The organism is Azohydromonas aeria (genome assembly GCF_009760915.1).
In the GTDB taxonomy this organism is placed as follows: domain Bacteria; phylum Pseudomonadota; class Gammaproteobacteria; order Burkholderiales; family Burkholderiaceae_C; genus Azohydromonas; species Azohydromonas aeria.
The window spans coordinates 1-43,978 of the sequence record NZ_VIDQ01000061.1 but is presented as its reverse complement, the minus strand read 5'-3'; the positions used below and the strand labels follow the sequence as shown (position 1 = coordinate 43,978).

The window sequence follows — 43,978 nt, the reverse complement described above, 5'->3', positions numbered from 1 at the left end:
GGCAAGGCAAGGCAAGGCAAGGCAAGGCAAGGCAAGGCAAGGCAAGGCAAGGCAAGGCAAGGCAAGGCAAGGCAAGGCAAGGCAAGGCAAGGCAAGGCAAGGCAAGGCAAGGCAAGGCAAGGCAAGGCAAGGCAAGGCTGTACCTTCAGCGTAATGCTGCCGCTGACGTTGGCTGGCAATCACACATGATATTTCCGGATAGTCACCCTGTCTTACACTCGGCTTTCTGAGGCTGCAGACTGTCTTGGCGGGTCGTGCTGTCAGAGCACCTGGCGGTGTTCATTGTCTGGTTACGGCGTTCCTGCCGGACCGGGCCAGCTGAGTGTTGAAAGCAAGGACAGAAGGGATGGCGCAGCCGGACTCCGGTACCGCGGGGCTGGCGGCCCCATGCAAGACGTGGCGCTTTGGCCGCTGGCAAGTTACGCGGGCCACCGTGTGCGCCATCGCGCTGACCGCGGTAGTCGGGATCACTGCGCTGTGGAGCATCCTCAAGCTGCGCGACGATGCGCGCTGGGTGGCGCACTCGCATGAGGTGCTGGACTCGCTGGGGCAGGTGCTGGGCCTGACCGTAGATGCCGAGACTGCGCAGCGCGGGTACATGCTCACCGACGACATCAGCTACCTGCAGCCCTACCGGCATGCCGCGCGTGCGAGCCTGATGGAGCTCGATCGGCTGCGACGCTTGATCGCCGGCAACCCAGGGCAGCTCGGCAACTACGCCGCGCTGGCAGCGCTGAGTACCAAGCGTATGGCTTTGGTCGATGAAGTGATCGATCTGCGCATGAGCCGCGGGTATGCAGCGGCGCGCGAACTGGTAGGCCGAGGCGAGGGCAAGCGGCTGCAGGACGAGATCCGCGTGCTGGTGGCGCAGATGCGTGCCGAGGAGCAGCGGCTTCTGGACGAACGCGAGCGGCAGTCCGAGTTCAGTACTCAGTTGGCGGCATTCAGCATTGTCCTGGGCGTGCTGCTGTCCATGGTCATCGCGGTGGCCACGTCGGTGCAGCTGGAGGCGCGCAATGCTGAGCTGCGTCGCGCCAACGCCGCCAAGAGCGAATTCCTGGCCAGCATGAGCCACGAGATCCGCACGCCGATGAACGCCATCGTGGGCCTGACGCAGCTGCTGGCGCGCGACGGACTGCCCTTCGGGCAGCTCGACATGGTGCGGCGCATCGAGGCAGCCGGGCGCTCGCTCACCGCGCTGATCAACGACATCCTGGACCTCTCCAAGATCGAGGCCGGCCAACTGCGGCTGCAGCGGCGCGCCTTCGCGCTGGCGCCGCTGCTGTCCCAGCTGGAGAGCCTGCTGGGGCCGTCGGCGCATGCTAAAGGCGTGCCGCTGCGCTTCGAGCTGCCGGCGGCCGGGCTGGACAAGGAGTTGGAGGGCGACGAGCAGCGCCTGGAGCAGGTGCTGCTCAACCTCGTGGGCAATGCCATCAAGTTCACCGAGCATGGCGAGGTGGTGGTGCGCACGCGCGTCGTGTCGCAGGACGCGCAACGCCTCGTGCTGCGCTTCGAGGTGAGCGACACAGGCATCGGCATCGGAGAGGAAACGCTGAGCAGGCTGTTCAAGCCCTTCACGCAGGCCGAGACCGGGGCGCTGCGGCGCTACGGCGGCACGGGCCTGGGGCTGTCGATCTGCAAGCGGCTGGTCGAGCTCATGGGAGGGCGCATCGGCGTGGACAGCACGCTGGGGCTGGGCAGCACCTTCTGGTTCGAGCTGCCCTTCGGACGCGGCGCGGGCGTCGAGTCGCCTGTCGCCGTCTACGCCCAGCAGCCGGTGACTGCACCGCAGCGGCCGCGCCTGGAGGGGCTGCACGTGCTGACCGTGGACGACAACGAGACCAACCTGCTCATCACCGAGCGCGCGCTGTGCCTCGAAGGCGCACGCGCCACCCTGGCGAGTGACGGCCTGCAGGCGGTCCAGGCACTGCGCGCCCCCGGGGCGGCCATCGACGCCGTGCTGATGGACATGCAGATGCCGGTGATGGACGGCCTCACCGCGACGCGCACCATCCGCCGCGAGCTGGGCCTCACCGATGTGCCGATCATCGTCTTCTCCGCCTCGGTGCTGCCGCAGGAGCGCGACCAGGCCATGGCCGCCGGCGCCACCGATTTCCTGAGCAAGCCCGTGGACATCGAGCAGCTGGTGGCGGTGCTGTCGCGCCACTGCCGCGGCGCGGCCAGTGTCGAATCCTCGGCTGCCGGCCCCGCTCGCGAGCCCGCGGCGGTGTCGTGACGGACGGCACAGCCACTTTCTTTGATTCAATGAACTCTTCCAGTCATCAGCGCCCGCGGGCGCTGGTCGTCGACGACGATACCTCCGCGCGGCTGATGCTTCGTGCCACGCTCGCGCGCGTGGGCATCGATTGCGAGGCCGCAGGCGATGGTGCCGCCGCCATCGCGGCCTTCACCGCCTCGCTGCCTGACCTCGTGCTGCTCGACATCGGCCTGCCCGACATGAACGGCCTTAGCGTGTGCCGCCTGTTGCGCTCGCGCCCGGGCGGTGCGGAGATCCCGGTGCTCGTGCTCACCGGGCACGACGATGCAACCTCGGTGGCCCAGGCCTACGACGCCGGCGCGACCGACTTCATCGCCAAGCCCATTAACTGGGAGATCCTGGCGCACCGGCTGCGTTACGTCCTGCGCTCGGCGCAGGCACTGCGCGATGCGGCCCAGAGCCGCGAGCGGCTGGCGCAGGCGCAGCGCGCGGCGGGCCTCGGCAGCTGGGAGTGGGACGTGGCCCGGGACTCGGTGCAGGCCTCGCCGGAAGCGCTGCGCATCCTGGAGCACGAGGGGCTGCCGCCGGTGGACTCGGGCTTCGATGCCTTCTTCGCGATGTTGGCGCAGGGCGACCGGCAGCAGTGGCGGCAAGCATTGCTCGCGGCCGCCGACGCCAGGAGCGCGACCGTCGAGGCCGACTACGCGGTCGGGGTGCGGCCGGGCACGCCGCGGCGCGTGGTTCGCTTGTGCGGCCGCGCCCGCCGCACCGCCACCGCGGCCTTGACCGTGCACGGCACCGTGCAAGACGTGACCGAGCGGCACGTTGTGCAGGAGCGCATCCGGCACCTGGCCTACCACGACAGCCTCACCGGGCTGCCCAATCGCGCCTGGCTGCAGGAGCGCATCGCGCAGGCGCTGCAGAAGTCAGGGGAGGGCAGCCCTGGGCTCGCGCTGATGTTGCTGGATCTCGACGAGTTCAAGCGCATCAACGACACGCTGGGCCACTCGGTGGGCGACCAGTTGCTGTGCTCCGTGGCGCAGCGCCTGAAGCACCGGCTGCGGCGGGACGACGGCGTGGCCCGCATCAAGCCGCCCGTGCCGGGCGCTGGCGATGCGGTGCTGTCGCGGCTGGGCGGCGACGAGTTTTGCATCGTGGCCGAGGGCGTCACCAGCGCCGAAGGTGCGGCCACGCTGGCCGAGCGGGTGCTGCGAGCCTTCAGCGAGCCCTTCATGCTGGCCGAGCACGCCACGCTGGTGACGCCCAGCCTGGGCATCGCGCTGCATCCACAGGACGCGCTGGACGCCGAAGAGCTGATGCGGGCGGCCGACATGGCGATGTACGACGCCAAGAGAAGGGGCCGCAACCGCTTCAGCTTCTACAGCGCCTCGATGAGCGAGCGCATGGCGCAGCGGCTGGCTGTCGAGCACGAGTTGCGCCATGCGCTGGAGCACGACGAGCTGGTGTTGCACTACCAGCCCATCGTGGCCGCTACTACCCGCGCCATCGTTGCGCTGGAAGCCCTGGTGCGCTGGCAGCATCCCAGACGCGGACTGCTCATGCCGGCGTACTTTATCGAGACAGCCGAGGAGTCGGGGCTGATCGTGCCCCTGGGCCAGTGTGTCATGCGCCAGGCCTGCCGGCAAAGCTCCGCATGGCGTGCGCAGGGCCTGGAGCCGCCGCCCATCTCCGTCAACGTCTCCAGCGAGCAGTTCAGCCGCGAGGACTTCATGCCCGCGCTGGGCGCGCTGCTGCGCGACACCGGCGTGGACCCGGCCGGGTTGAAGCTGGAGATCACCGAGAGCGTGCTCATGCGCGACGTCGAGGTCAGCCTGCGTAACCTGGCGCAGGCCAGGGCGCTGGGCGTGCAGCTGTCCATCGACGACTTCGGCACCGGGTACTCGTCGCTGTCCTATCTCAAGCGCTTCCCGGTGGACGAGCTCAAGCTCGATCGCTCGTTCGTGGCCGAGATTGCCGATGACCTCCGCAGCGCCGCCATCGCCGGCGCGGTCATCGAGCTGGCCCGCAAGCTCGGCCTGACCGTGGTGGCCGAGGGCATCGAAAACGAGCAGCAGGCCACGCTGCTGTGGCAGATGGGCTGCACCCGGGCGCAGGGCTACCGCTTCCACCGTCCGCAGCCCGTGGCCGCGGTGACCGCACTGCTCCAGTCCCGCGGCCGCCCCTAGCCGCGGCACCCGGGCCGGGCTGGCTCGGAATTCAAAAATTCGGCCGAAGCTCATGGCGCGATCGGCATGCGCTGTGGATCGCTGGTTCAACGGACAGGCATGAGCTTCTGTCAGGACCGGGACTTGGCAACAGGCCTGACCAGGGCCTGCAGCACCCTCAGGATGCGGCGCCACTTGTGAGGCTGGCTGTCGTGGCGCTCCTCGGTCTTGACACGTTCGCAAACCCCCACCACCCAGCCCGCTTGCCAATATGCCGCCTCCTTGGAGCCAGGCGGATACGGGCATCGACTGCCCACGCGCTGCCCTGCGGCAAAGCCTTCTGCTCTTAGCGTCCGCTTGTCTCCTGCCATGCTCCTGCCTTGCTGCCGCCCGGCGTGGCTCAACGGTGCGCCGTCCGTTGCCGCGAGTTGAGCCAGCTTACGCCTCAAGCGCCGACATTTCACAAGGCGCGCTGCTGCTGCGACGTCCCGGTTGGAGCAGGCGAGCCAAGGGCACTGGTGTCGGCGATCCCACCGTAAAGACCTGTTTCCGAGCGCCAGCCTGTGCCCTCTACAACCAGGGTTTGGACTTACGTGGTTTCCGGGTTGGCTCCCAACCTCAAGGGAACAACAATTGCTGCATCGCAGCAAGTCCAGAAGTGAACGGTGTTCGTCGGCTGTGAAGCTGAACGAGCACCCTTTGGCCTGGCACTCACGACCAAAAGACCGATCATGGAAAACACCTCGATGTTTCGCCTTTCTCCGGAGGGGCCGCCTGCTGAATACCTGTCGGCCATGGCTGACCTGGAACAGCGCGCCTGGCGTGGTGAATTGACGCTGGGACAGGTGCGCAGCGAGATCTTCGCGCTGCGCGAGCGTTTTGGTGCCGAGGCAGCACTCGTGATGCAGTGGGCTGCCAAGTCTCGTTGATTGCTGGCTGCCTGAATTAGTCGGCCGCTGGTGTAGTTGCGCAGCAAACGGCACAACCAGACCATGAACATCGCAGTCCGTGGACAAAAGGCGCAGCGAGTTGGGTACTGCTGCTACTGGGCGATGGTCTGCTGACAGGACAATTCCGCATAGGCGTTCCACACTGCCTCCTTCATGCTGGTCAGCGTGCGCTCCTCTTCTGTCGTGTCGTAACCCAGGCGCTTCAACTCCTTGATCCACGTTGCCTGCGTCGCTGCCGGGCCTTCGCTTTCCCTGGCCAGTCGCTGGGCCCTCTCCAGCGCAGTCTCGTACTGCTGCATCTTCTCGCCGTCCTTGTTGCTGACCTTGTAGCAGGCCAGTCCTTGAGACCCATGAGCATGCCGGCCCTGCAACACGAATTTCAGCTCCAATCCTTTTCTTGGGGGTCACGTTGAGCAGGCGCTGACGCAGCAGTGGTCGATCGATCCGACACGACCGTCATGTTCATTTCGCGCTCACTGCTCCTGTAGGATTGCCTTTTGACGGAAGACCTCTGCATACTCCAGGCTTATCAAGGGCAGGGAGACTTGCGACATACAGTCCCAGAATGCTGGCATCCGTGTCGCTTTCCTGAGGCTCATGCCACCACCACTACCGCTGTCTGCCTGCATGTTGGCGATGCGTTGGCGCCTCACTGCAGCGGCCTGAGCCACGTCATCATCGCAGTGCCGGATGAAGCCGCTCCTGTACGGCATCAAGCAGCGCTTGTGCTTTGGTCGTGTCGTAGCGCAGTCGCTGCATTTCAGCTGTTCGAGCAACCTGAGCCGCCCCCTGCTTTTCGGTCTCGATGACGCAGTACCTGGTTCTTTGCAGCGGCAATCTCCAGGCGGGTCCATCTGCAGTTCCTGTGCTTGCCAGAGCGCGCAATGCGCAGCACGGCGCTTTCACCGGGTGGGGCGGAATCATTTTCCACAGGCAACGGCGGATTGACGTGGGTGCAGCATCGCGCAGCACCGGTGCGACATGGCCCATGTGCTCCAACGCATCGTGGAGTTTCAAGCCCAGGAGGGTCCTGCGCAGCCGTGCACGCGGTGTCATCCCGCCATCCGTCGGGCAAGCTTGTTTTTGTGGGTGCCACCTCAAGCCACCATGCCGGTGGGGTACTACGCCACCTGGGACCAAGAAGCTGCCGGCGCAGACAGCGCTTCCTGATCCAGGGCACGGCTGGGCTGCTTGCTGCCGAGCCAGCACCAATCGACCCGTTCCCCAACCAGCAACAACGCCCGGGGCCAACGCTCGCTGTGGCGTCGGCTCGAGCTGTGTGCGGGCAGCCAGGCCGCTGAGCGACATTGGTGAGGAAGAGAAGCGCTGCGCTTGGCTGCAAGGTGCCGTTGAAGTGCAGGTGTCGCCAAGGAGGAACCGCGATGGTTCATCCAGTTGCCACATCAACGAAGTGCGCAGCGGTATCTGGTGCAGGGCAACACGTTGCCGTGCGGCACTGCCATGCTCGGCAAGGAGCGCTTCGTGGACCTAAGACCGCAGGGCGGCGCTGCAGTCCCGGGGGCCATGGCGCACCAGGTTCACTGCCATGCCTGGGAAACCACATCACTGGGCGCGGTCCAGACATGGCCCATGAGCCTGCGTGCTGCCGTGGCGCAATGCCTGGCCAGTGGCCGTCCCAGCCTGCTGTGGTGGGGGCCGCAGCTGCTGCAGATTCCCAACGACGCAGCCTGTGCACTGCTCGATGCCGGGCACACGGCCCTGGGCGTGCCCGCTGCCCAGGCCTGGCACGATGCCTGGACGCCGCTGTCGCCGCTGCTGGAGCGGGTCATGCACACGGGCGAGCCCGTCGTGGCGCGCGAGCTTGGCGCAGTCGCCGCGAACATGGGCGCGCCATGGTCGCTGGGCCTGGCACCGCTGCATGACGAAGCAGGCCGCGTTGCGGGCGTGCTGGCCACGCTGCTGGAGTCGACGGCATTGGCGCACGAACACCGGCACCAGCTGCGCCTCATGGCTGACGCGGTACCGCAGATCCTGTGGATCACGGATGCAGAGGGCGCCACGCTCTACGTCAACCAGCGCTGGACCGAGTACGCCGGTGTGCCCATCGGAGCGGCGACTTCCGTTGGCGATGTGGCGCGTTTCATCCATCCGGACGACGTGCGCCCGAGTGCCATGGTCTTCAATGAGGCCCGTCGCGAGGGACGTCCCTACGAGACCGAGATGCGGCTTCGCTCGGCCAGCGGCCAGTGGCGCTGGTTTCTCGTGCGTGCGGCGCCCTACCGTGATCCGGCCAGTGGGCAGATCCTGCGCTGGTTCGGGGTATCGGTGGACATCCATGACAGGCGCGTGGCCGAACAGGCGTTGCGCGAGAGCGAGGCACGGTTTCGCGCCATCGCGGACCTGGTGCCCGACTTGCTGTGGAGCAACGACGCTGGTGGGCGCGTCCAGTGGTTCAATGGACGCTGGAGCGAGTACACCGGCCAGGACATGAGCCAGGCACTGGGTCTGGGCTGGCTGGTGGTCATCCACCCCGAAGACCGGCCTGCGTCGCTGCAGCGCTGGCACCAGGCGCTGCAGGCACGGACAAGCTTCGTGGCCGAGCACCGCATCCGCCGCCACGATGGCGCCTGGCGCTGGCACCTGGCGCGCAGCGAGCCCTGTTTCGATGCCCAAGGTCACGCTTCGCTCTGGTTCGGCACGGCCATTGACGTGCATGACCAGTACTGCACCCAGCAGCAGCTGGAGCAGCGCGTGCAACAACGCACGGCCGAGCTGCGTTTGATCCTCGACACGGCCGCCAGCGCCATCGTGGCCGCGGACGCCGCAGGGCGTATTACCCTGCTCAATCCGGCTGCGGAGCGCATGCTGGGCCTGCCCGCTGCAAAGGCGATGGGACGAGAGGTGCTGGAGTTCCTGCTGGTGGAGGAACTGCGTGCCGATGCCCACTGGCTGCCGGCGGAGCTGGTGGGCCTGCTGGCGCCCGGCACAAACGGCAACACCAGCGACCGACGGGCACGGCACCGGGGCGAATTCACCTGCGTGCGCGTTGACGGCACACGGTTTCCCGCCCTGGTGAGCTTCGGCATGCTGGGCGCTGACCAGGGAGCCGCTGCTGGATTCATCGCCAGCATCACCGATCTCAGCGAGCGCAAGGCGATGGAGGAGACGCTGCGCCAGCGCACCCGCGAGGCCGAGGCTGCCAGCCAGGCCAAGAGTGCGTTCCTGGCCCACATGAGCCACGAGTTGCGCACGCCGCTCAATGCCGTTATCGGGCTCAGCGAGCTGCTGCTGCAGCGTCAGCTGCCCCAGGACATGGTGCGCTTTGTCGGCCCCATCCGCCAGGCCGGCGAGCAACTCCTGGCGCTGATCGATGACGTGCTGGACCTCTCGCGTATCGAGTCGGGCGTGATGCAGCTGGAGGAAGCCGTCTTCGAACCCGCAGCGGTGCTCGATGCCGTGTGCGCGCTCATGCAGCCCCAGGCCGATGCCAAGGGGCTCGAGCTGCGGCTGCAGGCCGCGCCCGAACTGCCGGCGCGGCTGCGCGGCGATCCGCTGCGGCTCAAGCAGGTGCTGCTCAACCTGCTGAGCAACGCCGTGAAGTTCACTCACGAGGGCCTCGTCACGCTGCGTGCCTTGCCACTGGCGAACGAAGGCTCACACGTGACATTGCGCTTCGAGGTGCAGGACACGGGGATCGGCATCACGGCGCAGCAGCAGGCCTGCATCTTCGAGCCGTTCATGCAGGCCGACAGCACCACGACGCGGCGCTTCGGCGGCACGGGACTGGGGCTGTCCATCGTGCGCCGCCTGGTCGACATGATGGGCGGCACGCTGGCCGTGCAAAGCCAACCGGCGCAGGGCAGCATCTTCAGCGTGGAATTGCCCTTCGGGCTGGTGTAGCCGGCAAGCAGAACTCCGGAGCGCCGGCCGTCCACTCTGTCCGAGGAGCAGGTGCGACACAAACATTTCACAAGTGCCGGGGCACAAGCTCTTAATGGCAGGCCTCGTTTGTCGAAGGTTCCTATGGGAAAAGTCAATCGTGGAAGAATTTCTACGCGACGTTGCTCACGATTGCCTGAACAAGGTCGGCACCCGAATTCATGGCTTTGATTTATTGAAATTCTGAGAAGGTGTTTCGTGCGCTCAGCAGTATGACGGTGCCGGTTTATTGTGGGGCTCTGATGTGCAACACATTTGCGCTCCGAAGCATGAAACAAAAACGCCTGCGCAGGAAATTACAAGAGCTCCCCTCTCAGAGCGTTGGTGGAAGACAATATGTCGATCGACAAGAAGAAGATCTGGATGGAAGGCTTCCATGCGGGTCAATCCATGGACAGCAAGCTTCCCTATCCCAGTGGCACAGCAGAGGCCAGAGCATGGCTGGAAGGGTGGGTACAAGGCATTCATGCCAATGGCCAGTCAGTGGACAAACATGAAAACCGTGCCTTCAACGACAGCGATCTCCAAGGGGGCAAGGACACCCGAGAAATAGCGCAACCGCGACCAAGCATCTGGAAAAGATTCATCGAGAGTTTGCTGAAATGACAATGCAAGCACCGATCAATCGATAGTTGCAAGCCACTCTTGCTTCCATGCACACCTCGTGGCGTGCTTGCCGCTATTCCGTGTGATGTCACCCAGTTTTTCTTTGAGCATTTTATCGAACCATTGCCTTGTGCGTGCACTTTGCACTTTGAGCAAAGTATTTTTCAGGCCAGTGCCGCCAGTGCTGATAAACGCAAACAGCGGGAAGGACGTCCATGTCTGTGCTTTACCAGCGAGCTGAGGGAATATGCAGCAGCACCATATCGACTTGCCTTCAACCGCTGCGCAGTGTGATCGGGCTGCCCGATTGAAAAAAAGGCCAGTGCTGTGCTCGATATTCAAACTGCTCTCATAACGATGCTGGCTGGAGTGTTCGCCAGCGCCGTCGCGCTTCCGATCCTGGTAGGTACACGCAGCAGCCCAGGCGCTCGCTGGATGATTGGCGCGGCCGTGTTGCAGGCCCTGGCCTGGGTCGCCCTGTTGCTGGCACGCGCGGTCCACGACCGGTTTCTGTCCACCCTGTGGATCACGCTGCTGGGTGCGAGCCTCGTGTCGATCTGGCATGCTATCGACTGCTGGCTGGAGCGTCGTCCCGGGTGCAATTTCGTGCGGGCCGTGGCGTTCCTCACCCCCATGGGCTACGGGCTGGGCTTTGACAGCTACGCCTGGCGCGTAGGCTGGTCCAACGCCGGGTTGGCTGCGATGCTGGGTGCCATCGTGCTGGCCTGTGCCTGGCCGGCCGGCAAGAAAGGGCGCCGCTGGCGCGGTGTGGTGCTCGTCGCCGCCGCCGCGCTGATGGTGGTGACGCTGGGTCGCGGCATCCTGGGCGCTTTCTTCACTTCGCTGTACCCCGAGTTGCGCACCCCGCACCCGCTCAACGTCGCCGGGGCGGTTCTGCAGCACGTGGCGTTGGCACTGATCACGATGGCGTTGCTCGCGGCTTGGCACGAGGAAGCCAGCGCAGCGCTGCAGCAGCTGGCCATCACCGATGGCCTGACCGGGCTGCTCAACCGGCGTGGCGCCATGGAGCACGCCGGGCTGGCGTTCGCGATGGCACGCCGCCACCATGAGCCGCTGGCCCTGATCCTAGTGGACCTGGACCACTTCAAGCGCATCAACGATACGCTGGGCCACGAGATGGGCGACAAGGTGCTGCAGCTGACGGCCGAGCACTTGCGGCTGTGCCTGCGCCAGACCGACTTGAGCTGCCGCTGGGGTGGTGAGGAGTTCCTGGTGGTGCTGCGGCACTGCGACCAGGCACAGGCCATGGAAGTGGACGCCAGGCTGCGTACGCTCTTGCAGCGTGCGGGGCAGGCGCAACTGGGCAGCCCGGTGAGCTTCAGCAGTGGGTTGGCACTGTTGCAGGACGCCGACATGGACCTGGATGCGCTCCTGCGCCGAGCCGACACGGCGCTGTATGCAGCCAAGCGGGCCGGCCGCGACAGGCTGTGTATCAGCGGTACGGATTGACCGGCGAGCCGGCGCTTCAGTGCAGCCGTTGGCCAAGAGACACTCGATGAGCGCGTCCCGAGGCAGCGCCCAAGTTATTAGCAGGAACCCTGCGAGGTCAGCACCGCTTGCCTTTGGCCGGGTATGGTCTCCTGGGAGAATCGGTAGCTTGCCCGGCGTGTCTTGTTGAAGGCTTACACGGGCTGCAACCTCTTGTCCCGCGCCCATGCCCATCCATCTGCAGACCCCGCTCGTCGAATCCGATGCCTTTAGCCACTCCGGCCAACGTGTCTGGCTAAAGCTGGAGGCGCTGCAGCCCAGTGGCTCGTTCAAGCTGCGCGGCGTCGGGCATGCCTGCGAGGTGCACGCCGCCCGCGGTGCGCGGCGCCTGCTGTCGTCCTCGGGCGGCAACGCAGGGCACGGGGATGTCGCCAGGGAAACAAGTTCGGCAGCAGGCGGACTGCGATCGCGTGCTGGTGGCCACGAACGCCAGGCCGGCAGCATCGGGTGTCATGACACCGAGGGAGAATCCACTGCACACCGCACCTGCGGACAACAAAAGGTTCAGTGAGAGAGGGAGTTCCATGGAAACCATCGCGGCACTGCTTGCGCTCGCGGTCCTGGCCGTGCCTGTCGCAACGGCTGGCGTCGGCATGATCGATCAGCGGCCCAAGGCTGGCCCTGCACTGCTGTGGTCGAGCATCGGCACCATCGTTGCGGTGGAGTGCCTGTTGGCGTTGAGGCTGCTGCTGTAGACCTTCATCCGCGCCAGATCAGTTCTCGCCGTCGGCCAGCCGCCCATCCAGTTCAGCGCGAGCGTACCGGAGGTGTTTGCACATGTCCTGCAGCTCGGCCCACTCGGCGGCCGTGTTGTGCTGCGCGCGGCTCAACTCCGCGATCAGCTCCAGCTGCGCAGTTACTTGGCGCTCCGCCTCGATGACGCGCCGCCTTGCCCTTTCCAGGGGCGTCTCGTACGACTGCATCGGACGTTCTCAAGCCGTCGCCGCGCCCCAATGCGGCCAGTCCCGCACGGGCTTCACCGTGTACACCCACGCCGCCGCCTGTATGGCGTTGCTCCACGTCAGCCACGTTGGGTTATCGCGCTCGTTGAGGGGAAACCACGTCTCGCCGTCGATGACGCGGACTATGGTGAAGCCAGCGCCGCCGGCGAGCTGCTGCACGTCGATGCGGCCACGGGGCATGTCCGGGCCGTAGCCGTAGCGGCCTGGTCGGTCGGGGAGGTGGATGGTCATGGGGCTCGCCTCGCTGGGATGGCGTGCGCCGGGATCATCGCGGCCAGCAACTCCAGCGCCCGGAGTCAGGCAGCGACAGCGTTGCTGGCGGCGATGCACGACGCACGGTTGATTCTGCATTTACAGCAGCCCAGCACCGGCGTGGTCCTTGAAAAGCTCGGCGCTGCGCACGTAGCCGCTCACGGTGTCGAGGCTGCGGTGGCGGCTGACTTCCAGGAGCTTGGGCACGCCGGCGCCGGCCTCGGCAGCGCTGGTGAGAACCCCTGCGCGCAAGCTGTGCCCGCTGAAGTCCTCGGCCCTGAAGTCCGCGCGCTTGTTGACGCCGACGCTAGAATGAGCCGCCGTGCCGAGAAAGCATTGCGCCGCCCTGGATCAGGAAATTGCTCGCCCACTCAACGACTTGCATCGCAGTCCCTGGTTCAGCAGATCGTCGGCAAGTTGACAGAAAACGGCTATTGAGCCGGCAGTAACGTTCTTGAAATCCTGTCACGTCATGATCCCGCTGTGATGAAGGCAACGGACATGAGATCACTGTCGCGCGAGGCGCGGCACGAGAGGCGCGCGCAGGTGATCCGGCTGCGCGAGGCCGAGCACACCTACGACGAGATCGCAGCGCTCACGGGCCTGAGCCGCACAGGGGTGTTCGACATCTGCAAGCGCCACGCGACCAAGGGTGCTGAAGGGCTGCACGACGCCGAGGGAGGCCGCAGGGTCGGCCAGCACCGCCGGCTCGACGCCCGCCAGGAGGATGAAGTGCAGCGCCTGATCGCCGACAAGACGCCGGACCAGTTGAAGATGGTCTACGCGCTGTGGACGCGCCAGGCGGTGGCACAACTCATTGAGCAGCGCTTTGGCATCCGGTTGCCTGTGCGCACGATGGGGCTGTACCTCTCGCGCTGGGGCTTCACACCCCAAAAGCCCATGAAGAAGGCCTACGAGCAGTCGCCCGCGGCGGTGAGGAAGTGGCTGGAAGAGGACTACCCCGTCATCGCCACGCGCGCCAGGGCCGAAGGCGCCGAAATCCACTGGGGCGATGAAAGCGGGCTGCGCAGTGACGACGTGCATGGCCGTGGCTTTGCTCCCAAGGGGCAAACGCCGCTGGTGCGCGTCAACAACAAGCGCCATGGCCTGTCGGTCATCTCCACCGTTACCAACCGCGGCCAGATGCGCTGGAAGATCTTCGACGGCGCGCTCAACTCAGCCATCCTCATCGACTTCCTGCGCCGGCTCATCAAAGGCGCGCCCAAGAAGATCTTCCTCATCCTGGACAACCTGCGTGTTCACCACGCCAAGCCCGTCAAGGCATGGCTGACCAAGCATCACGAGGCCATCGAGGTGTTCTACTTGCCCAGCTACAGCCCCGAGCTCAACCCCGACGAGATGGCCAACGCGGACCTGAAGCAGGCCGTCACGAAGCTGGCGCCGGCGCGCACGAAGCTGCAACTCGTCAAGGCCACCGCACAGCACCTGCGCAGCGTGCAGCGACGGCCCGAACGCATTCGCAGCTACTTCGAGCACGAGCCGGTTCGCTATGCCGCCTGATTCAAGTTCATTGATGCCGGCTCAATAATTCTCACCCGGCGCCAACACATTGAGCCAGAGTTCCTTGGGCGATTCGTGGTTGGCTGGTTGCGACAAGCAAGCCATGCGGTACGGAGTCTCTCTGCAGGCTGATCAAGTCAGGTCTCGGCGACGGCGGCACCGGCACCCACGCGATGAGTGACCCAATTGAACAGCGGCGTGGCCAGCAGCGTAGTCAAGACCGCCATCAGCACAAGCACCGAGAACAGGCCCGGCAGGATGACTCCAGCGGCCAGGCCGATGTTGATGATGATCAGCTCCATCAGCCCGCGCGCGTTCATCAGTGCACCGATGGCCATGGCGTTGCGGCTGGACTCGCCGCTCAACCGTGCCGCGACCCAGCAGGCGAAAAGCTTGCCGCCGAACGAAGCGGCCAGGATAGCCAGCGCCGCAACAAAAATCGCTGGTTCGAACAGCATGTCCAGTCGCGTGTTCAGCCCTGAGTACGTGAAAAACATCGGCAGCAGGAACACCACGACGAAAGGCTGCAGCGCCGCACGCAGCTTCTCGGTCAGCGGCCCGCGCGGCATGACACAGCCCAGCAGGAAGCCGCCGAACACCGCGTGGATGCCGATCGCATCCATCGCGAATGCGCACAGCGAAAACATCACCAGCACCACGGCCATCAGGCTGGCAGGCAAGGGCTGGTCGGGGTGCGCCCAGCGTGCCAGCTGCCGCAGCAGCCTGCTGCCCACAAAGATCATGAACAGCGCAAACCCGATGCCGCCGCCAATGGCCACATAGGCGCCGAACCAGCTGCCGCCGAAGCTCGCCAGTACGATGGCCAGGATGCACCAGGCGGCTGCGTCGTCCACCGCGCCAGCCGTCAGTGCGAGCGTGCCCAGCGAGGTGCCCGCCAACCCGCGCTCGTGGATGATGCGTGCCAGCATCGGGAACGCGGTGATCGCGATGGCGGCGCCGAGGAAGAGCGCAGCCTCGCTCAATCGCGTCTTCTCGGCGAACAGCCCGGGAACGGTGTGCAGCCATGGCGTCAGCGCAAATGCCAGGGTGAACGGCAGCACGATGCCCGCGACCGACACCGACATCGCGCTGCGTGCACGTGACTTGAAGTGGTCGGCCCGGAACTCCATGCCGACGAGGAACATGTACAAGCCCACGCCGAGTTGGGCTACGACGTAGAGCATCGCCATGGTCGGCTTGGGGAAGAGGGCCTGCTGGACGCCGGGTAGAAGCAAGCCGAACAACGAGGGGCCGAGCATGACGCCGGCGATCATCTCGCCCACGACCTGCGGCTGGCCCAGGCGTTGCGCCAGGCGCCCCACCAGTTGCGACACCAGGACGATGACTGCCGCCTGTGCGAAGAAGTAGACCGAGTATTGCGAGGTGGGCATTGCAGTGGGCAGGTGACGCTATCGATGTCCGGGCGGCGCGGGATTATGGGCTTTGCCGTTTGCACGCATGGCTTGCCGCCCAGTTCATCAGACCTGCCCATCGGCACTGCGGTTGCACCAGGGGGGGCACGGCAGGAGGCCCTCTCTGGCCTTCCCGGCATCTGGCACGGTGTGACCAACTGCGCACCGGCCGAGCAGAGGGGCAAGGCACAATTGCGCTTCCACATGTCCCCGCGGCGGCCATGGCCTTCCGTTTCCCTATACCGACTGCTGTTTGCCCGTCCCGCCGAGAACTCTAAATGACCGCTTCTTCCCTGCAGGCGACTGAACACTGCGACGTGCTCGTCATCGGCGGCGGCCCCGCCGGCTCCACCATCGCCACGCTACTAGCGCAGCAGGGACGCGACGTGGTAATGCTGGAAAAGTCGCAGCATCCGCGCTTCCACATCGGCGAGTCACTGCTGCCAGCCAACGTGCCCCTGTTCGACAAGCTCGGGCTGCGCGGGGAGGTGGAACGCATCGGCATGCCCAAATGGGGTGTGGAATTTGTTTCGCCGCAGCACGAGCACTCCAGCTTCCTGGAATTCGGCGACGCCTGGGACAAGTCGCTGCCCTATGCTTGGCAGGTGCGGCGCTCGGAGCTGGACGAGCTCCTGTTCCGCCATGCTGCGGCGCAGGGCGCGCGCGCGCTGGAGAACTGCCGCGTGCGCGAGGTGGACTTTGATGCCGAGGGCGCCACGGTGCAGGCACAGCTCGCTGACGGCCACGAGCGCCGCTGGCGTGCGCGCTTCGTGATCGATGCGTCGGGCCGCGACACCTTCCTGGCCAACAGGATGCGCGCCAAGAAGAAGAACCCCAAGCACAACAGCTCTGCACTGTTCGGCCACTTCCGCAACGCGCAGCGTCTGCCCGGGCAGCTCGAAGGCAACATCACCATCTTCTGGTTCGCTCACGGCTGGTTCTGGTTCATTCCACTGGCCGACGGCACCACCAGCGTGGGCGCAGTGTGCTGGCCGTACTACCTGAAGTCGCGCAACAAGCCGCTTAAGGCTTTCTTTGCCGACACCATCGCCCTGTGTCCCAAGCTCGCCGAGCGGCTCAAGGACGCCACGCTGGTGGACGACGTGGTGCACGCCACGGGCAATTACTCCTATAGCGCCACGCATTGCAGCGGCGAGCGCTACCTGCTGCTAGGGGACGCCTTCGCCTTCATCGACCCGGTGTTCTCCTCAGGCGTGTTTCTAGCCATGCAAAGTGCGTTCGAGGGCGTCGATGTCGTCGCCACCTGCCTGGATCGCCCGGGCGCGGACGCCGCGCGCGCGCGGCAGCGCTTCGAGGCCATGATGCGCAAGGGCCCGCGCGAGTTCTCGTGGTTCATCTTCCGCGTCACCAACCCGACCATGCGCGAGTTCTTCATGTACCCGCAGAACATGTTCCGGGTGAAGGAGGCGCTGCTATCGCTGCTGGCTGGTGATCTCTACCGCGGCACGCCGATCTGGCGTTCGCTGCGCATCCTCAAGGCGTTGTACTACCTGGTATCGCTAGGCCATGCGCGGCGCACCTTCACCGCCTGGAAGATGCGTCGGCGAAACATCCGCGACCTCGGGCCGCTGCAGGGAGAGACCATCCAGTCATGACGACGTCGATCCTTTCCGCCGCGCCGTTGCAGGTCCGGCGCATGGCGCTTGCGGCTTGGCCGCAGTGTCTGCCCACGAACACGCTGCTCGGTGGCTTGGGCTATGGCGATGGCCCGGACGCGGTGCGCGCGCCAGTGCTGTCGGCCGCCCCGATGGTAGACGCCTGGAGCAGCGCCGGCGCGGTGCGGCAGGGCCGCAGTGGCCGGGTGCGCTGGCGCCATGACGGGCGCTGGCTCTGGGGAGCGCTGGAGATCAACGAGGCGGCAGAGGGCATCGAGCTGCAGGCACTGGTGCGCCACGCCTATGCCGACATCTTTGCCGCGCTGCAGGCCACCGGGTGCCGCCACCTGCTGCGGCTGTGGAACTACGTGCCGCGCATCAACGAGGCGCAGGACGGGCTGGAGCGCTACCGCCATTTCAACGCCGGGCGCCAACTCGCATTCCTGGACGCCGGCCAGGCGGCCTTCGAGGGAGCGCCGGCCGCCAGCTGCCTAGGCGTGCAAGGCGACCCCCTGTGCGTGCGTTTCCTGGCCGGCACGCAGGCCGCCGTGCCGGTGGAGAACCCGCGCCAAGTGCCGGCCTACCACTATCCAAGCGAATACGGTCTGCGCAGCCCGACCTTCTCGCGCGCGGCGCTGGTGCCGTTGGAGCCGGGACGAGTGGCGCTGCTGATTTCCGGCACGGCCAGCATCGCTGGCCATCTCAGCCTGCATGCGGACGATGTCGAGGCACAGACACTGGAGACCCTGCTCAACCTGCAGACGGTGATTGCCGCGGCCGGGGCGCGCTGCAGTGCACGCCTTGCGCTTCGGGACTTCGATTGCGTGGTCTACGTGCGCCATGCCGAGCACGCCGCTACGGTGCAGCACGTGCTGCAGGACCGACTGGGCGCCGATGCGCACGCCATACGCTCGGCCGTGATGCTGCAGGCCGACGTCTGCCGTGCCGACCTGCTGGTTGAGATCGAGGCGCATGGCAGCGCCGCGGGGGAGCTGATCGCATGAGGGAAAACATCATCGCCGCACCCCTGGCGCTGACCCTGATGTTGGCCGCGCCGCTGACGTGGGCGCAGTCGCAGCCGCGGTGGGAGCTGGGCATCGGCGCTGGGGTGCTGCAGCTACCGCACTACCGGGGCTCGGACCAGTCGCACACCTGGGTGCTGCCAGTGCCGTACGTTGTGTATCGCGGCGAGATACTCAAAGCCGACCGCGAAGGCGCGCGTGCCGTGCTCCTTGAAACCGACCGGCTGGACTTCGATCTCAGCTTGGCGGCCAGTCCGCCCACGCGCAGTAGCGACAACGAGGCGCGCCGCGGCATGAAGGACCTACCGCCCATGGTCGAGTTCGGTCCCAACGTCAGTTGGACCTTGGGTCGCGGCCAGGGCTGGAAGCTCGACCTGCGGCTGCCCGTGCGCGCCGCGCTGGGCGTAGGCTCCAACGGCGGCTTCAAGGGCTGGGTCGCCACGCCGCAGCTCAACCTCGACCTGACCGACCTGAGCGGCTGGCGCGTCGGGCTGGCGGCGGCGGCCATCGCGCAGGACCAGCGCTACAACCAGATGTTCTACGGCGTCTCCGTGGCGGAGGCCGCGCCAGGGCGCCCGACCTACCGCCCCGGCGGCGGCGCGGCCGGTGGGTACCTGCTTGGGGCCGTGTCGCGGCGCGTGGACAACTGGTGGTTGGGCGGTTTCCTGCGCTGGGACAACCTGCGCGGAGCGAGCTTCCTGGACAGTCCGCTGGTGCGCCAGCGCCAGCATTGGTCCGTGGGGGTGGCGGTGTCGTGGGTGTTTGCGGCGTCGGATCGACAAGTTGATGAGGACTGAGGCCGGATGAAGTCTTTGCTTGCACTGCCGCTGACGCTGCTGCTGCACGGCCAGCTGGCGTTGCTGGGATTGATATCGCTGACCTGGAACACAATCGCGATGCTGTTGTACCCAGTACTGCCGCGCCCGCGCGGGCGGGCCGTCGGGCGCGCGGGCATTGCCTATGGCTACCGCCTGTTCTGGGGCATCGCCCGCTGCAGCGGCATGCTGCGCATTGACAACCGGGTGCTCGACACGCTGCGCGACGAGCCCGGGCTGATCGTGGTGGCCAACCATCCCAGCATGATCGACGCGCTGGCGCTGGTGGCGCGGCTGCCGCGTAGCGCCTGCATCATGAAGGCGCAGCTAATGCGCAACCTGTTCCTGGGCGCTGGTGCCCGCCTGGCGCGCTACATCCGCAACGACTCGCCGCGCAGCATGGTGCGCCTGGCCATTGAGGACCTGCGTGCCGGCGGCCAGCTCGTGATCTTTCCCGAGGGCACGCGCACCACGCAGCACCCGGTCAACCCCTTCCGTCCGGGCGTGACGCTGATCGCCAAGCTGGCCAATGCGCCAATCCAGACGGTGTTCATCGACACTGACTCGCCCTATCTCGGCAAGGGCTGGCCAATCTGGCGCTTGCCGCCGCTACCCATCGTGTTCACGCTGCGCTTGGGCGAGCGCTTCGCGCCTTCGCCGGACGCCGATGCGCTGCTGCGCCAGCTCGAAGACTATTTCGCCGCAAACGTGAAGCCGCCGGCGTCCCGCAAGCAATGACCTCCAGCACCTTCCCCGCCACCGTGACTACGCCGTCGCGCACGCACCTCGTCCTCATCCCCAGCTACAACACCGGTGCGAAGGTCTATGAAACCGTGCGCGAGGCACGCGCACAGTGGTGTCCGGTGTGGGTAGTGGTGGACGGCAGCAACGACGGCACCGCCGAGGAACTGCAGCGCATGGCACAGGGCGACCCCGGGCTGCGCGTGTGGGTGCTACCGCGCAACCAGGGCAAGGGAGCGGCCGTGCTGCATGGCTTGCAGGCTGCGCAGGCCGCCGGCTTCACGCACGCGCTGACCATGGACGCCGATGGGCAGCATCCCGCGGTGCTGATCCCGGCCTTCATGCAGGCGTCGATGCGACGCCCCGAGGCCATGATCCTGGGCAAGCCGGTGTTCGACGCTAGCGCGCCGCTGCTGCGCGTGCGCGGGCGGCGCATCTCCAACGGCTGGACCGACCTAGAGACGCTGGGCGCCGGGGTGGGCGATTCGCTCTACGGCTTCCGCGTTTACCCGGTGGTGGCGCTGGTGACCGTGATGGCGCGCCAGCCCTGGATGCGGCGCTTCGACTTCGACACCGAGGCCGTGGTGCGCTTGGCTTGGCGCGGTGTCAAGCCCATCAACATCGACGCGCCGGTGAAGTACCTCAAGCCCGAGGAGGGCGGCGTCTCGCACTTCCGCTATGGCCGCGACAACGTGCTGCTGACCTGGATGCACACGCGGCTGGTGCTGGAATTCGTGCTGCGGTTGCCGGTGCTGCTGCTGCGCCGCGGGCTGCGGCGCCCGCCGTTCCAGCCTTGAGTTTCTTTGCACCCGCGGGAGCGCCAATTCCGGGCTTGGCTTCAGTTCATCACGGCCAGGGCACGGGTTTGCGAATCGGCTGCGGTAATTTCCTTCACGCGGTCCTTGCCATCGAAGACCACCTGGAATTCCTGGGTCCGAGACAGCCAGTAGCGCCAGACCTTGGATTCCAGGCCAGGGTTTTCGCTGGTGATGGGATAACCCACGGCCATCAGCACCTGCTCGCGTGTCATGCCCGGAATCAGCCGCGCGGACTGGATGGCTTGGCGCACCTTGCGGGGCATTTTCGCGATTGCGGTGGCGGGGTTATCGGGCACTACGTAGCGCCGGGCAAAGACGCCCATGTCGAGCTCGCGGCTGTAGTCGTTGCCGATGTCCTGCTGGGTGCCCTCAATGCTGACGTGCACCCGGTAGCGCCCGAAACCGGTGGGCGTGACCGGCGTACCCGCCGGGATCATACGAGTGCCGCTGAAGGCATAGTTGATATCGCTGATCCAGTTGCCGTTGGTGCGCATGCTGCAACACAGGTAGCCTGGATCAGGCAGCGACTGTGCAGCGGCAGCCAGCGGTAGCGCGGCCATCAGCAGGGCCACAGTGGCGGTACGGATGGCCATGGTGTCCTCCAAAGAATCGGTGAGGGACGCTCAGCGCTGCGGCTTGCGGATCTCGCCCACCACATCATGGGCGATGGCCTGCAACTGCTTGTCGGTCATGGCCGAGAACACGCCCTGCCAAGCCGTGGAGCTGGTGTTGACGGTCTGCTCGCCGAAGCTACGACCAGTCTTGAGGTCGAGGTAGCGCACGTTGGCATTGACGTAGGCGTTGCCGGTCATGATGCCCAGGCCGTAACGCGCGCCCGTGTTGAGGTAGCGGTAGTCATTGACCTGTACCGCTAGCAGCGTGCCGGCCTCGCCGGTGGGCCGGGGCGTGCCGTCGCCCATCGCGAACGCGATGCCGGCGGCCTCGGCCTCGTTGGCGAAGGCATTGCGCAGCTCGCCCCGGAAGGGCGCCCAGTCGGCCGAGCCGGTCACGGTCGGGGTGCCGCTCACGCTCAGCACGATCTTCTTCGCCGCCTCGGGCGGCACGCGGATGTTGTTGCTGCCGCCCTTGACGACGTTGGCGGCGCAACCGCTCAGCACGAACGCTGCCACTGGCAGCATCCAGATCAGGGCCTTCTTCTTCATGGACGTTCTCCAAGGAAAGTGCGGCTGGATTCTAGGAAGCAGCACTGCACTGCGGAGCCCGTGTTCACTCTTTCGGGCCACGGCCTCCCCCTTCAGAGCGAACTTACTAACGCCTAGCGTTGGACCTCCATGCGCTCAGGTCGTGCAAGCCTCGTTCAGTCCGCGCATTTGGCTCCACTGGGGTCGGCTGTGATGCGGATCAATTCGTTGGCTCCACCACCGAAGACGGAACCGCCAGTGAACGTCAGACAGCCCTCGCCGCTGTAGTGCGCCTGCAACCGAGTGGCGTCGTTGCCAAAGTAGAACGGGATCCAGCGCTTGCCAGTTTCGCTGGTGTGCATGTTGGTGGGGCCGCCGATAAGCTTGGTGACTTCATTGAACTGCATGCCAATTTCCAACTTGGAGAACTTGCTGCCCGCAGCGGCCTTGCCGACCAACTCGCCATCGAAGCGGCCGTCGCGCGACTTGACGATACGCACGTCTGATGGGACACCGGCACTGCTGCCGGTCGCAGGAGCGCCGCCAGGCTGGTTGGCGCAGCCAACCAGTGCAGCCAGCATCCCAACACTGGCAATCATCTTCAGGTTCATGGGCATGTCGCTCGATCCTCAATCAAGTGCGGCCGAAAGGGGCATCATGATTTTACGAACGTTCACCCTCAGGCCGGACGCCCGCAAGCCTCGCCATGTTGTACCGGCGCTGCAGCGTCAAGCCTTGGCAGCCGGCGCCCGAGCACCAACTCGGTGATGACGGTGTTGCAGATCGCCTTCAGCATCAGCAACGTGAACAGCTTGCACCCAACCGCGCTCAGCGCGTGGCCGACGTTGATGATCAACTCCATCAGCGCGCATGTTCCTCAGCACCGCCACGATGTACGCGGCCAGCCGGCAGTCGCCGAGCTTGCCCGGCGTCGCCAGCGCGCTCAGCAGCAGGCACCCGCCCCGGCTCGGCCCGCTGCACAGCAGCCCGCTGTCGATGCGAAGCCCGGTGAAGTTGAAGAAAATGTGCAGAAAGGACACCTGGGGGGAAGCCAGCCACGCGGTCTTTCAAGACCTTCACACAAGCAGCGAAAAGCCCAGGCGGTTGGCGATGGAGTCGGATGCGGCGGCTCCAGCGATGCGACCACCAACACCGCCAGCACCGAGCAGCAGCGTCACTACTCGTTGGGGTACGCGAGGTCGAATCCCAGCCCGATCTGTAACATCAATAGCAGCCCCACCAGCGACAGGAGCAGCATCGGCTGGGACGCGGCGCAGCAGAACACGAGCCCGAACAGCGCCGTTGCGAGCGCACCGGGCAGCGCGGGGCCCAGCAGGATGCCGATGACGACCTTCCCCACTGCCGCCAATCGGCCCCGGCGCTGCGCCAGGCGTCCGCCGGCGCGGGCGGCCAGCACAATGATGTGCCAGCTGCAGCAGCGTGTGCAACAGCAGCTGATCGCAGGTATGGACTTGCGAGGCGCCCCTGTCGTCAGTACATCCCGCCGTTGATGGAGATCACCTGCCCGCTGATGTAGCCGGCCTGCGGGCTGGCCAGGAAGCTCGCCAGCGCCGCCACCTCCTCGGGTGTGCCCGCGCGCTTGGCCGGCACGAGCTGATCGATGGCTGCCTTGTCGAAGGTCTGCTCGGCCATGGGCGAAGCAATGATGCCCGGCGCGATGGCATTGACCGTGACGCCGCGGCTAGCGACCTCGAGCGAGAGCGCGCGCGTGGCACTGTTGAGCGCTCCCTTGGCCGCAGCGTAGTTGACCTGTCCACGGTTACCCGCCAGCGCGGCCACCGAGGATATGTTAAGGATGCGGCCCCAGCGTGTGCGCAGCATGTGTAGCATCAGCGGCTGCGTGACGTGGAAGAAGCCGTGCAGCGAGACGTCGATGACGCGGTGCCACTGCTCGGCGCGCATGCCAGGGAACACCGCGTCGTCGTGCACGCCGGCGTTGTTAACAATGACCTGCACCGGACCGTTGTGCAGCAGCGCCTCGCAGGCGGCGCGTGCGGCTGCTGCGTCGCTGACGTCGAACACCAGCGGCTCGGCGCTGCCGCCAGCGCCGCGGATCTCCTCGGCCAGTCCAGCAACAGCGTCAGGGCGCGAGTGCGCCTGCAGTAGCACGTGCGCGCCATCGCGGGCAAGCTGACGCGCGATGGCGGTGCCCAGCGCACCGCTGGCGCCGGTGACAAGGGCGCGTTTGCCAGCCAGGGTCATGAGATTTCCTTCGTTCAGGACAGGGAAAGCGGCGTGTCCAGCACCACGGCGGCGCGGCCCTCGGCCACGAGGGCGCCATCGCTGCTCACCCGGAATTGATAAAGCACCTGCGAGCCGGCTCCGGCCAAACGCCAGACCTGGACCTCCAGGTCGCCCGGCAGCAGGTCCAGCCGCGCGGTGTGCAAACGCACGTCGCGCACGCTGGCCAGGAAGCCCGGGCGCGGACCGGCTTCGGGCGGCGCCACCAGCGCGCCGTGCACCGCCATAGCCTGCGCGGCGTACTCGATGGCGCAGGGGCTCAGCAGACCGCTGGCGCTGCGCAGGGGATTGTCGGCATCGCGATGGCTGCCGGTGGTGCAGGTCACGCCATCCGCGTCCCACTCGCGCACGCGGTCGAGCACGCACATGCGGTCCTGGTGGGGGATGCGCGCGGCGATGTCGGCGCGTTCCAGCATGGCCGGCACCGTCACACCGGCTCCACGCCGACCGTCAGCGACAGGCCGTCCAAGTACTCCAGCACGCAGGGTCGCACCGCGCCGCGTGCCATGCGCTGCAGTAGCGGCAGAGCGCGCGCGGCCGGAATGCCCAGGCGCAGCGCCTCCAGCCCGGCATGGGCGCAGCTCTCGGGCGTCGCGTCGCCGAGCCCGATGTGCAGGCGCAGCAGCGGCGTATCGCCGGGCACCGTGTCCAGCAGCAGCGCCACGCCCATGGCGTCCGCCAGCGGGCGCACGGCCTGCAGCGGCTGCGGGTAGGGGGCGTCGCTGGCCACCAGCAGCACTGGCCGCTGGTCAATCAGGCTCTGGCTGGCGGCCTCCAGCAGCCCGGCGCCAAAGCTGGCGTCATGTGCGCACAGGCTGGTGGAGGGCGCGCGCGACGCAGTGGCGATGTGCCAATAGCCCGCGGGCGCGTTGTGCACGGAGTTCGTGAAGCGCGTGGGCGACACCGCGCGCTGCGGCGTTGCCAGCGTCTCGCACAGCGCGTGGCAGTTGGCGCCGTCGCCGGTGGAGGCGCTGAACACTGTGGCCACGTCCCGCGAGTCGAGCCCCGCCTGCGTGCAGGCCTGGTCGGCCACGGCGACACCTACCTTGACGATGGTTCCCGCGCGCCGGCGTTCTGCCGGCGGCAGCCGTGACGGCGCGGGCACTACCGTGGGCGCCGACACCCAGCGCAACGGGTCGGCCAACAGTTCGCGGCCGGTGGCCCAGTCGCGCAAACCGGGGCCGAGCAGGCCAACGCCACGCACCCAGCAACTCAGCACACCGCCGCTCATCGCGCCGCACCCAGCAAGAGGCAGGCGTTGGAGCCGCCAAATCCGAAGGAATTGCTCGCCACCACCGACGGCGCCGCCTCATGGTTTGCACCCAGGTAGTGGCACTGCAGGGCCGGGTCGGGGGTGTGCCGGTTCAGGCCGCCGGGCATGAAACCGTGCCGCAGCGCGAGCATGCAAATCACCGCCTCCAGGGCGCCGGCCGCGCCCAGGGTGTGGCCGGTGGCGCCCTTGGTTGAGCTGCAGGGCAGCCCGGTGCCGAACACTGCGCGGACCGCGGCGTCCTCGGCGGCGTCGTTGTTGGGCGTGGCCGTACCATGTAGGTTGACGTAGTCCACTGCCTCGGGCTGCAGTCCGGCCTGGGCCAGCGCGCCGCGCATCGCAGCAATGGCGCCCAGCCCCTCCGGGTGCGGGCTGCTCATGTGGTGGCCGTCGCTGCTCTCGCCCGTGCCCAGCAGCCAGGCGGCGGGGGCGTCGGACTCGCGCTCCAGCAGCGCAAAGGCGGCCGCCTCGCCGATGGACAGGCCGTGCCGCCCGGCGTCCCAGGGCCGGCAGGCTTCCCGCGACAGCAGCTCCAGTGAGTTGAAGCCGTGGAGAGTGGTCAAACACAGGCTGTCTACGCCGCCGACCACGGCCGCGTCGATCAGCCCCAGCGCGATCATGCGCTGCGCGGTGGCGAACACCTTGGCGCTGGAAGAGCAGGCGGTGGAGACCGCAAAGCCGGGTCCCTGCAGTCCCAGCACGCGGCGCGCGAAGCCCGCCACCGAGTCGGTGCTGTGGGTCTGCGCGTAATGGAAGTCCGGGGGCAGCGCGCCCGTGTCCGGGTCGCGGTGGCGGTAGGCGATCTCGGTCTCCAGGATGGCAGAGGTGCTGGTGCCCAGAAACAGGCCCACACGGCGCGTACCCCAGCGCTGCACGGCCTGCGCCACGCTGTCGGCGAACCCGTCGGCACGCAGCCCAAGCCATGCCAAGCGGTTGTTGCGGCATTCCCACTCGGCCAGCTCCGTCGGCAGCAGCGCGTCGTCCAGGCCTTCAACCTGGCCGATCCAGGTCTCCAGCTCGACAGTCTCGAAGCGCCGGGGCGCCAGGCCGCCACGGCCGGCACGCAGCGTGGACAGCATCGCATCGCGGCCCACGCCCAGCGCGCTGGCGGCGGTGAAATCGCTGATTGGCAGGGGATTCATTGCAGGTCTCCGGCCAGCAGCACGTTGGCGAAGGGAGTGCCCCGGCTCATCGGTACCGGCTGCACGCTGAAGCCCAGGCGCTGCAGCAGCGCGATCCACTCGGACAGCGGGCGGCCCCAGGTCGGCGGCATGCGGTGGCCGCGCACCACGGTCACCACGCGGTCCACCCACTGGCTGACGGCGAAGCCGCGCCGGCTGGATGCGTCGCCCACGCGCAGCAGCAACCGCCCGTGCGGGCGCAGCGCGTCGCGCACGCGCTCTAGCACCCCCTGCTGCGCGGCATGGTCCACGTAATGCAGCACGTCCAGGATCACGGCCACGTCGCAGGTGGGCAGCTCGGCGCGGCACATGTCGCCGCAGACGAAGCGTGGCGCCGTGGGCAATTGGCCCAGCGCGGCCTGGGCGCGCGCCACGTCGCGCGGCATCAGCTCGATGCCGGTGTAGCGGGCGCCTGCGGGTGCGGCCGGCCAGGACGCAGGCCAAGCGCCGCGGGCGTGCGCGACGTCGATGGCCGCCAGCAGGCTGGCCAGCAGGCCCTGCCCGCAGCCGATGTCGAGCACGCGCGCGCGCGGCAGCAGGTCGCCGCGCTCGAGCAGGCCGCGGAACACCGGGTCCCGGCCGAGCTTGCCGCGCGCGAAATGCCAAGCGAAGCGGCCCGCCGAGCGGTAGGGCGCACAGGCGGCGCGGTGCAGTGCCTGCCAGGCCGCGTCGCCGCCCATCGGCGCGGAGGAGAGAAGGGATGTGGTCATGAGCCAGCGGAAATCAGGAAGGACGGGACGCGTCGGCGTGCAACAGCGAGGCGTTGGCGGAAGAGGGCGTGGGCGGATCGGCACGCAGGGCCTGCGGCAGCGTCACGCAGCGCAGCCCGGCCTTGTGGCAGCGCTCCAGCAGCGGCGGCAGCACCTCCAGCACCACCGGACGGGCCTGCGCGGTGCGCGCGGCGTTGCCGTCGTGCAGCAGCAAGATGTCGCCGGCCGCCAAGCCGCGCACGAGGCGCTGCAGCACGCGCGCGGGGTCGCGCTCGCGGGTGTCGAAGCCGCGTCGCGTCCAGCTCGCCAAGCGCAGCCCGAGCCGGTGCAGCACCGGGTCCAGGAAGGGATTGCGCAGTCCGGCCGGGGCGCGGAAGCAGGTGGGGCGTTCGCCGCTGAGCTCGGTCAGTGTCTGCTGTGCGTGCTTGATCTCGCGCAGGAAGCCACGCGGGCCCAGCAGCGAGAAGTTGTGGCGGTGCACGTCGCTGTGGTTCTGCACGCTGTGGCCGCGCGCCACGATCTCGCGCACCAGCGCCGGGTGCCGACGCGCCTGCCGCGCTATGCAGAAGAAGGTGGCGCGCGCGCCGTAGCGCTCCAGCAGATCCAGCACGGCCGGGGTGACAACCGGGTCGGGGCCGTCGTCGATGGTCAGCGCCACTTCGCCTCGCGCGGCGCTGGCCGGCGGCAGCCGCACTAGGTTCGGCCCCAGCCAGCGGCTGCGCGGCCACAGCCCCGCGGCCGTGAGCGCGGCGTGGTTGAGCACCAGGGCACTCAGGCTCCAGCCCGCCCATTCGGGTCGCAGCAGCAGCGCACCCGCGGCTGCCGCATGCAGGCCGAAGGTGACGCGCAGCAGTGGCGGCATCGACCAGGGCGTGGTGGATGAGAAGGTCATGCGGGGAAGGACAACAAGAGCGGGTGCGCCGGCGGCGGCCACAGGCCGCGGGATTTTCCCATAGGCGCCCCGCGCGCCTTAGCGCCGCGGCGCAAAGGCCGAGCACAGTACCAGCGCCAGCAGCACGCCCGGCGCCACGACGCGGCCGATGGCCGACAACGCAGGAATCTGCGACAGCGCAATCAGCCCGAAGCCGCACACCGCAGTCAAGTTGGCCAGCAGCAGCGAGGCCAGCGTGTCGGCCTGCCGCTCGTCGGGTGCCGTGCCGGTTACCGCCATAGGCCACTGCACGAAGAACAGGGCGTAGTTCGAACCCACCGCCACCACCAACAAGAGCCCCACGAGGTGCAGGATGCCCAGCGGCACCCCGAGCGCGACAAAGCCGCCCAGCGTGATCAGCACCGACAGTGCCAGCGGCAGGCAGGCCGTCCACAGCCGGCGCCGCGAGCGCAGCTGCCACCCCAGCAGCACCACCACCGCGGCCACGCCCAGCAGCGCCTGGGCCAGCGCCTCATGCAGGTAGCGCGCGTACAGGCCATCGAGCTCCTGCTTGATGTCCAGCACCGTCACCTCGCCCGGCAGCCCCTGCAGCGCGGCCTGCACGCGCGGCGCGTCGACGCCGACATCGGCTTGGGAGCCCGGTGGCTGCAACGGCAGCAGCGCGGTCCAGCCACCATCGGCGCGGCGGATCAGCAGCGCCTCCACCACTGCCTTCAGCGGCGTGCCGGCAAGCGTCTCCACCGTCAGTGGTGGCAGCGTGCGCGCGGCCTGGACTTCCGCCAGGAAGGGCTCCAGCGAGCGCTGCGCCAGAGGCGTGCCGCGCACGGCTTGGGCCAGACTCTCCCGCAGCGCCTGGGCCTCGGGCAGCGCGGCCTGGCGCTGCTGCTGGGTGGTCAGGCTGGGCAGCACGCGGGTAGGCGCCTCGTAGCCGCCGATGACGCCCTTTTCGACCAGCGTCTCCAGCCGCGCCGCGGCGGCCTCGGCGCCGCGCAGCGCGGCCTGCAGGTCGGCGCCGCTGGCCACGACCAGAGTGCGGGCGTCGCTGGCGCCGAGGTCCGCGCGCAGCGAGGCGTCCAGTTGCTGCGCGGCGGTGGGCACCGGGCTGAGCGAGGCCAGGTCGCCGCGCCAGGGCGACTCGCCCGGCCATGCCAGCAGCAGCGCGGCCACGCTGCCCAGCAGCCAAGCCGGGCCCCGGGCGCGGCCCAGAGCGCGCACGGCACGCAGGGTCCAGCGGCCCAGCGGCTGCAGCCGGCCCGCGCCCGTGGCCCCGGCCGGCACCAGCACAGGCAGCACCCAGCGCGTGGTCAGCGCCGCCGCCGCAAGACCCGCCACGGAGAACACGCCCAATTGCGCCAGCCCCGGAAAGCCTGAAAACACCAACGCCGCGAAGCCGCACACCGAGGTCAGCAGGCCCAGGCGTACCGTCGGCCACGCGTGGTCGCGCCAGCGGCGCCAGCCGCCGTCGCGGGCCTGGATCAGGTAGTACAGGGCGTAGTCCACCGCCTCGCCGATGAGCGTGCTGCCGAACCCCAGGGTGATGCCGTGCACGGTGCCGAAGCCCAGCGCCACCGCCACGATGCCTGCAGCCACGCCGCTGGCCACTGGCAGCAGCGCCACGGCCAGCGCGCGCAGCGAGGCGAAGGCCGCAAGCAGCAGGCCGCCGATGACCACCAGCCCGGTAATGGCGATGACGATCACCTCGTGTTGGATGCGCGCGCGGCTGTCCACCGCGAACAGCGGTGCACCGCTGAGCTGCAGCACCAATCCACGCGCGGACTGCGGGGCGAAGGCCGCGCGCACGGCATCGATGGCGGCGGCCTGTGCATCCAGGTCGTCGCCCGGAGCCTCCAGGGTTAGCAGCAGCAGGGCGCGCGGCTCGGTGCGCGACACCCACACGCCGTTCTCCAGGCGCGGCGCCTGCGCCGGGATCAGAGCCTCGGCGATGCGCTGCACCTCGCCGGTGGGATCACGCTCCAGCAGCCGCTTCACGGCGGCGCCGGCGGGCGTACCCAGCAGGGAGAGCGTCTCGTCGATGGCGTCGCGCAGCCCCTCTACCGTAAAGCGCTGGGTGTCCACGGCCGGACTGAGTTGGTAACGGTGGCGCAGCAGCAGCTCGCCGGCCGCGGTCCAGTCGCCGCGCTCGCCGTTGTGCACCTGGTCGAAGCGGGCATCGGCGCGCAGGGTGGCCGCCAGCGCGCGCGAGGCTGCGGCGCGATCGGCGGCGCTGCCGCCGGTGACGCCTACCAGCAGCGTGCGCGAGGCCACGCCGCTGCGCAGCTGGTCGATGAGCACGCGCTGCTGCGCGCTGGGACTGACCGGCAGGAAGGCTGAGAGGTCGGCCGTGAAGCGCGCGCGCTCAATCAGCAGCACGCACAGCGCCATCAGCAGCAGCCACAGCAGCAGGACCGTGCGGCCGCGGCGCGGCGGTGCGACGACAGGGCAGGCGGAGCTCACCGGGCCGGTGCAGAGGCCCCGGTGCCGCGCACCGGCTCGATCGTGATCACCGTGCGGTCGCCATCGAGCAGTTGCGTCTCGATGCTGCGCACCTCGTCACGCAGGCCGATGATGCGCACGAAGCGCAGCTGCCCGGCGGCGCTGGCCGACAGCGGCGTGAGATCCAGCATCCAGCGCTCCAGGCTGCCCTGCAGGCTGGTGCGGAAATGGCGCTGCAGCGCCTGGGTGTTGCCGGTAAGCGTGCCGCGCATGGCCTCCACCGCCACCAGCGCTTCTGGAGCGGCATCCAGGGCCAGCGTGCGCGTGCGCCCGCCGCGGCTGAGCGTGACGGTGTTGCCCTCGACCACCATGGACTCGGTGCGCGGCTCGAGCGTGCGGCGCTCGAAGCGCGGCGGCGTGGCAGTGAAGCTCAGCGTGCCGCTGGCCAGCAGCGGCTCGTCGAAGCCCTTGACGAAGCGCTGCTCGGAAAAGCGCGCCTGCCCGCTGGTGTGGCGGCCCAGCAGCGCCATCAGCTCGTTGAGATCCAGCGCTAGCGCGGGCAGGCTGCAGCCGGCCAGCAGCAGCACGAGCAGGCCGCGCCTAGTCCTCATGCCAGAAGTCATGGAAGTTGAACCAGTTGTAGGGGTGCTCGCGGCACAGCGACTCGAGTCGTGCGACGTAACTGCACACGGCGCTGCGGATGCGGCGCTCGCGCTCGGCGCCGTCGCAGCGCTGGGTGAAGTCGGCCAGCGGCTCGAAGCGCACCTCGTAGCGGTTGCCGCCCAGGTACAGCCCGGCCATGAAGATGACACGCCGGCGCAGCAGCGCGGCGAGCCGGAATGGCCCGTCGGTGAACACCGCCTCGCGGCCCAGGAATGAGAGGTGCAGCTCCTTGCCCTGCTGCGAGGCGTCACGCAGCACGCGGTCGCCCAGCATGCCGGCCAGGCCGCTACTGTCGAGCCAGTCGCGCACAGCCAGCATCGAATTCATGCGGCCCAGCGCAATGATCTCGGGCTTGGCGTCGGGAGCGACGGCGTCAAGCGCGGCGTTGATCTTCCGGGCGTTGTCGGGGTACATGACCATCGCCACCCGAAGGCTGCCCTGAGCGCTACCGGCCGCGCGCAGCACCTCGAAGCTACCCAGGTGCGCACCGACCAGGAAGGCGCCGCCACCCGACGCCATGGCCTGGTCGATCACCTCGACGCCCCGCAGCCGCAGATTGAACAGGTCGAGCCGGCCGCGCAGCAGGTAGACGCGGTCCAGGATGGTGGCGGCGAAGCTGTGCAGGTGGCGGTAGGCGTCGGCCCAGCGTGCTGGGCGGCCCAGCGCACGGCCCAGGTAGCGCAGCGAATGCCGGCGTGCCGTGGGCGCGAAGAGCAGGAAGTACAGCGCGATGGGATGCAGTACGGCGCGCGCCACGCGGCGCCCGCACCGCATGGCGATCCAGCACATGAGCCGCAGCGCCAGCATGTTGCTGCGCTCGGGCGCCCGGGCCCAAGTGGCGGGCGCGGTCCCCGGTGCGTCGCCGCTCATGGCGTGCTCCAGGCAATCTGGCCGCTGGCGGCGACTTTGTCGTGGCAATGCACCTCGAAGCGGGCGCGCCCGGCCTCGCACTGCAGCTCGACCCGGATCTCGTCGCCAGGACGCACCGGGCAGAGGAATTTCACGTTCCGCATCTCGCAGGCCTCGCCGGCCGGGACAGGCAGGTCGGTGCCGTGGAGAACCTCCATTACCTCGGCCAGCAGCAGCACGCCGGGCAGCAGGGGCTGGCCCGGGAAATGGCCGGCAAAGCTCGGATGGTCTGCCGCGATGCGGCGCACCACGCTGCGGGACGTCGTCATGAGGCGGGAGGAGACAGGTGCTCGCGCGCGAGCTGGCGCAGCGACTGCGCGGTGAGCTTGCCGGTAGTCTCGCGCGGCAGCCGGGGCAGGTGCACGATGCGCCGCGGCACGAACACGGCCTCGATGCGCGCGCGCAGCGCGGCGGCGATGTCGCGCGCGCTCAGGGCGGGCGCGACCACGAACGCCACCGGGCGCGCCACGCCATCGGCCACCTCGTCAGGCACCCAGAAGGCACCATCTTCCACGCCCTCAATGCTGTTGAGGTGGAAGTTCAGGTGCCCCAGCGAGCTGCGCTTGCCCGCGACGTGGATCAGGTCATTGGCGCGGCCCAGCAGCCGGAAGTGCTCGGCGTCCTGCAACTCCAGGATGTCGGCCAGCAGCGTGGGCTTGGTGACATGGCCGCCCTGCACGCTGTAGCGCTCGCCTTCGTGCTCTTGCTCGTGCTGGCCAGGCAGCCGCGTGATGCGCAGGCCGTCGAAGGTGTGCCAGAGGTCGCTACGCGCGGTACAGCGCGTAGCGACCTGGCCGGCCTCGGTGCAGCCGTAGATCTCTACCAGTACGGCGCCACAGCGGCGTTCGGTCTCCTGGGCAAGCTGGGGCGACAGCGGCGCGGTGGCGCTGAGCACCAGGTCCACCGCGGGCAGCTCCACGCCCGAGCGCAGCAGCGTCTTGAGATGGAAAGGGGTGGTGACCAGCGCGCGCGGGTGCGGCAGCCGCTGCAGCGCGGTGGCGATGTCGGCAGGGTAGAAGGGCCGGCCGGCATCGAAGGCGGCACCACCCTGCAGCGCCAGCAGCACGCTCGACTCGAAACCGTAGCTATGCTGCGGCGGCACGGTGGCGACGATGTTCAGGCCGTCCAGGCCCGGCCGCTGCAGCAGCGCCGCCAGCCGCCGGGTTTCCTGGACGGCGTTGCGCACCAGCGTGCCCCAGTGCTTCAGATGGGGCTGCGGAACCCCGGTCGAGCCGGACGTAAGCAGGCAGGCGGCCGGCAGCTCCGGCGCCAGGGTGACGGTTTCGGCAGGGGTGTCCTGCCCCGCGTCGGTGACGGGCACGATGTCCAAGCCGGCGAGGCCCTGCACCGAGGGCTCGTCGGCCAGAGCCCACAGCAGCGGGTGCTGCGGGCGCAACTGGTCGATGGTCTGCGCCATCGCGTTGGGCGGGAACAGCGAGACATGGCCACGCAGCAGCGTGGCGCCGAAAGCGACGCTGAAGTGGTAGCGATCCACGCACAGGTTCAGCGCCGCGCCCTGCGCGGGCAGCCGCTCTGCCTGCTGCGCCACGTCGCGCAGGAACTGGCGTGCGCTGACCGGGACGCCGCCGCGCCAGGCCAGAGGCGTATCGAGGTCGCGCGCGGAGAGAAGGGGGAGCACGGGCGTTGGAGAAGATGGTTGGGGCGGCAGGCTCATCGGTCAGCAGGCACGTTGCGGTAAGCGCGCACCGTGTCGAGCAGCGAGACGCGTTCGAATTCGGGGTGCAGCCGGTAGCGCAGCAAGTGTTCCCCCACGAACAGGGCCGCGATGGCCACCGGCGTGATCAGGTTGGCTAGCAGTGACCAGGCTTCCCAGGATCCCCACAGGTACAGCGCGACGGAGCCCATGGCCATGGCGAAGAAGTACAGCGTCCACGCCAGCGTGACGTACCAGGTGTAGCGTGCCATGCCCGGCTGCAGCGGGCCATGCACCTGCTGCGCCACGCGGCCAATGGCCGACGTGCCTGGACCGGCCAGCGTGAGACCGAAGCTGGCGCCCAGCGCGGCGTGGATGCCGGCATGCTGCAGCAGGTACAGCAGCTTCACGTCGCCGACGCCACCGCGTAGGGCGACGACCAGCAAGGCAAGCGCAGCCAGCAGCACGGCCCACATCCCGAAACGATGCCGGCTGCGCCAGGCCATCGCGCCCACCATGCCTAGCAGTGGACCCAGCAGCGCGACCACGGCCCAAGGTTCATGGGCCGCCTGCAGCATCAGGACATGAGACAGCAGCGAGTAAGCGATGACGCCCAGCAGCGCCAGGCTCAGCTGCCAATGCGCCATGACGATCCGTTCAACGTTTGCGCTGCTGCTCGATATGGGCAGCCAGGCTGCGCAGCGAAGCGAAAATCTTGTGGTTGTTCTCGTCGTCGGAGCGGAGCTCGAAGCCGTAGCGCTGCGACACCTCCAGGGCCAGCTCTAGGATGTCGATGGAGTCCAGGCCCAGGGCGTCGCCGTACAGCGGCGCGGTGGGATCGATGTCCGTAGGGCTGATCTCCAGATTCAAGGCCCGAACCAGGAGTTCGGCAAGCTCAGGCTCCAGCACAGAAGGCGGCAGCACATCGCCGGCGGATTTCACGTCGATGGCAGACACGATGTGGTATTCCTCGGAAAACTGCATTCAAACAAGGGGCGAATTGTAGTCGCGCTCGCCGGGTGAGCCTTGTGGCAGAGTGCGCACCGCCAGGGAAGGCGGGCCGCCTTGACTCGGTCTTGCATCAGCAGCCGCGCGCCTGTGTTCTCCGGGGCACAGGTGGTCGACTGGGGCAAGCCAGAACAGAAAGCAGCCGCGAGGGGGCAGTAGCATCAGCGGCTCCTACCCGCAGTACGCGCTGAGCCGTCTGCGAAGCTGCCGTCATGACGCCCTCTCCCTTGCCAGATTCCGATGCCCCGCCGGTACGGCTGCCTCACGCGCCGCTGCCCGCCTACTACCCGGCCGACGACGCAACGGTACGTGAAGCCTTCCTGCGCCGCACCTTCGATGGCGCGGCGGTGGACTACAACCGGCTGGAGAAGATCGTCGGCCTGGGCACGGGCTCCTGGTACCGCCGCCAGGCGCTGCTGCGCGCCGGGTTGAAGCCGGGGCTGCAGGTGGTGGACGTGGGCATGGGCACCGGGTTGGTGTCGCGCGAGATCCTGAAGATCACCGGCGAGCCGCACCGCCTGGTGGGCGTGGACCCGAGCCCGGGGATGATGCAGCAGGCCCGCTTCGAGCAGCCGGTGGAGTGCCGCCTGGGCCGGGCCGAGGAAATTCCGGTGCCCGATGGCAGCGCGGACTTCGTGGTTATGGGCTACGCGCTGCGGCACATCGCCGACTTCAGCGCGGCTGCGGCCGAATTCCGGCGGGTGCTCAAGCCTGGCGGGCGGCTGCTGATCCTGGAGTTCTCACGCCCCGAAAGTTGGCTTGGCCACGCACTGCTCAAGGCCTACTTGCGCGGTCTCGTGCCCCTGCTGGCGCGGGTCGTGTCGCGCACCAGGGACGCGGCCATGCTCTGGCGCTACTCCTGGGACACGATCGAGGCCTGCATGCCACCGGCCCAGGTCATGCAAACGCTGGACCGTCACGGCCTGCACGGCGTCGAGCGCCACACCGAACTGGGCATCTTCTCGGAGTACCGAGCCCAGAGTTGACAGGCCGGATTTCGAATAGCACCCGGGGCCGGGGCAGTAGCATCAGCACCCTTTGGGCCTGATCCGCCCGCTACGCCGCCTTCATGACGCACTCTCCCTCGCCCGACCGTGACGCCCCGCCGGTACGCCTGCCTCACGCCCCGCTGCCCGTGTATTACCAGCCCGGCAACGCCGCCATGCGTGAGGCGTTCCTGCGCCGCACTTTCGACGACACGGCAGTGGACTACGACCGGTTGGAGAAGATCCTGGGCCTGGGCACGGGCTCCTGGTACCGCCGCCAGGCGCTGCTGCGCGCCGGGTTGAAGCCGGGGCTGCAGGTGGTGGACGTGGGCATGGGTACCGGGTTGGTGTCGCGCGAGATCCTGAAGATCACCGGCGAGCCGCACCGCCTGGTGGGCGTGGACCCGAGCCCGGGGATGATGCAGCAGGCCCGCTTCGAGCAGCCGGTGGAGTGCCGCCTGGGCCGGGCCGAGGAAATTCCGGTGCCCGATGGCAGCGCGGACTTCGTGGTTATGGGCTACGCGCTGCGGCACATCGCCGACTTCAGCGCGGCTGCGGCCGAGTTCCGGCGGGTGCTCAAGCCTGGCGGGCGGCTGCTGATCCTGGAGATCACCCGTCCAGAGGGTCGCCTGGCCCACACCCTGCTTAAGGCCTACATGCGCGGTGTCGTACCCCTGCTGGCGCGGGTCGTGTCGCGCGCCAAGGACACGCCCATGCTCTGGCGCTACTACTGGGACACGATCGAGGCCTGCGTGCCACCGGCGCAGGTCATGCAGACGCTGGCCGGCCACGGTCTTCACGGCGTCGAGCGCCACACCGAACTGGGCATTTTCTCGGAGTACCAGGCCCGCAGCTGACCAAGCTTAGCAGCCTAGACTCGATTCTATTGCCGGGGTCAGACCTGTGGATCACGGTCGAGGCCTGCGCGGCTGTCGCGGCGGGAGGGAACCGGCTGCACGCCATCTGGGCGGTACCGTTGCAAAGCAAGCCAGCAGCGCCTGCATGGCGTCCAGACAGCAGTACCTGCGCGGCACCACGGAAACCTGGCGATCGCCATCTCGCTATCAAAACAGGCTGTGTCCCGAATCCCGGCCATTCCCGTGCCGTGCACGGAAACTTGCTGATGGTGGTCTCCTGATCGGCACATTGACGGCCGGGCCATGCCGGGCACGGGTATCGAGAAAGCCTTGTCGAAGGCATCGGCCGGATGTAGGCGTTGCAGCGCTTGATGCTGCTCCACGGGGCTCGGGCTGCTTGCGCGGGACGCACCCGCGCAGGTAGCCTTCTACCTCACCACCAACTGGGGGTTCGCGCCATGTCGTTGACCAGCAGGAAACGGATTGCCATCAGCAGAATCAGGTTGCCGCTGGTCCACTGGCCAGACCGTCCCTGGCTTTGATGAGTTGGCGTAGCTTGTCTGTGGCTCTCGGCCGCGCAGGCCGCTTAGGAGTTCAGCAAACTGTCAGGCGATCACGAAGCCGGGCTCTCGGCCGCGCAGGCCGCTTGGGGGAAACAGTTCGGAGCATCTGGCACCTCCGGAACCGTCACGGCCTTGAAGGCTGTCTTGCCACAGGTCAGCTGTATCCAAACCCGGGGCACCGTGCTCATGGCGCCCTGCAGGACCCTGGGATACGGGATGCCCGGGGATGATCGACGCCGGCACCACACGGTCGCTTGCCGATCTCGTTGCAGACTTGGCGCAGACAGGCTCCGCGACCAGGACGCTCAAGGATCTGCTGCTGCGTACCCATCCCGGCTGGTTACGCCTGGAATCCCCCCCCGAGTTGGCGCAAGTGCTGGCCTTCCTGCTGTCCGTAGGTCATGCCGACAACGGCAACGCGCTGATCAACGACAGCACGCAGGTGGGCCTCACGGCAGAGCAGCAGGACGCGGCCTGGCACACCGCGCTGCAACTGCATCCGTTACTCAGCGTCGGCCTTGACGCCCAGGGCAAGGTGCGACGCAAGTCCAGCCCCCGGCCAGCTCCAGTGGTCCAAGAAGACCCAGCCAAGTTCGCCGCCGTACTGGCCGATCCATGGCGTGCCGCCGGCCGGATCGACGTAGAGAAATTCATCCGCAGCCGGGCCTTTCGCAAGGCGCAAGACAGCCTGTGCTCGCATCCGGTCCGGTTTCGCAACATGAGCGGGCAGGGCGGCTTTCTCAAGCTGCAGGAGCCCTGCACCGGAGGGCTGGAGATGATGGTCACCGAGGAGGACTTCAATATCCGGGCCACGCGCACGCTGACTTGCACCGCCTCGTATCAGCCGCTATGGCATGTTCTTCTGCCGCTGATCGACTACCGGGGCATCCGGGCGAGACTGCCCGATGTCCTTGCCCGGCACCCCGAGCTGTGTGAACAGGTGCGGGCCTCAATGAGCATCCACGGTGTCGCCGGCGCAGCGGTGCTCGTCGAGGCACTCGCCTCGGGCGGCGAGCCACCACCGATGCGTGGCGAGGCGCAGGTCTTCGCCGGCGACCTGCCTGCCGGAGCGGATGATTCACGAGAGGAATGCCTGAGCGTCCTGACTCCGTTTGCCCTGCCGGCCGAGGTCAATGCCGCGAAGGAGCGCCTGTCCGCGGCGTACCGCGCGGAGATCCGGGAGCTGCGGGCCCAGGTGCTGCACAAGATCAGGGAGATCGACGATCAGCTCGCCGCCAGCCATGGCGCCGGCACGGCGGTCCAGGACGCTGGGCGGCAACAGCCGGGCCGGCTGCGGTCCGAGCTGGTGGCCCAGGAGCGGCACCTGCAGAGGATGCACCTGACATTTCCCACCTTCACCGTTCCCCTGGGCGGCCAGAACCCGCAGAACGTGGCAATGGACGTGAGCAAGGAGATGCACACGGCCAATGTGCGGTTGGACATCCCTTTCATCCGCCAGGCTGGTGTGGACCTCGATGCGGCCGTGGCCTATGTCGAGGAGGCACGCTTGGGCGCCGTCACGCCGCCGCAAGGGGCCAGGGCGCCGCGCTGCCTGCTGCCGCAGGCCAGCTCACGTCACCACCGAGAGATGCGGCGCGCCATTTTCACGGGCATGGTCATCGAAGCACTGGCGCCGCTGCTGGTGCTGCGGGACCACTGGCAAGCCTTGGCGTCGAATGTTGGGTTGCACGGCCGGACGCTGCAGGCCAGGGACGCCAAGTTCATCGCGGGGGCTCCGCAGCCGTGGCAGCTGTTCGTTGCCGGGGATGCCGGGCTGCGGGCTGTCGAAGCCAGGGAAGTGCTGGCGCCGCTGGTCAGGGACACCGGTACCCGCGTGCTGGCCGCCCTGGACCATGCCTATCCCGAGAAGCCTTGGAGCCAGGAGTACGAGCCCGAAGTACGAGCAGCGGCACTCGACGTGATCATGTGCGAGCGCACCTGAGGTCCACCACCCATGCACAAGCACTTCGCCTTCCTTCGCGTCAGTGCACAGTCCGTCAAGGTGTCGCAGGGGCCATTTGTCGGACTGCCGTCGGTGACGGGACTCACGGGCCTGGCGCGGGCGTTTGCCATCGGGTTGGCCCGGGCCAGAGGTCTTGGGCCCGGCGAACTCCAGCCTGACGGCATTGGCCTGGGTGTCGAGGACTACGGGGTTCACACCGGCTACGTCAAGGCGATGAAGGAAGGCACAGCAACGCCGGAAGCCGTTCCGGCGATCTGGGCATCCTTCACCGCCAGCTTTGTGATTCGCCTACGTGGTGCAACTCCACACGGCATCGAAACGCTGACCATGCAGGACTTGGCCGGCGACGCTGCCACCGTGCTCACTAGGCTGCGGCTGTGCAAGGGGAGGCTGATCGTGCAACGCGCCCCGGCGAGCCTTGCAGGGGGACGGCTGGTCGAGCGCTATCCCACGGAGCTCGCGCGCGCCATGGCGCTGCTGCCATCCCGCGCGCTGGTGCTGCGCGACGAGTCCGCGCTGGTCGAGGCAGCCCGTTCCGCGGGCCTGCCTTTGATGGACACCTTGCTAGCGGCCACGCTGCGCCATGAGCAGCGGCCAAGACCCTACCGCGACTTCTTCGAGGAGCATGGCTTCGAGATGCGCCGCCTCTACCCCGTCACGAGCGGCTACCTGGCGCTCGAGCCCGAACCGTCACAGCACAGCGCGCGGCCGTTTTCGGACGGGCGACTCGGGCCCTCAAAAGTGGCTTCGCCGATGTACACCCTGGCCGCCCTGCAGACTGCCGCGTCCATCCGTGCCGGCGCGGCTGCCGCGCAAGCCGAGCAAGGGTATCGCGTGCTCTGGAAAGAGCGACCGGTGAATGGGAGCTACATCTGCACCGCAGCGGTCTGACCACGGCTTGCGGCCTTGCAGTAGCCAACGAGGAACAACGATGTTGACTGCCAGTCCGTCCATCCTCTCCTTCGCGCGCACGCTGGAGCCCAGCCACATGCTCATGTTCAGCGCCCCGGCCATGGCAAGCACTCTGTCCGAGATGGTGCCGGTGACGATCCGGGAAGAGCCGCTGCGGGGCCTGAACGCGACATCGAAGACGCCGCTCGAAAAGCGCGACCAGGCCATACTCCAAGTCATCGAGAGCAGCGAGCTGGCTCTTGGCCACGAAGTCTTGGTGCTCAGGGGCCGCCTGTTGATCAAGAACCGCTACGCCATACCGCAGGCTTGTAGCGAGCCGGGCTTCCTACCGCTGCATGCCCAGGTGCTGGAACAGGTGCGAGGTGCCGATGCCGGCATCGTCGAGCTCAGCACCCGTTACGCCATCCAGACCGCCTGCGGCATGCTCGGGTGGCGCAACTACTTGACGGCCGAGCGGCATTGGGTGACGGTGGAGTCGGGCAGCGAGCAGCTGGAATTCGACAACATGCTGCGCGACGAGGCAGACCCGTTTTCGCTGGACACGGCGAGTTATGAGACCCATCGCAGGCAGCTCCAGACCCTAAAGGAGTGGATCGCTGACGCGCTGCTGCGGGATACCGGGCAGGGCCTCATGTTGCATCTGCAGGCCAGGTACCGGTTGGGCCTAGGCGCCAGGGTGTACCCAAGCCAGGAATGGCCCTCCGAGGACCAAAAGCGCGCATCGCAGCGCCGCTGGCCCGGTGGCGAGGGCGTCACCCGGATGCTGGCCAAGCTGCGACGGCCTGATGGCGGACTCCAGGCCATCATCAACGACCGCAAGGCGGGGAACACCTTGCGGCAGATCGACACCTGGTATCCCGACGCCCGACGGAACAAGCCCATTGCCGTCGAGCCCTATGGCGCCAACTCGCATGAGGCCCGTGCCTACCGGCGCACGACAGGGAGCATGAAGGAAATCATCGAGCGCCTCGCTCGCGGCGGCACCCAGGCACTGAGTCGCGAGGAGCGAATGTTCTACGCGGCGTGCTGCATCCGCGGTGGCGTGTTCGGAGGCTCCGACGAGTGAAGGAGGCACTGATGCTGGATCTATCCGCCTTGCACTACGTTGATCTTGATTTCGCCGACTCCATTGAGCCGCCGGCGCACCTAGTTCCGCTGGCCTGGCGCTGGATGCACGGGTTCAACCACGCTCAAGGCTTGATGACGGAACGCATTGGCATTGACGTTCCGGGCTGGGGCTGCGGCCAGTGCATCGAGGGCACCCCTGCCCAGTTGCGGTTGTTTGGCTCTCGGCCGGCGCTGGAAGCGTTCATGTCGAGTTCCCCGATGCCGCGCGTCCGGGCCATGGGTGTCGAAGTCGGCCTCGTGGCACTGGCACCGGCAACGGATAGCCATGCTGCAGTGCGCCGCGACAACGCCGCCGACAAGAACAAGCCATCGCGCATCCGGCGCAGCCTGCGTTTGGGCAACGCCGTGCCGCTGCCCAGACAGCACACGGCGGCTTTGGTCATCGCCTGCACCAGTCAATCGACGGGCCAGATGTTCGAGCTGAAATTGCGCAAGATGCCGGTGAGAGCGGCGGGCGTTACCTTCAACAGCTTCGGTCTCACGCTGGACGGCGGGCTGCCGCAGTTCTAGGAAAGGGCATTGGCAATGCGCTGGGGAAGTCCATCGCCGACGAGATGGGGCCGCAACCAGTGGCTGGCAGCGGGCTGCGGGTGAGTGCCAATGCGGCGGAAATCTGGGGGCCGTGGCCGAGCGTGCCCGATGTTGTTGGTGCCAGGCCAGAAGTGAGCCGTCTTCTAGCAACTTACCAACGGGCTGCTGAGCCAAGTGCTGTGATGCAAGTCGTTGATTCCGCAAGCGCTTTTTGGAGCGATTTCAGCCAGACCGGCCGTAGCCGCAATGCCGGATGTAGTTGCTGCATTCGTTCGGGCTGAAGGCGTGCAGTAACTCGCCGATGGTGTCCCACAGCGATTCCACGGTGCGCGAGGCCATGCGGCGCAGCAACTGCTTGAGCTTGGCGAAGACCTCGTTCGCGGAAACGTGCCATTTCCTGCGGCGAAATCTCGCTGAACACCATACCCTTCTTTTTTCGACAGGACCAGCAGTGCTGCTGCCTTGCGCCAGAGCCTTGTCCTTACGGCGCAACTCGCGCTCGAGCTCCTTGATGCGCCGTTGGTCCTACTTGGTCTGCTGCGGCGTGGCACGACGCCCCTCAGCGGGCCCGGCCAGCGCCTGTGTGGCGCTCTGGCGCCAGGCGGCGAGTTCTTGCGGGTAGACGCCGTGCTCGCGGCACCAGGCGCTCTTAGTTTCCTCGTCCATCGCCGCGGTGGCCAGCACGGCCTCAAACCGGGCTGCGGCTGTCCATGTGCGCTGCTGCTGCGGCTGGGCCAAGGCTTCAGCGCGCCACCGTTCCAGGGTGCCTACGCTGATGCCGATCTCGCGCGAGACCACCTCGATTGCCGAACTCTCTGGCGGCAGCAACCTCGCCACCGCCTTGTCCTTGAATTCCTTGCCGTACCGGGCCACTTCCAACTCTTCCAACGCCCCCGGGTTTCATCGTTCTATAGAGGCCACAACTATTGTGACTCCGGGGGGTACCGCGCGAGAATCCAGCGCAAGCCGCGTTCGCGGACAAACAAGAGATCGGTGAAAGAGGGAGTTCCATGAAAACTATCGCAGCCCTGATTGCGCTCGCAGTCTTTGCCGTGCACGTCGCTACTGCGGGCGTCGGCATGATCGACTAGCGGCCTCGAGGCGGCCCGCTGCTGATGTGGGGAGGCATCGGCACCATCGTTGCGGTTGAGTTCGCAATTCTGCTGCGCATGCTGCTGTAGCTCTCGACCAGCAGTTCGTCCTGCGACCATATTCGCTGTCACCGACACTGCGCGCGCAGGTGCCAAACAACCGCCGTAGCGGCAATTGACGACCAAAGGCAAATCCCACCACATCGTGTCGCTCTGCACCAGCCTTTAAGCCTTGCGCGGCATGCCGTCCCATCTCATGTTCAGGAAAACAATGATTTCCCGCCGCTTCTCACTCGCTCTGTCTCTAAGCCTGCTATCTAGCGCCGCGCTGCTGGGCTGCGGCCAGGACAGCGACCCGCCGGCTCTCGTCGCTTCGGCGCGCAACTACATCGCCCAGAACGACCTCAAGGCCGCCTCCATTCAGCTCAAGAACGCGCTGCAGAAGTCGCCCGAGTTGGCCGAGGCGCGCGCGCTGCTCGGGCTGACGCTGCTGGAGCAGGGCGACTTGGTGGGCGCGGAAGTGCAGGCCTCCAAGGCGCTGGAGCTCGGCGAAGCCCCGGACGAGGCCGTGCCGCTGATGGCACGGCTGCTGCTGCTGCAGGGCAAGGGCGCGCAGGCGATTGAGCGCTTCGGCGCCACGAACCTGTCCACGCCCGCCGCGCGCGCGGCGCTGCAGACGGTGCTGGCGCAGGCCTACCTGGCCCAGGGCCAGCCCGAGCGCAGCGAGGCGGCGCTCAAGGCAGCGCTGGAGCTCGACGCGCAGCATGTGCCGGCGCAGCTGCTGCAGGCGCGGCTGCGCGCGGCCTCCTCCGACTTGCCCGGGGCGCGGGCGCTAGTCGGTGACATTGTCAAGCAGCATCCCAAGGACGTGGAGGCCTGGCTGCTGCAGGCCGCGCTGGCGCAGGCCGCCGGCGACGACGCGGCCGCCGAGCAGGCCTACCGGCAGGCGCTGGCCTCGCGCAAGGAGGCGATGGGGGCGTACGTCGGCCTCATCCGGCTGCTGAACGCCCAGCGCAAGTTCGACGAGGCTGACCAGCAGCTCGCCGCGCTCAAGGCCGTGTATCCCGGCCATCCGCAAACCCGCGTGCTGGAGGCGCAGTCGGCCCTGCGCCGCCAGGACCTCAAGGCCGCGCGCGAGTCCATCCAGGCCGTGCTCAAGGTCGCGCCCGACTTCGGCTACGCGCAGCAACTGGCCGGCGCCATCGAGTACGAGGCCGGCGCGCTGGCGCAGGCCGTCACGCACCTGACGCGCGCGCAGCAGCTCATGCCCGAGTCGCTGGCCGCGCGCCAGCTGCTGGCGCAGGCGCTGCTGCGCG

48 protein-coding genes and 1 pseudogene are annotated in these 43,978 nt (G+C 67.7%); 22 read left to right on the top strand and 27 right to left on the bottom strand.

All coding sequences use genetic code 11. From position 1 onward, the window contains the following. From FJ694_RS37365 to FJ694_RS26575, 4 genes and pseudogenes are all read left to right on the top strand, one after another. Positions 1-189, top strand: a pseudogene (locus tag FJ694_RS37365) (hypothetical protein); the annotation flags it as partial. Between the two features lie 157 nt (positions 190-346). Then, positions 347-2,236: a CHASE3 domain-containing protein gene (locus FJ694_RS26585; RefSeq protein ID WP_198321009.1), complete on the top strand. Its 1,890-nt coding sequence runs from the start codon at positions 347-349 to the stop codon at positions 2,234-2,236. A 29-nt stretch (positions 2,237-2,265) separates the two neighbouring features. Continuing rightward, positions 2,266-4,404, top strand: a complete 2,139-nt coding sequence (locus tag FJ694_RS26580; protein WP_157270504.1) for a putative bifunctional diguanylate cyclase/phosphodiesterase — start codon at positions 2,266-2,268, stop codon at positions 4,402-4,404. 710 nt (positions 4,405-5,114) lie between these two features. After that, a complete protein-coding gene (locus FJ694_RS26575; RefSeq protein ID WP_157270502.1) occupies positions 5,115-5,312 on the top strand; it encodes a hypothetical protein in 198 nt (65 codons plus the stop codon). A 113-nt stretch (positions 5,313-5,425) separates the two neighbouring features. Here FJ694_RS26575 and FJ694_RS26570 read toward each other — a convergent pair whose 3' ends face one another. After that, positions 5,426-5,722 carry a hypothetical protein gene (locus FJ694_RS26570; RefSeq protein ID WP_157270500.1) on the bottom strand — a complete coding sequence of 99 codons (297 nt, stop codon included), beginning with the start codon at positions 5,720-5,722 and terminating at the stop codon, positions 5,426-5,428. 286 nt (positions 5,723-6,008) lie between these two features. Further along, the gene (locus FJ694_RS26565) at positions 6,009-6,350 is read right to left on the bottom strand and encodes a hypothetical protein (RefSeq protein ID WP_157270499.1); all 342 of its coding nucleotides are present in this window, start codon (positions 6,348-6,350) and stop codon (positions 6,009-6,011) included. A gap of 573 nt (positions 6,351-6,923) precedes the next feature. Here FJ694_RS26565 and FJ694_RS26560 point away from each other — a divergent pair. Both FJ694_RS26560 and FJ694_RS26555 read left to right on the top strand, forming a co-directional pair. After that, positions 6,924-9,194 (top strand): PAS domain-containing hybrid sensor histidine kinase/response regulator, encoded by a 2,271-nt coding sequence (locus tag FJ694_RS26560; protein WP_198321008.1) that lies wholly within the window; start codon positions 6,924-6,926, stop codon positions 9,192-9,194. Between the two features lie 375 nt (positions 9,195-9,569). Beyond that, positions 9,570-9,839 carry a ribosome modulation factor gene (locus FJ694_RS26555; RefSeq protein WP_157270494.1) on the top strand — a complete coding sequence of 90 codons (270 nt, stop codon included), beginning with the start codon at positions 9,570-9,572 and terminating at the stop codon, positions 9,837-9,839. Between the two features lie 15 nt (positions 9,840-9,854). Here the strand turns inward: FJ694_RS26555 and FJ694_RS26550 are convergent, their stop codons facing one another. After that, positions 9,855-10,181: a hypothetical protein gene (locus FJ694_RS26550; RefSeq protein WP_157270492.1), complete on the bottom strand. Its 327-nt coding sequence runs from the start codon at positions 10,179-10,181 to the stop codon at positions 9,855-9,857. Here FJ694_RS26550 and FJ694_RS26545 point away from each other — a divergent pair. The 3 genes from FJ694_RS26545 (at position 10,167) to FJ694_RS26535 (ending at position 12,043) form a co-directional block, all read left to right on the top strand. After that, positions 10,167-11,309, top strand: a complete 1,143-nt coding sequence (locus FJ694_RS26545; RefSeq protein WP_157270490.1) for a GGDEF domain-containing protein — start codon at positions 10,167-10,169, stop codon at positions 11,307-11,309. The genes FJ694_RS26550 and FJ694_RS26545 overlap by 15 nt on opposite strands. A gap of 205 nt (positions 11,310-11,514) precedes the next feature. Then, positions 11,515-11,859, top strand: a complete 345-nt coding sequence (locus tag FJ694_RS37845) for a pyridoxal-phosphate dependent enzyme (RefSeq protein ID WP_157270482.1) — start codon at positions 11,515-11,517, stop codon at positions 11,857-11,859. Positions 11,860-11,872: 13 nt separating this feature from the next. Then, the gene (locus FJ694_RS26535; RefSeq protein WP_157270480.1) at positions 11,873-12,043 is read left to right on the top strand and encodes a hypothetical protein; all 171 of its coding nucleotides are present in this window, start codon (positions 11,873-11,875) and stop codon (positions 12,041-12,043) included. Between the two features lie 18 nt (positions 12,044-12,061). Here FJ694_RS26535 and FJ694_RS26530 read toward each other — a convergent pair whose 3' ends face one another. The 3 genes from FJ694_RS26530 to FJ694_RS26520 form a co-directional block, all read right to left on the bottom strand. Next, on the bottom strand, positions 12,062-12,271 hold the full coding sequence (locus FJ694_RS26530; RefSeq protein WP_157270478.1) for a hypothetical protein: 210 nt from the start codon (positions 12,269-12,271) through the stop codon (positions 12,062-12,064). A gap of 9 nt (positions 12,272-12,280) precedes the next feature. Next, complete coding sequence (locus tag FJ694_RS26525; RefSeq protein WP_157270476.1) at positions 12,281-12,541, bottom strand: hypothetical protein; 261 nt, start codon at positions 12,539-12,541, stop codon at positions 12,281-12,283. Between the two features lie 120 nt (positions 12,542-12,661). Further along, positions 12,662-12,814 (bottom strand): site-specific integrase, encoded by a 153-nt coding sequence (locus tag FJ694_RS26520; protein WP_157270474.1) that lies wholly within the window; start codon positions 12,812-12,814, stop codon positions 12,662-12,664. Between the two features lie 234 nt (positions 12,815-13,048). Between FJ694_RS26520 and FJ694_RS26515 the strand changes: the two genes are divergently transcribed. After that, the gene (locus FJ694_RS26515) at positions 13,049-14,083 is read left to right on the top strand and encodes an IS630 family transposase (protein WP_157270472.1); all 1,035 of its coding nucleotides are present in this window, start codon (positions 13,049-13,051) and stop codon (positions 14,081-14,083) included. Between the two features lie 137 nt (positions 14,084-14,220). Here FJ694_RS26515 and FJ694_RS26510 read toward each other — a convergent pair whose 3' ends face one another. Continuing rightward, on the bottom strand, positions 14,221-15,474 hold the full coding sequence (locus tag FJ694_RS26510; RefSeq protein WP_157270470.1) for a cation:proton antiporter: 1,254 nt from the start codon (positions 15,472-15,474) through the stop codon (positions 14,221-14,223). A 299-nt stretch (positions 15,475-15,773) separates the two neighbouring features. On the opposite strand from FJ694_RS26510, the gene FJ694_RS26505 reads away from it, so the two are divergent. From FJ694_RS26505 to FJ694_RS26485, 5 genes are read left to right on the top strand one after another with little or no spacing between them, the layout of a single operon-like run. Beyond that, positions 15,774-17,111, top strand: coding sequence for an NAD(P)/FAD-dependent oxidoreductase (locus tag FJ694_RS26505; RefSeq protein WP_157270469.1), 1,338 nt, complete (start codon positions 15,774-15,776; stop codon positions 17,109-17,111). Beyond that, positions 17,108-18,115, top strand: coding sequence for a chorismate transformation FkbO/Hyg5 family protein (locus FJ694_RS26500; RefSeq protein ID WP_157270467.1), 1,008 nt, complete (start codon positions 17,108-17,110; stop codon positions 18,113-18,115). Before FJ694_RS26505 ends, FJ694_RS26500 begins: the two co-directional genes overlap by 4 nt. Beyond that, positions 18,112-18,930: a MipA/OmpV family protein gene (locus FJ694_RS26495; protein WP_157270465.1), complete on the top strand. Its 819-nt coding sequence runs from the start codon at positions 18,112-18,114 to the stop codon at positions 18,928-18,930. The genes FJ694_RS26500 and FJ694_RS26495 overlap by 4 nt, the downstream gene beginning before the upstream one ends. A 6-nt stretch (positions 18,931-18,936) precedes the next feature. Further along, the gene (locus FJ694_RS26490) at positions 18,937-19,686 is read left to right on the top strand and encodes a lysophospholipid acyltransferase family protein (RefSeq protein ID WP_157270464.1); all 750 of its coding nucleotides are present in this window, start codon (positions 18,937-18,939) and stop codon (positions 19,684-19,686) included. Then, on the top strand, positions 19,683-20,486 hold the full coding sequence (locus FJ694_RS26485; protein ID WP_232540233.1) for a glycosyltransferase family 2 protein: 804 nt from the start codon (positions 19,683-19,685) through the stop codon (positions 20,484-20,486). Before FJ694_RS26490 ends, FJ694_RS26485 begins: the two co-directional genes overlap by 4 nt. Before the next feature lie 41 nt (positions 20,487-20,527). Here FJ694_RS26485 and bamE read toward each other — a convergent pair whose 3' ends face one another. The 18 genes from bamE to FJ694_RS26400 all read right to left on the bottom strand — a co-directional run bounded on the left by bamE (position 20,528) and on the right by FJ694_RS26400 (position 34,580). Beyond that, complete coding sequence (gene bamE / locus FJ694_RS26480) at positions 20,528-21,100, bottom strand: outer membrane protein assembly factor BamE domain-containing protein (protein WP_157270462.1); 573 nt, start codon at positions 21,098-21,100, stop codon at positions 20,528-20,530. 30 nt (positions 21,101-21,130) lie between these two features. Continuing rightward, on the bottom strand, positions 21,131-21,670 hold the full coding sequence (locus FJ694_RS26475; protein WP_157270461.1) for a DUF4410 domain-containing protein: 540 nt from the start codon (positions 21,668-21,670) through the stop codon (positions 21,131-21,133). A 155-nt stretch (positions 21,671-21,825) separates the two neighbouring features. Next, positions 21,826-22,266, bottom strand: coding sequence for a hypothetical protein (locus FJ694_RS26470; protein WP_232540232.1), 441 nt, complete (start codon positions 22,264-22,266; stop codon positions 21,826-21,828). Between the two features lie 62 nt (positions 22,267-22,328). Next, the gene (locus FJ694_RS26465; RefSeq protein ID WP_157270459.1) at positions 22,329-22,511 is read right to left on the bottom strand and encodes a hypothetical protein; all 183 of its coding nucleotides are present in this window, start codon (positions 22,509-22,511) and stop codon (positions 22,329-22,331) included. A gap of 315 nt (positions 22,512-22,826) precedes the next feature. Continuing rightward, entirely contained in the window at positions 22,827-23,066 is a 240-nt protein-coding gene (locus FJ694_RS26460) for a hypothetical protein (RefSeq protein ID WP_157270457.1), read from the bottom strand. A gap of 74 nt (positions 23,067-23,140) precedes the next feature. Then, positions 23,141-23,872 (bottom strand): 3-oxoacyl-ACP reductase FabG, encoded by a 732-nt coding sequence (gene fabG / locus FJ694_RS26455; RefSeq protein ID WP_157270455.1) that lies wholly within the window; start codon positions 23,870-23,872, stop codon positions 23,141-23,143. 14 nt (positions 23,873-23,886) lie between these two features. Further along, complete coding sequence (locus FJ694_RS26450) at positions 23,887-24,327, bottom strand: hotdog family protein (RefSeq protein WP_157270453.1); 441 nt, start codon at positions 24,325-24,327, stop codon at positions 23,887-23,889. 11 nt (positions 24,328-24,338) lie between these two features. After that, positions 24,339-25,115: a beta-ketoacyl synthase chain length factor gene (locus FJ694_RS26445; protein ID WP_232540231.1), complete on the bottom strand. Its 777-nt coding sequence runs from the start codon at positions 25,113-25,115 to the stop codon at positions 24,339-24,341. Between the two features lie 23 nt (positions 25,116-25,138). After that, positions 25,139-26,323 carry a beta-ketoacyl-[acyl-carrier-protein] synthase family protein gene (locus FJ694_RS26440; RefSeq protein ID WP_157270449.1) on the bottom strand — a complete coding sequence of 395 codons (1,185 nt, stop codon included), beginning with the start codon at positions 26,321-26,323 and terminating at the stop codon, positions 25,139-25,141. Beyond that, positions 26,320-27,072: a class I SAM-dependent methyltransferase gene (locus FJ694_RS26435; RefSeq protein ID WP_157270447.1), complete on the bottom strand. Its 753-nt coding sequence runs from the start codon at positions 27,070-27,072 to the stop codon at positions 26,320-26,322. Before FJ694_RS26435 ends, FJ694_RS26440 begins: the two co-directional genes overlap by 4 nt. A 13-nt stretch (positions 27,073-27,085) precedes the next feature. After that, positions 27,086-27,964, bottom strand: a complete 879-nt coding sequence (locus FJ694_RS26430) for a polysaccharide deacetylase family protein (RefSeq protein ID WP_157270445.1) — start codon at positions 27,962-27,964, stop codon at positions 27,086-27,088. 78 nt (positions 27,965-28,042) lie between these two features. After that, positions 28,043-30,418, bottom strand: coding sequence for an MMPL family transporter (locus tag FJ694_RS26425; protein ID WP_310735068.1), 2,376 nt, complete (start codon positions 30,416-30,418; stop codon positions 28,043-28,045). After that, positions 30,415-31,008, bottom strand: a complete 594-nt coding sequence (locus tag FJ694_RS26420) for a LolA family protein (protein ID WP_198321007.1) — start codon at positions 31,006-31,008, stop codon at positions 30,415-30,417. Before FJ694_RS26420 ends, FJ694_RS26425 begins: the two co-directional genes overlap by 4 nt. Beyond that, complete coding sequence (locus FJ694_RS26415) at positions 30,998-31,930, bottom strand: lysophospholipid acyltransferase family protein (protein ID WP_157270441.1); 933 nt, start codon at positions 31,928-31,930, stop codon at positions 30,998-31,000. Before FJ694_RS26415 ends, FJ694_RS26420 begins: the two co-directional genes overlap by 11 nt. After that, positions 31,927-32,238 carry a 3-hydroxyacyl-ACP dehydratase FabZ family protein gene (locus FJ694_RS37350; RefSeq protein ID WP_232540230.1) on the bottom strand — a complete coding sequence of 104 codons (312 nt, stop codon included), beginning with the start codon at positions 32,236-32,238 and terminating at the stop codon, positions 31,927-31,929. Before FJ694_RS37350 ends, FJ694_RS26415 begins: the two co-directional genes overlap by 4 nt. Then, complete coding sequence (locus FJ694_RS26410) at positions 32,235-33,608, bottom strand: AMP-binding protein (protein WP_232540229.1); 1,374 nt, start codon at positions 33,606-33,608, stop codon at positions 32,235-32,237. Before FJ694_RS26410 ends, FJ694_RS37350 begins: the two co-directional genes overlap by 4 nt. A 32-nt stretch (positions 33,609-33,640) precedes the next feature. Next, positions 33,641-34,270 (bottom strand): COG4648 family protein, encoded by a 630-nt coding sequence (locus FJ694_RS26405; protein ID WP_157270439.1) that lies wholly within the window; start codon positions 34,268-34,270, stop codon positions 33,641-33,643. A 10-nt stretch (positions 34,271-34,280) separates the two neighbouring features. After that, the gene (locus tag FJ694_RS26400) at positions 34,281-34,580 is read right to left on the bottom strand and encodes a phosphopantetheine-binding protein (RefSeq protein WP_310735067.1); all 300 of its coding nucleotides are present in this window, start codon (positions 34,578-34,580) and stop codon (positions 34,281-34,283) included. 263 nt (positions 34,581-34,843) lie between these two features. Here FJ694_RS26400 and FJ694_RS26395 point away from each other — a divergent pair, with 263 nt between their 5' ends. The 6 genes from FJ694_RS26395 (at position 34,844) to FJ694_RS26370 (ending at position 41,550) form a co-directional block, all read left to right on the top strand. Beyond that, positions 34,844-35,617, top strand: a complete 774-nt coding sequence (locus FJ694_RS26395; RefSeq protein WP_157270435.1) for a class I SAM-dependent methyltransferase — start codon at positions 34,844-34,846, stop codon at positions 35,615-35,617. A gap of 83 nt (positions 35,618-35,700) precedes the next feature. Beyond that, positions 35,701-36,474: a class I SAM-dependent methyltransferase gene (locus FJ694_RS26390; protein WP_157270434.1), complete on the top strand. Its 774-nt coding sequence runs from the start codon at positions 35,701-35,703 to the stop codon at positions 36,472-36,474. A gap of 789 nt (positions 36,475-37,263) precedes the next feature. Further along, the gene (locus FJ694_RS26385) at positions 37,264-38,979 is read left to right on the top strand and encodes a hypothetical protein (RefSeq protein WP_157270432.1); all 1,716 of its coding nucleotides are present in this window, start codon (positions 37,264-37,266) and stop codon (positions 38,977-38,979) included. 12 nt (positions 38,980-38,991) lie between these two features. Beyond that, positions 38,992-39,891, top strand: a complete 900-nt coding sequence (locus FJ694_RS26380) for a hypothetical protein (RefSeq protein ID WP_157270430.1) — start codon at positions 38,992-38,994, stop codon at positions 39,889-39,891. Between the two features lie 40 nt (positions 39,892-39,931). Next, positions 39,932-40,978 (top strand): type I-F CRISPR-associated protein Cas7f/Csy3, encoded by a 1,047-nt coding sequence (locus FJ694_RS26375; RefSeq protein WP_157270428.1) that lies wholly within the window; start codon positions 39,932-39,934, stop codon positions 40,976-40,978. An 11-nt stretch (positions 40,979-40,989) separates the two neighbouring features. After that, positions 40,990-41,550: a type I-F CRISPR-associated endoribonuclease Cas6/Csy4 gene (locus tag FJ694_RS26370; protein ID WP_157270426.1), complete on the top strand. Its 561-nt coding sequence runs from the start codon at positions 40,990-40,992 to the stop codon at positions 41,548-41,550. Positions 41,551-41,793: 243 nt separating this feature from the next. Here FJ694_RS26370 and FJ694_RS38035 read toward each other — a convergent pair whose 3' ends face one another. Together FJ694_RS38035 and FJ694_RS26360 are read right to left on the bottom strand one after the other, a co-directional pair. Beyond that, positions 41,794-42,063 carry a hypothetical protein gene (locus FJ694_RS38035; protein WP_157270424.1) on the bottom strand — a complete coding sequence of 90 codons (270 nt, stop codon included), beginning with the start codon at positions 42,061-42,063 and terminating at the stop codon, positions 41,794-41,796. A 33-nt stretch (positions 42,064-42,096) separates the two neighbouring features. Further along, positions 42,097-42,459: a transposase gene (locus FJ694_RS26360; RefSeq protein ID WP_157270422.1), complete on the bottom strand. Its 363-nt coding sequence runs from the start codon at positions 42,457-42,459 to the stop codon at positions 42,097-42,099. Between the two features lie 474 nt (positions 42,460-42,933). On the opposite strand from FJ694_RS26360, the gene FJ694_RS26355 reads away from it, so the two are divergent. Further along, a partial coding sequence (locus FJ694_RS26355; protein WP_198321006.1) for a tetratricopeptide repeat protein occupies positions 42,934-43,978 on the top strand: 1,045 nt, incomplete at its 3' end.

Bases quoted from the DNA above. Each gene is read 5' to 3' on its own strand.
- FJ694_RS26585 (WP_198321009.1), top strand. From the start codon at position 347: ATGGCGCAGCCGGACTCCGGTACCGCGGGGCTGGCGGCCCCATGCAAG.
- FJ694_RS26580 (WP_157270504.1), top strand. From the start codon at position 2,266: ATGAACTCTTCCAGTCATCAGCGCCCGCGGGCGCTGGTCGTCGACGAC.
- FJ694_RS26575 (WP_157270502.1), top strand. From the start codon at position 5,115: ATGGAAAACACCTCGATGTTTCGCCTTTCTCCGGAGGGGCCGCCTGCT.
- FJ694_RS26560 (WP_198321008.1), top strand. From the start codon at position 6,924: ATGAGCCTGCGTGCTGCCGTGGCGCAATGCCTGGCCAGTGGCCGTCCC.
- FJ694_RS26555 (WP_157270494.1), top strand. From the start codon at position 9,570: ATGTCGATCGACAAGAAGAAGATCTGGATGGAAGGCTTCCATGCGGGT.
- FJ694_RS37845 (WP_157270482.1), top strand. From the start codon at position 11,515: ATGCCCATCCATCTGCAGACCCCGCTCGTCGAATCCGATGCCTTTAGC.
- FJ694_RS26535 (WP_157270480.1), top strand. From the start codon at position 11,873: ATGGAAACCATCGCGGCACTGCTTGCGCTCGCGGTCCTGGCCGTGCCT.
- FJ694_RS26530 (WP_157270478.1), bottom strand. From the start codon at position 12,271: ATGCAGTCGTACGAGACGCCCCTGGAAAGGGCAAGGCGGCGCGTCATC.
- FJ694_RS26525 (WP_157270476.1), bottom strand. From the start codon at position 12,541: ATGACCATCCACCTCCCCGACCGACCAGGCCGCTACGGCTACGGCCCG.
- FJ694_RS26515 (WP_157270472.1), top strand. From the start codon at position 13,049: ATGAAGGCAACGGACATGAGATCACTGTCGCGCGAGGCGCGGCACGAG.
- FJ694_RS26510 (WP_157270470.1), bottom strand. From the start codon at position 15,474: ATGCCCACCTCGCAATACTCGGTCTACTTCTTCGCACAGGCGGCAGTC.
- FJ694_RS26505 (WP_157270469.1), top strand. From the start codon at position 15,774: ATGACCGCTTCTTCCCTGCAGGCGACTGAACACTGCGACGTGCTCGTC.
- FJ694_RS26500 (WP_157270467.1), top strand. From the start codon at position 17,108: ATGACGACGTCGATCCTTTCCGCCGCGCCGTTGCAGGTCCGGCGCATG.
- FJ694_RS26495 (WP_157270465.1), top strand. From the start codon at position 18,112: ATGAGGGAAAACATCATCGCCGCACCCCTGGCGCTGACCCTGATGTTG.
- FJ694_RS26490 (WP_157270464.1), top strand. From the start codon at position 18,937: ATGAAGTCTTTGCTTGCACTGCCGCTGACGCTGCTGCTGCACGGCCAG.
- FJ694_RS26485 (WP_232540233.1), top strand. From the start codon at position 19,683: ATGACCTCCAGCACCTTCCCCGCCACCGTGACTACGCCGTCGCGCACG.
- bamE (WP_157270462.1), bottom strand. From the start codon at position 21,100: ATGGCCATCCGTACCGCCACTGTGGCCCTGCTGATGGCCGCGCTACCG.
- FJ694_RS26475 (WP_157270461.1), bottom strand. From the start codon at position 21,670: ATGAAGAAGAAGGCCCTGATCTGGATGCTGCCAGTGGCAGCGTTCGTG.
- FJ694_RS26470 (WP_232540232.1), bottom strand. From the start codon at position 22,266: ATGCCCATGAACCTGAAGATGATTGCCAGTGTTGGGATGCTGGCTGCA.
- FJ694_RS26465 (WP_157270459.1), bottom strand. From the start codon at position 22,511: ATGGAGTTGATCATCAACGTCGGCCACGCGCTGAGCGCGGTTGGGTGC.
- fabG (WP_157270455.1), bottom strand. From the start codon at position 23,872: ATGACCCTGGCTGGCAAACGCGCCCTTGTCACCGGCGCCAGCGGTGCG.
- FJ694_RS26450 (WP_157270453.1), bottom strand. From the start codon at position 24,327: ATGCTGGAACGCGCCGACATCGCCGCGCGCATCCCCCACCAGGACCGC.
- FJ694_RS26440 (WP_157270449.1), bottom strand. From the start codon at position 26,323: ATGAATCCCCTGCCAATCAGCGATTTCACCGCCGCCAGCGCGCTGGGC.
- FJ694_RS26435 (WP_157270447.1), bottom strand. From the start codon at position 27,072: ATGACCACATCCCTTCTCTCCTCCGCGCCGATGGGCGGCGACGCGGCC.
- FJ694_RS26430 (WP_157270445.1), bottom strand. From the start codon at position 27,964: ATGACCTTCTCATCCACCACGCCCTGGTCGATGCCGCCACTGCTGCGC.
- FJ694_RS26420 (WP_198321007.1), bottom strand. From the start codon at position 31,008: ATGAGGACTAGGCGCGGCCTGCTCGTGCTGCTGCTGGCCGGCTGCAGC.
- FJ694_RS26415 (WP_157270441.1), bottom strand. From the start codon at position 31,930: ATGAGCGGCGACGCACCGGGGACCGCGCCCGCCACTTGGGCCCGGGCG.
- FJ694_RS37350 (WP_232540230.1), bottom strand. From the start codon at position 32,238: ATGACGACGTCCCGCAGCGTGGTGCGCCGCATCGCGGCAGACCATCCG.
- FJ694_RS26405 (WP_157270439.1), bottom strand. From the start codon at position 34,270: ATGGCGCATTGGCAGCTGAGCCTGGCGCTGCTGGGCGTCATCGCTTAC.
- FJ694_RS26395 (WP_157270435.1), top strand. From the start codon at position 34,844: ATGACGCCCTCTCCCTTGCCAGATTCCGATGCCCCGCCGGTACGGCTG.
- FJ694_RS26390 (WP_157270434.1), top strand. From the start codon at position 35,701: ATGACGCACTCTCCCTCGCCCGACCGTGACGCCCCGCCGGTACGCCTG.
- FJ694_RS26385 (WP_157270432.1), top strand. From the start codon at position 37,264: ATGATCGACGCCGGCACCACACGGTCGCTTGCCGATCTCGTTGCAGAC.
- FJ694_RS26380 (WP_157270430.1), top strand. From the start codon at position 38,992: ATGCACAAGCACTTCGCCTTCCTTCGCGTCAGTGCACAGTCCGTCAAG.
- FJ694_RS26375 (WP_157270428.1), top strand. From the start codon at position 39,932: ATGTTGACTGCCAGTCCGTCCATCCTCTCCTTCGCGCGCACGCTGGAG.
- FJ694_RS26370 (WP_157270426.1), top strand. From the start codon at position 40,990: ATGCTGGATCTATCCGCCTTGCACTACGTTGATCTTGATTTCGCCGAC.